This is a genomic window from Paenibacillus sp. J2L1-98, assembly GCF_056269405.1.
Genome location: NZ_JBWDNW010000002.1, coordinates 1 through 57,671, shown reverse-complemented (window position 1 = coordinate 57,671; position 57,671 = coordinate 1). Strand labels below are relative to the sequence as shown.

At 43.3% G+C, this 57,671-nt stretch carries 54 protein-coding genes and 5 pseudogenes (1 of these 59 running past the window's edge); 51 read left to right on the top strand and 8 right to left on the bottom strand.

The annotated features are described in order from the left end of the window. From AC0YNZ_RS04935 to AC0YNZ_RS04925, 3 genes are all read left to right on the top strand, one after another. Positions 1–1,189, top strand: the 3' portion of a protein-coding gene (locus AC0YNZ_RS04935; RefSeq protein WP_475825579.1) for an MFS transporter. Its footprint begins 8 nt before the window's first position; the window shows 1,189 of its 1,197 coding nt (coding positions 9–1,197); its start codon lies beyond the left edge, outside the window; the stop codon is at positions 1,187–1,189. Positions 1,190–1,763: 574 nt separating this feature from the next. Then, positions 1,764–3,263, top strand: coding sequence for a malate:quinone oxidoreductase (locus AC0YNZ_RS04930; protein ID WP_475825578.1), 1,500 nt, complete (start codon positions 1,764–1,766; stop codon positions 3,261–3,263). A gap of 39 nt (positions 3,264–3,302) precedes the next feature. Then, positions 3,303–3,437 (top strand): hypothetical protein, encoded by a 135-nt coding sequence (locus tag AC0YNZ_RS04925; protein WP_475825577.1) that lies wholly within the window; start codon positions 3,303–3,305, stop codon positions 3,435–3,437. 367 nt (positions 3,438–3,804) lie between these two features. On the opposite strand, the gene AC0YNZ_RS04920 is transcribed toward AC0YNZ_RS04925, so the two are convergent. Beyond that, a complete protein-coding gene (locus tag AC0YNZ_RS04920) occupies positions 3,805–4,350 on the bottom strand; it encodes a TetR/AcrR family transcriptional regulator (protein WP_475825576.1) in 546 nt (181 codons plus the stop codon). A gap of 172 nt (positions 4,351–4,522) precedes the next feature. Here AC0YNZ_RS04920 and AC0YNZ_RS04915 point away from each other — a divergent pair, with 172 nt between their 5' ends. From AC0YNZ_RS04915 to AC0YNZ_RS04880, 8 genes and pseudogenes are all read left to right on the top strand, one after another. Further along, positions 4,523–5,704, top strand: coding sequence for an MFS transporter (locus AC0YNZ_RS04915; RefSeq protein ID WP_475825575.1), 1,182 nt, complete (start codon positions 4,523–4,525; stop codon positions 5,702–5,704). A gap of 30 nt (positions 5,705–5,734) precedes the next feature. Next, complete coding sequence (locus AC0YNZ_RS04910; RefSeq protein ID WP_475825574.1) at positions 5,735–6,712, top strand: aldo/keto reductase; 978 nt, start codon at positions 5,735–5,737, stop codon at positions 6,710–6,712. Positions 6,713–6,905: 193 nt separating this feature from the next. Continuing rightward, positions 6,906–7,169, top strand: a complete 264-nt coding sequence (locus AC0YNZ_RS04905; protein ID WP_475825573.1) for an NAD(P)-binding domain-containing protein — start codon at positions 6,906–6,908, stop codon at positions 7,167–7,169. Positions 7,170–8,026: 857 nt separating this feature from the next. Beyond that, a complete protein-coding gene (locus tag AC0YNZ_RS04900) occupies positions 8,027–8,356 on the top strand; it encodes an ArsR/SmtB family transcription factor (RefSeq protein WP_475825572.1) in 330 nt (109 codons plus the stop codon). After that, complete coding sequence (locus tag AC0YNZ_RS04895) at positions 8,353–8,751, top strand: SRPBCC family protein (protein ID WP_475825571.1); 399 nt, start codon at positions 8,353–8,355, stop codon at positions 8,749–8,751. The genes AC0YNZ_RS04900 and AC0YNZ_RS04895 overlap by 4 nt, the downstream gene beginning before the upstream one ends. Positions 8,752–9,236: 485 nt before the next feature. Beyond that, positions 9,237–11,492: an ATP-binding cassette domain-containing protein gene (locus tag AC0YNZ_RS04890; protein ID WP_475825570.1), complete on the top strand. Its 2,256-nt coding sequence runs from the start codon at positions 9,237–9,239 to the stop codon at positions 11,490–11,492. A gap of 1,345 nt (positions 11,493–12,837) precedes the next feature. Then, a pseudogene (locus AC0YNZ_RS04885) lies at positions 12,838–13,208 on the top strand (VOC family protein). 623 nt (positions 13,209–13,831) lie between these two features. Continuing rightward, positions 13,832–16,213, top strand: coding sequence for an alpha-L-arabinofuranosidase C-terminal domain-containing protein (locus AC0YNZ_RS04880; RefSeq protein ID WP_475825569.1), 2,382 nt, complete (start codon positions 13,832–13,834; stop codon positions 16,211–16,213). A gap of 213 nt (positions 16,214–16,426) precedes the next feature. Here the strand turns inward: AC0YNZ_RS04880 and AC0YNZ_RS04875 are convergent, their stop codons facing one another. Then, positions 16,427–18,037, bottom strand: a complete 1,611-nt coding sequence (locus AC0YNZ_RS04875; RefSeq protein ID WP_475825568.1) for a glycosyl hydrolase family 18 protein — start codon at positions 18,035–18,037, stop codon at positions 16,427–16,429. 111 nt (positions 18,038–18,148) lie between these two features. Here AC0YNZ_RS04875 and AC0YNZ_RS04870 point away from each other — a divergent pair, with 111 nt between their 5' ends. From AC0YNZ_RS04870 to AC0YNZ_RS04795, 16 genes are all read left to right on the top strand, one after another. Then, entirely contained in the window at positions 18,149–18,322 is a 174-nt protein-coding gene (locus AC0YNZ_RS04870; protein ID WP_475825567.1) for a hypothetical protein, read from the top strand. 858 nt (positions 18,323–19,180) lie between these two features. Beyond that, a complete protein-coding gene (locus AC0YNZ_RS04865; RefSeq protein WP_475825566.1) occupies positions 19,181–19,729 on the top strand; it encodes an RNA polymerase sigma factor in 549 nt (182 codons plus the stop codon). Further along, on the top strand, positions 19,716–20,852 hold the full coding sequence (locus tag AC0YNZ_RS04860) for a hypothetical protein (protein ID WP_475825565.1): 1,137 nt from the start codon (positions 19,716–19,718) through the stop codon (positions 20,850–20,852). The genes AC0YNZ_RS04865 and AC0YNZ_RS04860 overlap by 14 nt, the downstream gene beginning before the upstream one ends. A 1,076-nt stretch (positions 20,853–21,928) precedes the next feature. After that, positions 21,929–24,418, top strand: coding sequence for a carbohydrate-binding protein (locus AC0YNZ_RS04855; RefSeq protein ID WP_475825564.1), 2,490 nt, complete (start codon positions 21,929–21,931; stop codon positions 24,416–24,418). A gap of 516 nt (positions 24,419–24,934) precedes the next feature. Continuing rightward, the gene (locus AC0YNZ_RS04850; RefSeq protein WP_475825563.1) at positions 24,935–25,579 is read left to right on the top strand and encodes an ABC transporter permease; all 645 of its coding nucleotides are present in this window, start codon (positions 24,935–24,937) and stop codon (positions 25,577–25,579) included. Between the two features lie 9 nt (positions 25,580–25,588). Then, positions 25,589–26,500 carry a glycine betaine ABC transporter substrate-binding protein gene (locus tag AC0YNZ_RS04845; RefSeq protein ID WP_475825562.1) on the top strand — a complete coding sequence of 304 codons (912 nt, stop codon included), beginning with the start codon at positions 25,589–25,591 and terminating at the stop codon, positions 26,498–26,500. A 20-nt stretch (positions 26,501–26,520) separates the two neighbouring features. Further along, positions 26,521–27,291, top strand: coding sequence for an ABC transporter ATP-binding protein (locus AC0YNZ_RS04840; RefSeq protein WP_475825561.1), 771 nt, complete (start codon positions 26,521–26,523; stop codon positions 27,289–27,291). Next, positions 27,288–27,896: an ABC transporter permease gene (locus tag AC0YNZ_RS04835; protein ID WP_475825560.1), complete on the top strand. Its 609-nt coding sequence runs from the start codon at positions 27,288–27,290 to the stop codon at positions 27,894–27,896. The genes AC0YNZ_RS04840 and AC0YNZ_RS04835 overlap by 4 nt, the downstream gene beginning before the upstream one ends. A 153-nt stretch (positions 27,897–28,049) precedes the next feature. After that, positions 28,050–29,240, top strand: a complete 1,191-nt coding sequence (locus tag AC0YNZ_RS04830; RefSeq protein WP_475825559.1) for an alkyl sulfatase dimerization domain-containing protein — start codon at positions 28,050–28,052, stop codon at positions 29,238–29,240. Between the two features lie 18 nt (positions 29,241–29,258). Then, entirely contained in the window at positions 29,259–29,456 is a 198-nt protein-coding gene (locus tag AC0YNZ_RS04825) for a hypothetical protein (protein WP_475825558.1), read from the top strand. A gap of 85 nt (positions 29,457–29,541) precedes the next feature. Next, positions 29,542–30,393, top strand: a complete 852-nt coding sequence (locus tag AC0YNZ_RS04820; protein WP_475825557.1) for an SPL family radical SAM protein — start codon at positions 29,542–29,544, stop codon at positions 30,391–30,393. Between the two features lie 34 nt (positions 30,394–30,427). Next, complete coding sequence (locus AC0YNZ_RS04815) at positions 30,428–30,589, top strand: hypothetical protein (protein WP_475825556.1); 162 nt, start codon at positions 30,428–30,430, stop codon at positions 30,587–30,589. Between the two features lie 38 nt (positions 30,590–30,627). After that, on the top strand, positions 30,628–31,641 hold the full coding sequence (locus tag AC0YNZ_RS04810) for a LacI family DNA-binding transcriptional regulator (protein WP_475825555.1): 1,014 nt from the start codon (positions 30,628–30,630) through the stop codon (positions 31,639–31,641). A gap of 228 nt (positions 31,642–31,869) precedes the next feature. Beyond that, positions 31,870–32,379, top strand: coding sequence for a VOC family protein (locus AC0YNZ_RS04805; protein WP_475825554.1), 510 nt, complete (start codon positions 31,870–31,872; stop codon positions 32,377–32,379). A 65-nt stretch (positions 32,380–32,444) separates the two neighbouring features. Then, positions 32,445–33,326, top strand: a complete 882-nt coding sequence (locus AC0YNZ_RS04800; protein WP_475825553.1) for a TolB family protein — start codon at positions 32,445–32,447, stop codon at positions 33,324–33,326. Between the two features lie 82 nt (positions 33,327–33,408). Beyond that, the gene (locus tag AC0YNZ_RS04795; protein WP_475825552.1) at positions 33,409–34,551 is read left to right on the top strand and encodes a Gfo/Idh/MocA family protein; all 1,143 of its coding nucleotides are present in this window, start codon (positions 33,409–33,411) and stop codon (positions 34,549–34,551) included. A 621-nt stretch (positions 34,552–35,172) separates the two neighbouring features. Here the strand turns inward: AC0YNZ_RS04795 and AC0YNZ_RS04790 are convergent. Next, entirely contained in the window at positions 35,173–35,565 is a 393-nt protein-coding gene (locus tag AC0YNZ_RS04790) for a substrate-binding domain-containing protein (protein WP_475825551.1), read from the bottom strand. Between the two features lie 53 nt (positions 35,566–35,618). On the opposite strand from AC0YNZ_RS04790, the gene AC0YNZ_RS04785 reads away from it, so the two are divergent. The 13 genes and pseudogenes from AC0YNZ_RS04785 to AC0YNZ_RS04725 all read left to right on the top strand — a co-directional run bounded on the left by AC0YNZ_RS04785 (position 35,619) and on the right by AC0YNZ_RS04725 (position 45,356). Continuing rightward, complete coding sequence (locus AC0YNZ_RS04785) at positions 35,619–35,957, top strand: LysR family transcriptional regulator substrate-binding protein (RefSeq protein ID WP_475826137.1); 339 nt, start codon at positions 35,619–35,621, stop codon at positions 35,955–35,957. 276 nt (positions 35,958–36,233) lie between these two features. Beyond that, positions 36,234–36,929, top strand: coding sequence for a DUF7002 family protein (locus tag AC0YNZ_RS04780; protein ID WP_475825550.1), 696 nt, complete (start codon positions 36,234–36,236; stop codon positions 36,927–36,929). Positions 36,930–37,393: 464 nt separating this feature from the next. Then, positions 37,394–40,003, top strand: coding sequence for a phosphoenolpyruvate synthase (gene ppsA / locus AC0YNZ_RS04775; RefSeq protein WP_475825549.1), 2,610 nt, complete (start codon positions 37,394–37,396; stop codon positions 40,001–40,003). Positions 40,004–40,299: 296 nt separating this feature from the next. Further along, entirely contained in the window at positions 40,300–40,716 is a 417-nt protein-coding gene (locus tag AC0YNZ_RS04770; RefSeq protein WP_475825548.1) for a MerR family transcriptional regulator, read from the top strand. Further along, positions 40,713–41,240: a hypothetical protein gene (locus AC0YNZ_RS04765; protein WP_475825547.1), complete on the top strand. Its 528-nt coding sequence runs from the start codon at positions 40,713–40,715 to the stop codon at positions 41,238–41,240. The genes AC0YNZ_RS04770 and AC0YNZ_RS04765 overlap by 4 nt, the downstream gene beginning before the upstream one ends. A gap of 7 nt (positions 41,241–41,247) precedes the next feature. Then, a pseudogene (locus AC0YNZ_RS04760) lies at positions 41,248–41,510 on the top strand (ATP-dependent Clp protease proteolytic subunit); the annotation flags it as partial. A gap of 23 nt (positions 41,511–41,533) precedes the next feature. Beyond that, positions 41,534–41,719 (top strand): hypothetical protein, encoded by a 186-nt coding sequence (locus AC0YNZ_RS04755; RefSeq protein WP_475825546.1) that lies wholly within the window; start codon positions 41,534–41,536, stop codon positions 41,717–41,719. Between the two features lie 80 nt (positions 41,720–41,799). Continuing rightward, positions 41,800–42,246 carry a hypothetical protein gene (locus tag AC0YNZ_RS04750; protein ID WP_475825545.1) on the top strand — a complete coding sequence of 149 codons (447 nt, stop codon included), beginning with the start codon at positions 41,800–41,802 and terminating at the stop codon, positions 42,244–42,246. 21 nt (positions 42,247–42,267) lie between these two features. Further along, positions 42,268–42,399, top strand: a complete 132-nt coding sequence (locus tag AC0YNZ_RS04745) for a hypothetical protein (RefSeq protein WP_475825544.1) — start codon at positions 42,268–42,270, stop codon at positions 42,397–42,399. Positions 42,400–43,312: 913 nt separating this feature from the next. Beyond that, a complete protein-coding gene (locus tag AC0YNZ_RS04740) occupies positions 43,313–43,675 on the top strand; it encodes a hypothetical protein (protein WP_475825543.1) in 363 nt (120 codons plus the stop codon). A gap of 128 nt (positions 43,676–43,803) precedes the next feature. Beyond that, complete coding sequence (locus tag AC0YNZ_RS04735) at positions 43,804–44,121, top strand: DUF1572 family protein (RefSeq protein WP_475825542.1); 318 nt, start codon at positions 43,804–43,806, stop codon at positions 44,119–44,121. Between the two features lie 48 nt (positions 44,122–44,169). Further along, on the top strand, positions 44,170–44,658 hold the full coding sequence (locus AC0YNZ_RS04730; protein WP_475825541.1) for a hypothetical protein: 489 nt from the start codon (positions 44,170–44,172) through the stop codon (positions 44,656–44,658). Between the two features lie 272 nt (positions 44,659–44,930). After that, a complete protein-coding gene (locus AC0YNZ_RS04725) occupies positions 44,931–45,356 on the top strand; it encodes an NUDIX hydrolase (protein WP_475825540.1) in 426 nt (141 codons plus the stop codon). Between the two features lie 466 nt (positions 45,357–45,822). Here the strand turns inward: AC0YNZ_RS04725 and AC0YNZ_RS04720 are convergent, their stop codons facing one another. Beyond that, positions 45,823–46,140, bottom strand: coding sequence for a hypothetical protein (locus AC0YNZ_RS04720; RefSeq protein WP_475825539.1), 318 nt, complete (start codon positions 46,138–46,140; stop codon positions 45,823–45,825). A 278-nt stretch (positions 46,141–46,418) separates the two neighbouring features. Between AC0YNZ_RS04720 and AC0YNZ_RS04715 the strand changes: the two genes are divergently transcribed. The 5 genes and pseudogenes from AC0YNZ_RS04715 (at position 46,419) to AC0YNZ_RS04695 (ending at position 49,638) form a co-directional block, all read left to right on the top strand. Beyond that, entirely contained in the window at positions 46,419–46,898 is a 480-nt protein-coding gene (locus tag AC0YNZ_RS04715) for a DUF2975 domain-containing protein (protein ID WP_475825538.1), read from the top strand. Between the two features lie 10 nt (positions 46,899–46,908). Continuing rightward, a complete protein-coding gene (locus tag AC0YNZ_RS04710) occupies positions 46,909–47,130 on the top strand; it encodes a helix-turn-helix domain-containing protein (RefSeq protein ID WP_475825537.1) in 222 nt (73 codons plus the stop codon). A 72-nt stretch (positions 47,131–47,202) separates the two neighbouring features. Continuing rightward, the gene (locus tag AC0YNZ_RS04705; RefSeq protein ID WP_475825536.1) at positions 47,203–48,450 is read left to right on the top strand and encodes a DUF4153 domain-containing protein; all 1,248 of its coding nucleotides are present in this window, start codon (positions 47,203–47,205) and stop codon (positions 48,448–48,450) included. Positions 48,451–48,520: 70 nt separating this feature from the next. Continuing rightward, positions 48,521–48,709, top strand: a pseudogene (locus tag AC0YNZ_RS04700) (IS1595 family transposase); the annotation flags it as partial. A 476-nt stretch (positions 48,710–49,185) separates the two neighbouring features. Then, positions 49,186–49,638: a VOC family protein gene (locus tag AC0YNZ_RS04695; protein WP_047679368.1), complete on the top strand. Its 453-nt coding sequence runs from the start codon at positions 49,186–49,188 to the stop codon at positions 49,636–49,638. A 616-nt stretch (positions 49,639–50,254) separates the two neighbouring features. Here AC0YNZ_RS04695 and AC0YNZ_RS04690 read toward each other — a convergent pair. Together AC0YNZ_RS04690 and AC0YNZ_RS04685 are read right to left on the bottom strand one after the other, a co-directional pair. Beyond that, positions 50,255–51,343: a LysM peptidoglycan-binding domain-containing protein gene (locus AC0YNZ_RS04690; RefSeq protein WP_475825535.1), complete on the bottom strand. Its 1,089-nt coding sequence runs from the start codon at positions 51,341–51,343 to the stop codon at positions 50,255–50,257. Positions 51,344–51,507: 164 nt separating this feature from the next. Then, positions 51,508–51,873, bottom strand: a pseudogene (locus AC0YNZ_RS04685) (cupin domain-containing protein); the annotation flags it as partial. Positions 51,874–51,978: 105 nt separating this feature from the next. Here AC0YNZ_RS04685 and AC0YNZ_RS04680 point away from each other — a divergent pair. Next, the gene (locus AC0YNZ_RS04680) at positions 51,979–52,626 is read left to right on the top strand and encodes a hypothetical protein (protein ID WP_475825534.1); all 648 of its coding nucleotides are present in this window, start codon (positions 51,979–51,981) and stop codon (positions 52,624–52,626) included. Positions 52,627–52,949: 323 nt separating this feature from the next. Next, on the top strand, positions 52,950–53,387 hold the full coding sequence (locus AC0YNZ_RS04675) for a DUF5071 domain-containing protein (RefSeq protein ID WP_475825533.1): 438 nt from the start codon (positions 52,950–52,952) through the stop codon (positions 53,385–53,387). A 401-nt stretch (positions 53,388–53,788) separates the two neighbouring features. Here the strand turns inward: AC0YNZ_RS04675 and AC0YNZ_RS04670 are convergent. Both AC0YNZ_RS04670 and AC0YNZ_RS04665 read right to left on the bottom strand, forming a co-directional pair. Continuing rightward, a pseudogene (locus AC0YNZ_RS04670) lies at positions 53,789–53,920 on the bottom strand (IS110 family transposase); the annotation flags it as partial. After that, positions 53,884–54,009 carry a hypothetical protein gene (locus tag AC0YNZ_RS04665; RefSeq protein WP_475826172.1) on the bottom strand — a complete coding sequence of 42 codons (126 nt, stop codon included), beginning with the start codon at positions 54,007–54,009 and terminating at the stop codon, positions 53,884–53,886. The pseudogene AC0YNZ_RS04670 and the gene AC0YNZ_RS04665, both read right to left, overlap by 37 nt. 242 nt (positions 54,010–54,251) lie before the next feature. Here AC0YNZ_RS04665 and AC0YNZ_RS04660 point away from each other — a divergent pair, with 242 nt between their 5' ends. From AC0YNZ_RS04660 to AC0YNZ_RS04645, 4 genes are all read left to right on the top strand, one after another. Then, positions 54,252–54,653 carry a hypothetical protein gene (locus AC0YNZ_RS04660; protein WP_475825532.1) on the top strand — a complete coding sequence of 134 codons (402 nt, stop codon included), beginning with the start codon at positions 54,252–54,254 and terminating at the stop codon, positions 54,651–54,653. A 661-nt stretch (positions 54,654–55,314) separates the two neighbouring features. After that, positions 55,315–55,806: an RNA polymerase sigma factor gene (locus AC0YNZ_RS04655; RefSeq protein WP_475825531.1), complete on the top strand. Its 492-nt coding sequence runs from the start codon at positions 55,315–55,317 to the stop codon at positions 55,804–55,806. Further along, positions 55,803–56,813, top strand: coding sequence for an anti-sigma factor (locus tag AC0YNZ_RS04650; protein ID WP_475825530.1), 1,011 nt, complete (start codon positions 55,803–55,805; stop codon positions 56,811–56,813). The genes AC0YNZ_RS04655 and AC0YNZ_RS04650 overlap by 4 nt, the downstream gene beginning before the upstream one ends. 176 nt (positions 56,814–56,989) lie before the next feature. Then, positions 56,990–57,490, top strand: a complete 501-nt coding sequence (locus AC0YNZ_RS04645; protein ID WP_475825529.1) for a hypothetical protein — start codon at positions 56,990–56,992, stop codon at positions 57,488–57,490. Positions 57,491–57,671 lie beyond the last annotated feature (181 nt).

Genomic DNA, 57,671 nt, shown 5'->3' with positions numbered 1-57,671 from the left:
CTTATGGACGAAGTCGTTTACTCTTATGACTATAGGAAACCTATTCTTATTTAACGCATTTTATATGCTGTATCCGACTCTGCCGCTGTTCATCAATCAGATGGGCGGCAACGAATCGCAGGTCGGTCTGGCGATGGGCGCGTTTATGCTGTCTGCCGTTATTTTCCGGCCGCTCGTCGGCGGACTGCTGGACCGGTTCGGCAGGCGCCCGTTTATCGTCTGGGGACTGCTTCTCTTCATCCTGGCAATGTATATGTATGACTGGGTCGGGGGAATTCTCGTTCTGATGGGGCTTAGAATCTTGCACGGGATGAGTTGGGCCTTTTCCACAACCGCCACGATGACGGCGATTACGGATATGATCCCGTCCACCCGCCGCGGCGAGGGAATGGGGTGGTTTAGCACGTCCATGACCCTGGCTATGGCAATCGGCCCGATGTTCGGCATTTGGGTTACACAGAACTTATCGTACAGCTCTTTGTTTTTATTCGCCGTCGTCCTCTCTGCTATAGCGCTGCTCTTGATGTTAGGTGCAAAAATGCCTTTCCGGCCGCAAACGAGCGGCAGAAGAATCGAATTGTTCGAAAAATCGGTCTTGCCCGTTGCGGCATCGGTCTTTTTTCTGTTTATCGCTTATGGCGGCATTACCACCTTTGTACCGCTGTTCGCTGAGTCGATACAGGTTAATTCCGGCGCGTTCTTTATGGCCTTTGCTGCAACACTTGCACTCAGCCGTCCCATTTCGGGAAAACTTTCTGATCGGTACGGAGAGAATTTTGTCATTGTACCGGCACTTGTGATTACGATTTGCGCATTGATTGTCTTGAGCCTCTCGACCGGTTTGATCGGCGTGCTAATATCGGCGGTACTCTATGGCACCGGCTTCGGTTCCGCGCAGCCGGCTCTTCAAGCGGCAACGATACGTCTGGCCCGTCCGGACCGTTTAGGGGTTGCCAATGCCTCTATATCGACTGCTAATGACCTTGGCATCGGACTAGGTGCGATTATGTTAGGCTGGGTCTCCCAGTACACGAGCTACCAGGCAATGTTCACGGTCAGCGCAGTGTCAGTAGCGTTTTCCTTGATGCTGTTTATTTTCTTTGTGAAACGTTTGTTGAAAAACAAAGTACCGTCCCCTCTGAATACCAATCCTCTTCCTTCGAAACAAGTTGACGCGGTTTCCAAATAAGCTCGGGCAGTCTCTTATAGATGTTCACGAAATTGTACTCAATCAGACGGAAACATTGATGTAACAATGTGTATACTCAATAGTAAATACCAATAGTCCGTTGGACTACTCTGAAAATAATGGATAACATTTACCAAAAAAAGGCAACACGAAACTAGGCGCAGCTTAAGTAATTTTAATAAGCTGCGTCTTGCTGTCAGAAGTATTGCGCTCCTAGAGATCAACGTTTTTCTATTGGCGAGTCAAAAGTTGGCAGGCGATGCACATGATGGAGTGCGCAACGATGGTGGCGGTTCACTGGTAATGGCAAACCAATTTCTTAATCCTTGCAAGAAGCTGGGTTAAGGTATTGGTTTTTGTGTGTTTCCAGGCTCTTTTGGACGGACTTCTCACTAGCTTTTAAATAGCTTATAATTATCAGAAAATCGTTGATATTTTAATCTATAAATAATTGTAATACACTATGATATTGTTATAATTGAAACAGAATAGGTGTGTGACTAGGTCGCCCCTTGGCTTAGTGTGACGCCAAAGCAGGAGCGCCTACAAATTTCAGGGTATAAGGATGGTAAAAATGAGCAGCAGAGAAGCTAAAACAGACGTCATCTTAATTGGTGCCGGAATCATGAGTGCGACTTTAGGGACACTTCTGAAAGAATTAGTACCGGAATGGAAAATTACAGTGTTTGAGAAGCTCGAGAATGCTGGAGAGGAAAGCTCTAACGAATGGAATAATGCAGGAACAGGGCACGCGGCACTGTGCGAGCTTAACTACACTGACGAAAAACCGGACGGATCTATAGATATTAGCAAAGCTATCAAAATTAATGAACAGTTTCAGCTTTCTATGCAGTTTTGGTCTTATCTTGTAAACAGCAAGCTGATACGTAATCCGCAGGACTTTATCATGCCATTGCCTCATATGAGTATGGTACAAGGAGAACAAAATGTAACATTTTTAAAGAAACGTTTTGAAGCGATGTCAGATAATCCTCTGTTTCAAGGGATGGAATTTTCCGATGACCCTAGAAAACTGATGGAGTGGATTCCGCTTATTATACAAGATCGTCCATCGAATGAACCTATAGCAGCAACAAAAATCGATTCTGGAACTGATGTCAACTTTGGTGCTTTAACGCGCATTTTGTTTGACTACTTAAAAAGTAAAAACGTCGATATCAAATACAAAAATAGCGTTGATAATATTAAACGTACTAGCGACGGCTCGTGGGAATTGAAAGTACGAAACGACAGCGGTAACGTCGAACGCCATACTGCAAAATTCGTCTTTATCGGAGGCGGGGGAGGAAGTCTGCATTTACTGCAAAAATCCGGTATTCCTGAAGGAAAACATATTGGAGGATTTCCGGTAAGCGGAATCTTTATGGTGTGTAATAATCCGGATGTTGTAGCGCAGCATCATGCAAAAGTATACGGCAAAGCTAAGGTTGGAGCTCCTCCAATGTCTGTTCCGCATCTTGACACAAGATTTATCGACAATAAAAAATCGTTGCTTTTTGGACCGTTTGCCGGCTTCTCACCAAAATTTTTAAAAACCGGATCAATGTTTGATTTGGTAACTTCCGTAAAACCGGATAATCTTATAACGATGTTGTCGGCAGGTGCAAAAAACATGTCATTGACAAAATACCTGATCGAGCAAGTTATGTTATCGAAGGAAAAGCGCATGGAAGAGTTACGAGAGTTTATCCCAAACGCCAAAATCGAGGATTGGGACTATGTAGTAGCGGGCCAACGTGTACAAGTTATCAAAGATACTGAAGCTGGCGGCAAAGGTACACTTCAATTTGGTACGGAAGTAATTAGTGCCGCTGATGGCTCGATTGCAGCATTACTAGGTGCTTCCCCAGGTGCTTCTACTGCTATTCACGTGATGCTTGAGGTAATTAATAAATGCTTCCCGCAACATATGAAAAAGTGGGAACCGAAAATTAAAGAAATGATTCCTTCTTATGGCGTGTCACTAATGGAAAATCCAGAGCTTCTGCACGAAATTCAAACTTCAACAGCAGCTACGCTTGGTCTAAGCAAAAAAGAGCGAGTCTATATTTAATTCAGGGTTATTCCGATGAAATTTTAGGGGTGTATTTAGGTGGCGACAAAAGGTCAAAACTTTAAAACGTACTCTGAAGATACAATGCATGAAACCATTCGTCTGCATGTAGAAGAGAAATGGACAAATAGCGGTCTTGAAACGGATGCTTTTGCAGCCGTAATGAGGGAATAGAATCAACGGAAAGCATTTGACTGAGATCAGTTGAATGCTTTTTTTATTCGACAGACCCATTATCACAGTGCAAAATAAATGTAATACGATAAGTAACCGGTAGCCCTCGTTTTTTTTGGGAATAATTACTGCCGTTGGATGCACTTCTTGACTAAAAACTAAATAATGGACCTTCATTAAGCTAACTGGACACGATTGTTCAATTCATCTACAGCAACGGCTGCCGAATCACTCCGGCAGCTGTTCGATTACAGTAAGAAGCTGCCGGAAGTAATGGCCCAAATATAGAGTAGCCACCGAGAAGGTTTCTTCATGTTTTGCCGTAATACGAACCAAGGAGCACAGCGATTCCTAGATTTAATTAAAACTATGATAGGTTACTGTCTAGTAAAATCCCCACTTGTTTTTCCATGACCCGAGGCGGATATGGCATTCCATTAGCAAACCACCATTCAACGAGTCCTACATAAGCAGGAGCAAAAAATTGCAAAATAAGATCTTCGTTTAATCCACGTACTTTAGCTTCTGTCATCTCCCATCCTTCACGTATATCCTCAATAACAAATTCAAGAAATCGGCTGCGAAAGAATGGAGCCCCTTTACTCGCGATCATTATCGAAAAGAAAGAATAATTCTTTTCAAAATACTCGAACCAGCTAATATTACTTTTACTTGATACGACCGATTCCGGGTAGCAGATTTCACGAAGCTCATTGATATGTTCTTCAATGAGTTTATCCAACAAATCAAATTTATCCTTGTAGTGAAGATAGATCGTTTTACGGTTAACATTTGCTCTGTCGGAGATATCCTGGATCGTAATGTGATCAAAATCCTTTTCCGTCATCAATTCAACAACAGCCTTTTTAATCGCTTCTTGTGTTTTTAGAATCCGTCGATCCACTTTAGACATGCGAAAGTCACCAACTTTCAATAAATAATCCACATTATTGTTGATTCTGTTACTTATTCCGCAAATGGCCTCCATCTGGTCATTGCGGAAATGCTGTCTCTAATATAATAATACACATATGGGGATTAAGCCATCAATGTGTAATAATTATTCAAATCATAAGGAGGGGCTCATGGTTAGACGGAAAGATTTGTTAGTATGGATTTTGACAATAGGCGTTTTCGGTATCCTCAGCACTGAAATGGGTATAATCGGCATATTGCCTCAAATTGCTGAACACTTTGATATCAGCATATCCAAAGCAGGATGGTTGGTCAGTGTCTTTGCACTCGCGGTCGCAATTTCTGGTCCAACTATGCCAGTAATGTTTTCGGGTATAAACCGAAAGAAAGTTATGCTGCTTGTTCTTGGTATTTTTATTTTAGGTAACATTGTGTCCATTTTTGCAACGAACTTTACGATTGCATTGATTGCTCGTGTGATCCCAGCCTTTTTCCATCCTATTTATTGTTCTTTGGCTTTGACCGTAGCTGCTGCCACCGTCAGCAAGGAAGAAGTTCCAAAAGCTATTTCTAAAGTCATGTTGGGTGTATCGGCAGGTATGGTACTTGGCGTACCAATCACCAGTTTTCTTGCCAATCAAGCTTCGTTAGCAATGGCGATGTCATTCTTTGCCATCGTTAACGCAGCAGCCTTCATTGCGACCATACTGTTTGTCCCATCCATTCCGGTTAAGGAAAGACTTTCTTACGGGGTTCAAACAAGTGTATTAAAAAGACCCATGCTGTGGCTGTCTATTGCTGCTGTAGTATTAATCATGTCGGGAGTATCCGGGGTCAGCAGTTACATTGCAGACTATCTTGATACGGTCAGCCATATATCCGGAACAACTTTAAGTTTCGTGTTATTTCTATATGGTTTAGCAAGTATTGTTGGAAATATTCTGGCAGGGAAACTACTTACGAAAAATGCCATGAAATCTGCAGCCTTCTATCCGATCGTTTTGGGTATTGTGTTTATCTTGGCATTCGTGGTTGGGAAGTACTCCGGTTCTATGGTCGTCTTCATTGTTTTGGTTTGGGGAGTCATATTTGCAATAGGAAATAACATTAGTCAGTATTTGATCGCGTCATCTGCGACGGAAGCTCCTGATTTCGCAAATGGATTGTTTCTGACAAGCGGCAACCTAGGGGGGACAATCGGCACGGCTGCAGGTGGATTAATAATATCAGGAATGGGTACTGAATACCTCGTTTTAGGGGGAATCCTGTTCTTGATCTTGAGTGCAGGATGCATTTTCTTTAGAAACTACCGGTATAGTGCTGCAAAAGAGCTTTCCAAATTAAATTATTAATCACCATACAACGAAAGAGAGGGCAATCAAATGAAATATGCGAAACTTGGAAATACGGGTCTAGATGTATCCCGGATTTGTTTTGGTTGTATGGGCTTCGGTGACCCTCAGGGGGCGCTTAAATGGGGGCTGGATGAGGAGCAAAGTCGCCCGGTTATTAAGAGAGCTTTAGAATTAGGTATTAATTTTTTTGATACGGCAAATGGGTACTCAAACGGCTTGAGCGAGGAAATTTTAGGACGGGCGTTAAAAGACTACGCTAATCGCGATGAGATCGTCATCGCAACCAAAGTTTTTGGCCGCATGCATCAAGGTCCAAACGGTGCCGGACTTTCCCGCAAGGCAATCATGAGTGAAATCGATAAAAGCTTAAAACGCCTGGAAACTGATTATGTAGATTTGTACCAGATTCACCGATGGGATTACAATACGCCCATCGAAGAGACAATGGAGGCCTTGCATGATGTAGTGAAGGCCGGGAAGGTTAGATACATCGGTGCTTCCGCTATGTACGCTTGGCAGTTCCAAAAAGCGCTGCATGCCGCCGAGCGAAATGGATGGACGCGGTTTGTAACCATGCAGAATCATTTAAACCTTATCTACCGTGAAGAAGAGAGAGAGATGCTGCCGCTTTGCAGGGCTGAAAAAATCGGGGTGATCCCTTATAGCCCGCTTGCAGGAGGCAGACTGACCCGTGGCCCAGAGGAAACAACGCTTCGCGGAGAAACCGATCAGATTGCCAAGCAAAAATACGATTCGACTGCAGATGCCGATCGATTGATTAAGGATCAGGTTGCGAAAATCGCAGAAATTCATGGTGCTTCCCGCTCTCAAATCGCGCTAGCCTGGCTATTGCAGAAAGAACCGGTAACGGCTCCTATTGTCGGCGCGACGAAAATATCGCATCTCGAGGATGCAGTTGGTGCTCTTTCGATCACTTTATCCCACGAAGAAGTTACGCAGTTGGAAGAACCGTATGTACCTCACCGTATCGTAGGTCATCAGTGAAAACGAGTCGGGGTAATGGAGGAAACGGTGGCCCGTTCCTGCAAAACCTTGAATAGGACGAGATAGCGGGAAGCTTACCAATGAACAAAACGCTATCGGATAGCCATAAGTCTTCTTCTCTGACTGACCATCCGGCTTGAATATCATAACAAACGAGCTGACCTTAGCAGCACACAGAAAGGACACTTGACATATGACACAAACAATTGGATTTATCGGAACCGGCCCGATCAACAGTACATTGGCGCGCTTCGCCGTTGCTGCTGGATTGGACGTCATCGTTAGCAACTCCCGTGGTCCTGAAACACTTACCGGGATTATCGCCGAACTTGGTGACCATGCACGTGCAGCTACCGTCGAAGAGACCAGTGATATCGTAGTAGTGTCGATCCCCTACACATGTATGACAAACTCCCTACCGAGGCGTTCGTCGGGAAGATCATCATTGACACCATGAATTACTACCCTCAGCGCAACGGGCGCTTCGAAGAGCTTGAAGATCGTACGCTGACATCAAGTGAAATGGTACAACGGAACCTTAAAGGCCCCCATTTACGTTCTTCCATACGTTGGTGAACCTCCTGCAGGACTGACCTAGGAGGAAAGAAGAGTTTGGTTCCGAGAAGATCGGAGTATGCGGGTGACAGCAGACAAGGTACGAGAGCTCGCTGCTCAAACGAAAAAAACCGATCGTGTGGGTGCTTACTTCGAAGATCTCCCCTCAGGTTTGATGGATTGATGAACAAAGAAAAGGTGGTATTACGCCCGGTTGGATTATATCCAGTCAGGCGTTTTTTTCGTAGAATGTGGGTACGACCATGAAGATAATAAAGAAATATTCGACAAAGTTATATCAACTTTACGTAAGCAAAGGTAGAGTAAATCAGCGGACGAATGAGAAAAGAACCTTAGTAAGAATGTACCTGTGTGTTATTGCTATTGGACGAGCAATCTTCTTGATTGAAATCAATTAGCCCTAGAGCATTGCATCCGTTTTGTACGTTCTCAAGCCGAATTGGAGAGGTGGAGAAGGCAGTTTTTTAGAACCGAATGACAATAACTAAGCAGTCCTGACACTTAACAAAACTGAGTCATCATCATAAAGCTTGGGCATTATCGCGCTGAGGCTTTTTAACATGCAGTCAAGGAACCAAATGGGGCATAATATCAATAGTTGACAAACATAGCTGACTGACAGATTTCATGTGGAGTTTAAAAAAGTTATTGACACGACACCAAACGGTGTCCTATGATCAAATCATCACCTAATGGTGTCCAATTAGGGAATCAACAAAACACTTAGGAGGGGGTGTTGTGAGCGAGAACAACCAGTTGCGGGATGTGTTTGACGCGATTGCAGATCCGACCAGGCGCCGACTGATTGCTCTGTTGGCAGAAGCGCAAGAGGTGCCGCTTCATGAGTTAACGGCACAGTTTCAAATGGGCCGTACAGCGGTATCCAAACATTTGACAATCCTTAAAGAGGCTGGACTGGTAATTGACCGAAAAGTCGGCAGAGAAACGCGATTTAGGCTAAACGCCTCTCCGCTTAGAGAAATTCAAGATTGGGTGGCTTTCTACAGCAGGTTCTGGAGTACGAATATGTTTCGCTTGAACCAACTATTAGAGGAGGAAGAAGAATGAGTTTAGCATTATCTTTGGATTTTCAGTACACGACATCGATCGAGAAGCTTTGGTCCGCCTTAACCGATTCAAGCAAACTTGCCAAATGGGTATTGGAAAATGATTTTGAGCCCTTCGTAGGTCATCGTTTTCAGTTTCGCGCTCAGCCGAACGAATATTGGGATGGAATTATTGACGGCGAAGTGCTTATCGTGGATCCGCCTACCCGTTTGTCCTATACATGGGCCGTCGGTGAGGAGAAGCACACGGTCAAATGGACACTGCAGAATTTAGGTGACGGAAAGGTTAATCTCCATCTTGAACAAACCGGATTCTCGAATGTTCAAGGACTCGAAGGCGCTAGGTATGGCTGGAGTAATTGGAGCGGCGAGCTTGAAAAGCTGTTGGCACAATAACCGTATTCGGGTCTCAAACATCTTCTTCTCCAATACTAAACGAAGGGGTACGATAGTTGCCCCCTGCTTGACCCGAATCAACATAAACCGGCTGCATGTCGTTTGCAGCCGGTTTATATCTACTTCGGACAATCTAACAAGTTCTTGTCGTTAGGGTCAAGCTCACAGTGAGTGCGTATGGATAAAGCTAGTATGTGATCGCCCTATTGTCTAAGCCTTGCTTAGGCTGAAGAGGTGCATAATGTGAAAAGGTATTCTTTACTAAGTCCAGAGTTCAGTTCACATTATTATTTAATTGATTGAAGAATGGAGAGCATGGGGGAGCCATCATTAAACATCAAAATGAGATTTTGAGAAAAGCTATCGCATCACCTCCCTGGTTAGAACATAACAGATGCAAGTTCGGGCTGCCCGACTTTCTATGTACAATGAATGGTACAATGTGAATATAAGTAGAAGTTAACACGAACGGAAGGATGTTAAGCATGAGCGAATCTAATCAGGAGCATATCGTAATCTCGGGTGCGAGGGAAAACAATCTCAAGAACGTATCCTTGCGCATTCCCAAGCGGAAGATCACGATCTTCACCGGAGTATCCGGATCCGGCAAGTCATCGATCGTCTTCGATACGATCGCCGCAGAATCCACTCGATTGCTGAATGAGAACTTCAGCATGTTCGTGCGCAATTTCTTGCCGCGCGTTCCGCAGCCGGATACGGACGCGATCGAGAACCTGAGCATGGCTGTTATTGTGGATCAGAAGCGGCTGGGCGGCGGTTCCCATTCCACGATGGGCACGATTACCGATATCTCTCCCATTCTCCGTCTTCTCTTCTCCCGAGTGGGTCAGCCTTATGTTGGACAAGCGCACATGTTCTCGTTTAACGATCCGCAAGGCATGTGTACCGAGTGCAACGGGATCGGTCGCAGGCTGGGCGTCGACATGAGCAAGGCGCTGGACATGTCAAAGTCGTTGAATGAAGGGGCAATTATGCTGTCAGACTATTCGGTGAACGGCTGGGAATGGAACATGATCGTGCAGTCGGGGGACTTCGATCTCGACAAGAAGCTGAGCGATTATTCGGATGAGGAATTGGAGCAACTGCTGTACGCCAAGGCAAGGAAAGTTAAGATGGATTTCGCCGGTAAGGCAACGAATATTACTGTGGAAGGCGTCATTGAGAAGTTCACCAACAAATACATCAAGCAGGATGTGAAAACGAAGTCCGAGCGCACACAAAAAGCTGTTGCACCGTACATTTCCGAGGGTCCCTGCTCCAGCTGCCGCGGCGCGAGACTCAGTCAGGCCGCGCTAAGCTGCAGGATTAATGGACTCAACATTGCGGAGCTGTCCTCCATGGAGGTCGGACAGCTTATTAGCGTCATTCGGGAGATTGACGACCCTGTCGCCGCGCCGGTCGTCAAATCGCTTGCGGAGCGGCTGCAGCATCTGGTGGATATCGGACTCGACTATTTGACGCTGGATCGTGAGACGGATACATTGTCCGGCGGCGAGTCGCAGCGCGTCAAGATGGTGAAGCACTTAAGCGGCAGTCTGGTGGATGTCACCTACATCTTCGATGAGCCCAGCGTTGGTTTACATCCCCGCGATGTACACCGGTTAAATGAATTGCTTCAGAAGCTGCGCAACAAGGGCAATACCGTGATTGTCGTCGAGCATGATCCTGATGTGATCAAGTTGGCGGATCATATCGTCGACGTCGGGCCTCACGCCGGCAGCCGCGGCGGTACCATCGTGTATGAAGGAAGCTTCAAAGGCCTGCTGGAGGCAGGTACACTGACAGGCAGCCATATGAACCGGCCGCTCCAGCTCAAGCAAGATTGCAGGCAGCCATCCGGCAAGCTGTCCATCAAGGATGCCACACTGCACAACCTGCGGAACGTGAGTGTAGATATTCCAACCGGAGTGCTGTCAGTCGTTACGGGTGTCGCCGGGTCGGGCAAGAGTACGCTGATTAACGAAGTATTCCTCAGCAAGCATCCGGATGCGATCGTCATTGACCAATCGGCGGTAGGCGTATCAACACGCTCGAATCCTGCGACCTACACGGGCATTATGGATGATGTGCGCAAGGCGTTTGCTTCCGCGAACAAGGTTAACCAAGGTTTGTTCAGCTTCAACTCCAAGGGGGCTTGCGAGAACTGCCAAGGGCTGGGTATTGTGTATACAGACCTTGCATTCCTCGACAGCGTGAAGCTGCCATGCGAAGTATGCGGAGGTAGACGGTTCAAGGAAGAGGTGCTCACGTACAAGCTGAACGGCAAGTCAATTGCAGAAGTGCTGGAGATGACTGTGGAGCAGGCATTGGATTTTTTTCAGCTAAAAGAGGTTGCGCGCAAGCTCCAGGCGATGAGTGATGTGGGGCTGAACTACATTACACTCGGCCAACCGCTCAGCACGCTCTCGGGCGGGGAATGCCAGCGCATCAAATTGGCAAGCGAGTTGCATAAAAAGGGCAGCATCTATGTGATGGACGAGCCGACGACCGGCCTACATATGTCAGATATCGGTCACCTTCTGGAGATCATGAACCGCCTTGTGGATGCCGGCAATACGGTGATCGTCATCGAGCACAACCTCGATGTGATCAGTCAAGCGGATTGGATCATCGATATGGGACCGGACGGAGGCAGCAAGGGCGGCCAGGTGGTGTTCGAGGGCACCCCTCCGCAGATCATCCATGCGGAGCACTCGATCACGGGAAGATACTTGATGTAATCATCAATTCCACTTTCGTAATGTATGGGTTGCGTAATTTCTTAGCATGACAAGGAGAACTTTTAGAAGGTTAGACTTACGTATGCTCAACCAGGGCTGCCAGCAGAATCGGCAGCCTTTCGCTTAAGTAACGGGCAGTTATGTGCAATTCTATGCATCCATGGGCAGATCGCCAATACATCCTTGTTCGGTGGCTGGATATCCGTTTTCCGGAGTAGGGAAATCGATAAAATGAACCGCATGAATGTGTCACAAGCCACAGAATAGAAAATGTCGGATGACAAGAACTTGAGCCGATTAAATACCGCGTAAATCGCGGTTTTTTTGTTTTATAGATACATAATCTTGTCAAAGTGGTGTGACAAGAATATGTACCTATTGCCGATTGAGGCCAAGAACGTGTACCGATCGCCGATGATGCAATAAAGAATGCTGAGAGAACCTCAGGGTATGTTTTTGCCATCCGCCCAAACTATGACATTGTCAAAAGTATGTTTCCACACAGCTACGATTTTGCTATTGGAAAGGGAAACATCTAATAATGATTACCGATTCTTAAAAAGCTTGTGCATGGCTCTCTCCCTCGAACACATCCAAAACCAATGACTGGATTCGTTACATCACTCCTATAGCATTTTCACCGGCAGCCCCTAACCTCCTTGTCTTCCACACTATCGCATGTGATACGGGAGCAATGTCTCAACAAGCCTAAACATGTTTAACAAGTAGGGGGGATAAACGGAATATCTCTCGGGATGGGGCTCTCACGGGCAGAATCGTTCGATCTTCGGCTACCGCTGTATTACGACCGCACAAAAACAAGGTCCACCAGAAAGATCCGGTGACCTCATAATACGAACGGGCAGGATAACGTAACAATTTCCATTTAAATCCGTCTAGTAAGATAGGCTTAAGTAAGAAAGGAGTGCTCTTTTGGCTGCATATGCACAATCTGGCGTCGTAATAGCATTATTGATAGGTGTCGGATGGCTATTTATCACACAAATAAAATCGGATGAGAAGCGCAGTGTGAACAGTAAAATATTGCGTTGGACAGGTTATGGACTTATTATCATGGTGATTATTCTCATTGTTGTTGGAGTACTACAGTATTTCGACGGGGAATCACATCGCCTTGGACACTAGTTGGGTTCCAGAGTAAATTGGCTGAAGAAAAGGGGTTTTATCATGCTATCGAACATAAGTTTAATAACATGAAGAGGCAACTTAGAAATGAGGTAATTCTGTTGAGCGACTACCAAGTGCCAAAACATGTGTTCATCAAAGTAATGTTGTATACTTTATGTAATAAACCATCTAAAAATAATTTTTTATTGGAGGAAATATGAAACTGGGTGCATTCTCAGTAAGTTTAAGTGTAAAGGACATTTACAAATCAAATTATTTTACGAAAATCTAGGATTTCAAATCTTAGGAGGCGAAATTACCCAAAATTGGCTCATTATGAAGAATGAAAGTTGTATAATTGGTCTATTCCAAGGAATGTTTGAAAAGAATATTCTGACCTTTAATCCAGGATGGAATGAAAATGGCGAAAATCTTAATTCGTTTACGGACATTCGAGATATTCAAAAACAGCTTAAAGCAAAAGGAATTAAAATACTGTCTGAAGCAGATGAAACAAGCGAAGGCCCTGCAAGTTTTACAATTGAAGATCCTGATGGTAATCCCATTCTTATAGATCAACACAGATGAAGTAGTGCATGGAATAGGTGTATACATCAGGGCTTTCAAGCAAGAAAAAGTTAAGTTAGCTGGTAACGATAGTTTATAAACACGAAGATACGGCAGCCGATATTAGTGGCTGCCGTTCTCAACTAACTGACAGGTTAGCGTGATTCGAGCAAAACTAGATAAGTGAACCTTCGGTTGTCGTCATCAATCGCTGATCTTTGCACTACTAACTGTTAACTATAGTTCGGGAGCTGCATTGAAGCAGCTCCTTTTTGATTTCATTGAAGTAACGGGCAGAATAATTCAAAAAATATTTAAAAGAGATGTTGTTATACTAACTGATTTTCCCGAGAAATTGCTAAAAAGCATGTTTGGTATTTACGGATTAGTAACTACTCTTCTTATTGCTCAATTTGAATGGGTATTCGCTCGATTCGCTCGATTTATAACAGAACCTTGAATGACTTATACGAATGAGGAACCGACAGAATTCGATTCAATTAGCGAACGCTAACCGTAAGCAGAATCTGCGAAAGAAGTCGTTATTTTGCAAAGAATAAGTCGATATTGTGGTTAGTACCTGTCTCTTGCTCACCTCATAATAGGTAATAAATTAAAAAATTATTTATTAAGGGGATTGAGCAATGATGAGTACTTCGGCCAAAGTGACGATCCATGCCGATTGCAAGTTGTTTCCGGTCAGCCCGACCTTGTATGGTCTGTTCTTCGAGGAAATTAGTCGTGCTGGTGACGGGGGGCTCTATGCTGAGCTGATTCGTAACCGCTCGTTTGAGGATATGATCGTTCCAGACCGGTGCCATGTCGACGGCTGCACGATGCATACGCCTGCAGGTTGGACAGCTCCATTCGATAATGAAGACCCGATACCGGGCTGGCAGCTGCTTCAGCAAGAAGGTACAAAAGCCCGTATGCAACTGGATGAATCCCAGTCGCTCAGTACCGCCAACCCGCTCTCACTGCGCGTCGATATCGAGCGCACGGAAGGTGGATCTGCTTCAATCTGCAATTCCGGCTTCTGGGGGATCCCCGTTCAAGCCGGTGCTCAATATGATCTTTCCTTCTTCGCAAGGAAGGATTCACGCTTTTCGGGCCAGCTGGACATCACGTTAGAGAATTTATCCGGGACAGTGGTACATGCCGCTCAAACGGTTTACATTACATCCAATCATTGGCAGAAAATAGAACTGACGCTTGAGAGCAGGAACAGCGATACTAACGCGCGACTCGTCATCTCATCCATTGCGAGCGGGACATTCTGGCTTGAACTAGTCTCGCTCTTCCCGGCTGATACGTTCCGTGGACGAAAGAACGGCCTGCGTCCCGATCTTGTGAACATGCTGCAGGGGCTTGCGCCGACCTTCCTCCGTTTTCCTGGCGGCTGCTTTGTAGAGGGCTTCTCGTTGGAAACCGCATACAGATGGAAGAGAACAATAGGTGATTTGTCCGAGCGCATATCACACTGGACGTTATGGCATTACCGGACGACTAACGGACTCGGGTATCATGAGTATTTACAAATGGCTGAAGACATGAACCTTGAAATGATGTTCGTCGTTAACTGCGGGCTGACATGCCAGGGAAGGCCTGGCGAGCTTGTACCGATGGATGAGCTCGATGAATGGGTCCAGGATATGCTCGATGCCATTGAATACGCCAATGGTCCCGTCACTAGCAAATGGGGCGCTTTGCGGGCGGAGCATGGTCACCCCGAGCCGTTCGGTCTGAAGTATATCGAGATAGGCAATGAAAATTTCGGCCCCGAGTACAACATCCGTTACAAGGTGTTCTATGACGAAGTAAAGGCGGTCTATCCCGAAATCATTACGATCTGGAACACGCATTGGGAGGTCGGTACGGAAACCAAAGGGCTTCCGGTAGAAATTGTGGACGAGCACTTTTATGCGGATAACGAATTCTATCAGCTGTATCATGATATGTACGATCATTATGACCGCAGCGGTCCGAAGATCTATGTCGGAGAATATGCGATGATCGTCGACAACAAGAACGGCAAGCTTCAAGGAGCATTAAGCGAGGCGGCCTTTATGACCGGCATGGAACGTAATCAGGATATCGTCGTTATGTCCTCATATGCACCATTGCTTGCGAATATCCACCATACAGTGTGGGATCCGAATTTAATATATTTTGACGGGACTCGGGTGTACGGAACACCATCGTATTACGTCCAGAAGTTATTTGGGGAAAACCGGGGCGAATTCGTCGTGGATAGCAAAGTCGAAGCCGACTGTCAATTACCTATTATTCATGGCGGCCTTGGATTAAGCCTGAATGAGCTTGGTTTAGTGACGGATCTCTGCATTTCCTCCGGCGTAGATACACTGCTCCAGATGGACCGGATTACTGACGAATCTCCTTCTTGCAACGTCTTCCATAACGTACTCTGGATTGGTGAACCCTCATGGCAGCAGATTGAGATCACGATGAGTGTCAAGCTGAGCGAGCAAGGACTGAAGCTCCGTTTTCTCGACCGGCATCAGCCATGGGAAAAGCAGAATTACTTCCTGTGGGAGCTGGATCCTTGCGGAGACAGCAGACTTGTCCGCATCGTCGGATGGTCGCGTGTTAAGCTGGAGGCAGATTCGAAGGTGAGGATTAAGTCCGCTGAGCCTCAGCAGATTCGTATCGTTGTTGACGGGCGAGAGGTCCGGTGTTACCTGGACGGACAGCTCGTTCATAAACATGCTTATGGTGCTATTCCGTATTTAACCTCCGTCACGACGCTTGACGAGACGAACAACGAGCTTATTGTGAAGCTGGTTAATCCGTCCGCATCTGTCATTCATACAGAGCTAGATATCCGTGGCACGAACATGATGGTTATTACAGGAGAGCAGCTGCTCTTAACAGCCGATGAGCCGGATGCGTGCAATACCATGGAACAGCCGACACGTGTTGTGCCGAGCTCTTCCCCAATCCGGTTAGACGGCAGAATGTATAATGTCCCTGCCCACGCAGTTGTGATTTTGAAAATTAAGCTGTAACTGGTAAAATTCCTGAAGCGGTCATTTGAGCTTACGGTAACGATAGTGAATACACGATTAAAACCTCCCATTACTTCTTATTAAATCATTCTTGACATTGACACTAATTTCAAATCTAATATGTACCATTTGTTTACAGAGAGAAAATCGAATCAGGATCCATAAGTTACTGAATAAATGGGGCCGCTTTCCCCAAGGAAGCGGCCCCTTCTGTCATTTCGCACGCAAAAGTTCGGTCCACAGCTCCGCCGGCTCATAGCCTAGGCGCCATACCGCAATCCCGGCAAGGTCGTATTTCTTGACAGTAGCGATCCGAGCCATTATCGTGTCCGGCGTCTCCGCCCAAAGCACATAAGTGAATCCGTCCTTGACGTAGGTGTACTTGGTCTGGCGTTGATATCGATCATACTCGGCCGTTTCCTCTACGGAAGCGAGTAGCTGCGGCAGGTCTTTCATCATCAACGCGCTATTGCCGACGAGCTTGCCGTTTTCGTCGAGCTTCCACACGCGTATATAGAATGGAATGCCCAGAATGATTTTGCTCCTCGGGATGTCGTAACTGAGGTAATTGGTGATGCCTTCCTCGAACCATGGAAAGCCGGATACCGGGCCCGGCGATGTACTTCCTTTCCAGAATTGGTCGTAAGCCATAATGACGACGGTATCGACAACACCGGCGAGCTTCTTGTAATCATAACCCGATTTATCATTCCACGAGAGATGTCCGCGCGGCAGGTCGATGGAGACTGTCAAACCTTTTTGGTGCATCGCATCCGTAAATTTTATTACGAAGGCGGTGTACGCATCGCGGTCCTGTGGGGCAATCGCTTCGAAGTCAAGGTTGACACCCCTTACTCCGAGTTCTGTCAATCTGTCGGCCAGCTTGTCGATGAACATCCGCTGCCCGGCGGGGTTCTGCAGGAATGCGCTTGCCAACTCCGAATCGTGGCTGTTAATAACGACCGGCATGACCTGCGTGCCCCGGGTTTTCAATTGCTTGACAAACGCCGGGTCCGACGTATCGGTCATCGAACCGTCGGGCGCTGACAGTACGAACCAGGTCGGGGAGTCGATGTCCAGACCTTGTGTATCCGCCACCTGAGCGAGCGCCGTTTCGTTTCTTGACGAACCGTTCCAACCCATGTACAAGAGCTTGCGGGTGTTGTCCCAGACCGGCCGGCCTTCCGCCGTATTAATGCGGGAGTTTTCAAGCGTCCCGGCATAGAGCAGCGCGGCTTTAAGGTTATGGAACGATCGGACAAGACGGTTTTTTTGATAGACTTGTAGGTAAGGAACATTCGTCCACCAAACTTCGCCACCTTTAACAACTTCCGTTCCAATGAACGCTTTGGCATACGATGCGGCATTGTCGACGCTGAAGAAGGTGCGGATCTCTTTGCCGTTCTGCCTTACGGAATACGGGGGCAGATTGGAATAAACCACCATGCCTGTGAGCATATTAACAACCTCGCTCCGGGGAACCGATGCAGAAGCGTAGATCGCATCTTGCAAGAAAGCATACTTCGTACCCCCGGCGGAAACACCGCCCACGAACAAATCGTAGACAGCTTGTTTTTTCCGCTCCGCGCTTATCCGATCCATCGTCATATTGTCCCAAACCCACTGATTGGTGACCAAATCCATAATGTGCGAGTCGGCCCAAAGCTTGGCCACCTGTTTTGCTTCGGCCAGCGTAGAGAACTGCCAGGAAGACAGTGATTTATCCCCTTGGAACACTTGAAACCTGACGTGCTGGCTGTACGCCCAGCCCGTCTGCTCCAGGTCCCAGATATGGACATCCGTCAGCGTTTTTGCCAGAGCCAACGCATCGGAATAGGCTCGAAATTCCCAGTCGGGCCGCGTCAGCCCGCTCTGATAAACCACGTAGCGGGGAAGATTGTCCCAAACCCATTGACGCGTGGAAATCTGTTCCACATGGCTGTAACGGAAGCGCTTGGCGTAGGCGACCGACTTAGACAGGGAGGCGAATTCGTAAAGTGCCTTGTCATTCTGGTAGACGCGGAATTTTGTGATGTCGGCTTCACTGACGGCTGCAGATGCCGCAATTCCGGGCACGGCGGCCTGCACGATCAACAGCAAAGCAAATAAAAGTCCCCAAGTTGATTTCATGTTGCTCTAAAGTACTCTCCTCTCGCAGTCTATTAAAATTAGACGCGAAAAGACACCATAGGTTGCGTCAGATTACGTTTGTATATTATGGAAATATTTGATTGTTGATTCCCATTCAACTTTTTTGATGCCTTAGGTTGCGATTGTGTAATTGAGAAATTTGAAAATGGATGGATGAGAAAGTGAAAAAATAACGGTAAGAATAATGAAGACTGGTACGGGTGGAACGCTGAAGTTTTTGTCTCATTTGATGGTAACGTTGAAGCCATTCATATTAACCCAAACAGTATTAACCCAGAAAGTTAATTTAGTCAAGAGCAAGTAGTATAAGGTTTTTAAGGAATGATGGTGTGAGCGGATTGTATGAATATATAAAGGATATAAATGCATCGGAAGGTGATTCTGTAAAAGCAGGGGATGAGTCGCTAGAGTGGGGAACAACGGCTATTCTAGACATCCTCACATTCATATAGGAGCATGGAAAGGAAATATACCACTTCAAATAAGATTTAATTTTAGGGAAATGGAAAAACACCGGCTGCTTTTTCATTGAAGTAACGATCAGATTAGCCCCAAAAAAGGAGAACACAAATTGGTAGCGAATTGATTTTTTGGGTATAATGCGCCATTGGAAAGGAGTGCCAAGATAAAGTTTGGCATTAATTTAGAGTACACCCCCGATGTCTCCAGTGCCTAATTCACCCTAACTTTTTCCTTGATGAACTGCCGGAGTTGCGGCTTCATCCATAATCCCATGTCTTCTCCCATATCGCATTTTTTTCGAAAAAATGGAACCGAGGTGGGAAGCGCATTGTCTAATCATTGGAGGTGAAGAGGTTGGAGGAATCCCATTGGAAACACTTGACGGGCATGGATGCCGGATTGCTGCGCGAGCTCATGATCAAGTACGGGCAGGAAGTTTGGAACTTAGCCTTTATCCTAACGAAGCGGAATGACCTGGCTGATGACATCACGCAAGAAGTGTTTTTGAGTGCCTACCGGAATATCGGACTGTTCCGCGGCGAGTCTTCAATCAAAACATGGCTGCTGTCCATTACGCGCAACACGTCCGTAAATTACTTGCGAACCGCGTTTATGCGCAAAGTGACCCTCATGGCATGGGTCAGCAGCAAAGAGACGAGTCCGTCTGCCGAACACGAGGCGCTGGAGCAATCCTTATCCGATGATATTTGGAGAATTGTCATGAAGCTGCCACTTAAGTTTAGAGAGGTCCTCATTTTATCCGGAAAATACGATCTTTCTATGAAAGAGATCGCGGGTGTGCTCGGCGTTTCGGAAGGCACGGTGAAGTCTAGATTAGCCCGTGCACGGCAGAAGATTAAGGCTTATTGGAGGGAGGAGGGTACTGCATATGAACGAGTTTGATCCTGAATGGCTGCAAAAATTGAAAACAACTGATCCGTTGCGGGCGAAAACCTTCACCCCTGAAAAAATGTCGGTAATCGAGAAGGCGGTCGAAAATATGAACAAACCATCGAGAGGACGCAAGTGGAAGGTATGGATTCCGGGCTTCGCGGCAGTTGTCGCGGCTGTTATCTTCGTAAGCGGCATCCTACCAAGCGGCCCTTATACGGGATGGCTCTCGGATCTATTCGAGAGTGAACAGATTGAAGGTACTACGGCCAAACCAAATCCGACCCCTCCGGATCAGGCGGATCCGCAGCATGAGATCGAGCCTCAGCCGCCGGCGGAAACCGTCCCGTTAACCGGAAAAATGAAAGACCAGCTCCAATTCAGCACGGAAAGTGAGATGACTATTTCGATCCATGACGCGCAGAGCGGGAAAGACTTCGAAATTCCCGCCGATCGCGAGTATGTTATTCTGCAAAGCCTGAACGGAACCGACTTAACTGCGGCTAAAGCTCCGGAGGCCGCTTCATCCGGTTCTGAAGCGAGCGTGTTCCTCCGTTTCTCGGTGGACGGGAAAATCTATCAAATTCCTTATCGCCTGAAGACGAACACGATCGAATGGAAGGGACAATCGTTCTACATGGACGACGGGATCATACTGCTGATGCACGGACTGCTGCTGCCGGAGACGAAGCTCACCAAGATCGACAGGGTCTTTGAGCAGGCGCGTAAGGAGCAGGTAAGTGGCCAGGTGATCGAGCATGAAAAACTTTATGATTGGGAAAGGCTGCAGATTGACGGGAAAGACTATGCAGCCTGGGAGAAAGAACTGAAGAACCTCCCGCTTGTCAGCGAGAAAAAATATTACAATTATTTTACCGAGAAGATGGATAGAATCAGGCAGTACGAGTCAGGCATCACCGCGTTGAATCTGGCCATCCTTTTTGAAGATCCGAAGTATGGAACGAAAGACGGCATCCGTGTCGGACTGACCGAAGCGGAGGTTATTGGGAAGCTTGGCGAGCCGAACAAAAAGTCGGCTACGGAGTGGAGCTATAAGGACGGCGATTATTCCAAATTTCATCTCTATTTCGAAGATGGAAAGGTCCTTTATATCGTAATCACGATGCCGTTGTAAGCGATAGCCTGATAATCATAGGAGTAAGCAAAACATTCTTTGCTCAACGGAAACACAAGGGCTGTCGGATCGTTCGACAGCCTTGCTGAGTCAGCAGGCAATCGGAGCTCTCAACGCTGGCTTATGTGGCCGAACAGGAGCAAAGAACGTCAGGCGGAAGGAATTGCTGCAGCTAAAGGGCGGGTGTTTACAAGGACCGTCGAAGCGGTATGGATTCAACTTCGAAGAACTATAGCTCAATAAACACGAAGAGATGGCAGCCGGTATTAGTGGCTGCCGTTTTCTCAACTGGCAGGATAACGCAGTTACATTCCAGAATTAAGAAAGAATGAACTTATACGCAAGTGGTCGTTATTTTGAAATCATGCTTCGTTCACAATCAGGTTGAACATGAAACCAATTGTCCATTTTGTAGTAAATATTATTGCACTAACTGTTTGAAGCTTGTCGGCAAGCGGAAATCAGTTATTTGTATGATGGCAGTCATTTCAGTTAACTGACAGTTTTGCGCAACATAACTTCATCGTTTCCGTCTAATTGATTGTATATAGATGCTATTGAGATTGACCAAAACTTATAAAGGATTTGTTGTTAATAAGTTAAACCTGTTAATACTCTGTCAAGATTTCCAGAGAGAATCTGATTAAAAGTATGTTATAGTGAATAGGGAACATGCGAAATAACCTACCATTTAAATGGGTGCATTACATTATTGAACCGTAGCGGTGAACATTGAAATAGTTCAGTGAATTGAACAATATCAAGCAACATAATTATGCATCATGGCACAGTTTTCAATTTATGTTTGCAGAATGATTTGAATTTCTGTCAATTGTAGGGCTACTATGTTTGAGTCTTAATAGAAGTGTATATTCCGTATCAAGCCCCAAGTGAACAGGAGAAGACCTATCCTGTTCTAATGGGGTTTTTTCTCGTATCTCAAGCCAGTACCAAGGTGGAAGCTTCTTATTACTGTTCTTCCGAGGTCACACGGAAAAAATATGAAAGTTTAATACTAATAATAACCGTTCGAGATTGCGATAAATGAGCATGACTAAGAGGAGGCTCTACATCATATGAAGAAAAGCTTCAAGTTCAAGCGCAGCGGGATTTTGACGTTCTTGTTGGCAGCATTTGTCATAACATCAGTTTTTGTCCTGATCGGTAAATTTGGAAAGGAAGACAATCTGTTAAAAACAGGGAACTATATCTATAGTCGTGCTCCTGATGGAGGGAACTCTCCTGATTTAAGTGCGGCTGGGATCCTATCCTCGGCAAATGGCGTGTTGTTCGATGGAGCCCCGTCTTACGCAGGCTGGATGGGAAGCGCGACTTCTCCCGGGACTGTGGATGTGGTCATTGATCTGTTGAAAGATTACCCCTTGGAACAGATCCGAGTAGTGCTGAATTCTCCGAACAAATATTGGGGATTTAAAGATATTACCGTAAAGTATCGTCCCGAATCGGCAACGGGTTATTACAATGCAGCCAGTCATGCAAGAACGGGAACCGGTTTGAAATATTCGGTAACCGTCCCGATGTCAAATAAGTCGGCCAGATTTATCATACTGAACATTAGTCGTACCCACTCTTATCAACATATTCCTTTGACTGAAGTTGAAATTTATAAAGGTACAGGCACCGAAGGACAAAATGATAGACCCGCTCTTACTGTGGAGAAATTGAAAGCCGAACTGAAGAAGGAAGCTCTGCTAGCGGACAAATACGGTCAATGGATGAGTGAAACCTGGCCGGGAAAGGTTACTTCCGACGGGCAGCTGCAGCAGGAATATACAGATGAGGCCGCTGCCTTAGCGAATGTTTCACTTGATCTCACAAGATATGATCAGTATGGAGGGATTAAAAGCTTAGGAAAGCACTCCAGCACCGGATATTTCAGGCTTCAAAAAAATGATGGCAAATGGTGGTTTATTACACCCGATGGATATCCCTTTATTGTAAAAGGGGTGGATGCAACAAGTATCTGGGAGTATGGATATAAGACGCCGATCCTGAAAGAGGACGGCACCCAAAAGCAGGTTTTTGAGGAACTGCCTGATCGGACTGCCTACGCTCCCGCCTACACCAGAGATGCGGGCGGCGAATACGTCAGCTTCGTCGTCGCCAATGTCATGAAAAAATACGGAAGCGGATTTGAGTCGAAATGGGAGGAGATCACGAAGAAGCGTTTGATTCAGTGGGGCTTTAACGCCTTCAGCAAATGGACCAAACCGAGAAACATCGCGTTTCCATACATTCAAGTGCTGCAAGACCCCCCGAATTTGAATAGGATACAATGGACGTACGACGTCTTTGATCCGCAGAGCAGGCCCATCATCGAGAAAGCGCTAAAGACAAAGCTTCAGAATGCGAGAAACAGCAAGTGGTTGATCGGCTATACCTACGATAATGAAGCCGGCTGGAATAAGGAAATTGTACAACAAGTGCTGACGTATTCTTCGGCATCTCCGGCGAAAAGCGCATTCGTAGATTTTCTTGCGCCGAGATACAATCGCAACCTCGGGGAGATCAACCGGATTCTGGGGACGAACGCTGTATCGTTTGACGCTTTGAAAGACATCCCGATCGATATTGTAAAAGTACCCGCGGTTGATGTGTCGGAGTATATAAGGTTGGCATCCAGAACCTATTACTCCATGATCAGGGAGATTATAAAAAAATACGATCCGAACCATCTGTTCTTGGGTACGTCTGTCGTTCCTACCTGGCGAACCAGCCTGGATTGGGATCTGGCGGCTATGGAGTTTGTCGATGCCTTCTCCGTGGACAGTTATTCAAGAGATGCGAGTTGGATTTCCAGATACGAAGATTTCGGAAAGCCCCTGTTGAATCTGGAACATTCATTCGGCTCTACCGAACGCGGACTTTCCAATATCAGGACGGATACTATGACAATAAGCATAGCGGAGCGAGGAAGAGCTTATCAAGCTTTTGCGAAAAGCCAGGCCGCACATCCGTTGTTTGTCGGCTCAGGCTGGTTTTCGTACTACGATCAGCCGGTTACCGGGCGTCCGGACGACGAGAGCTACAACGTCGGCCTGGTCAATCAGCAGGATCAGCCGTATTCGGATATGGTGAGTATCATGAAGACGGCACATGCCAGTTTGGAAGATGTCCACCGTAATGGAGGGGGTATCCTTCCTTTGCAAGTCCCAACTCCAGTCAGGATAGAAGCCGAGAAATACAGCTCGCAAATGGATGTATCGGCCCACAATTTGTCGGATATCGAGACAGAGCTGAGAATCGGTTCATTGCAGCCCGGAGACTGGGCAGCTTACAGCGACGTCAATCTGACGGGGATGCGCAGCATCGATTTCAGGGTCGCCTCCGCCAGTTCAGGTACGATGAGGATACGGCTGGGAAGCCCCACGGGTACCATTATAGGAACGTTAAAAGTCAATTCCACAGGAGGATGGCAGAACTGGATCACTTCTAATGTTCCGATCAAACCAACCGTCGGCACGCAAAATATATACTTCACCTTTGAAGGCGTTACGGGTGAGGCGATCGGAACTATCGACTATTTTGAAATCAAACCGCAATGAAACGAAATGCGAAACAAACGATTGTCCCGGAGGCAATGCCGGGGCTCTTCGGATGTCGGATGTCGCACGACAAGAACATTAGCCGATTAATATCCTTGTAAAGGATCGATTGGGAGAATGTAAGCGATTGTGGCACATCGCAAAAAAAAATCATTATAATTGCAAATTAATAAAAGAACAAGCCGCGTAGTTGCGGCTTGTTCTTTTTTATTGATAAAAGTCCAAAACTCTAGATCCCACTCTAGATCCCTTATTATTGATTTCATTTCCATTTAAGGGTGACTAATTTCGGGTATTCCTTTACGAAGTTTTTGGAATCATTCATGTCCTTCCATTAGTTACTTAAAGGTTCCTATATGATAAAAAGGTGCCTACTTTCAAAAACACTCTATTGCTTTTATTATAAATGGAACGCGATCAGTTGCAAATGTATTGGAAAGAAAAGCAAAGTTCGATTATTAACCAAATAATAGTTATCCAGTACAAAAGTGGGGAGTTAATTTGAGAAGTAGTATTGTGTGGTTGCAGATTACAGATTATTTTTCAAATAGTCTAAATGACTATTTAACTTCGACGAAAGAACATATCGTAATTAGCTTTATTGCATTGTTGTTCTCTGCATGTATTGGAATTACCTGCGGATATCTTTGTGTAAAACATAAGCAATATGAAAGATGGTTCGTCTCTATTTTTCAAGTCCTGCGTATTGTTCCAAGCTTGGCTGTTCTCCTGCTATTGATCCCCATTCTGGGAACCGGGGTTAAGCCGGCAATGATCGCACTCGTATTTTTAGCGATTCCGCCAATTCTAATGAATACTGTTGCAGGCCTAGAAGAAGTACCGCCATACTTGCTGGAAGCAGCTCACGGAGTCGGAATGTCGGATCGGCAATTGTTGTGGAAGGTCAAGTTTCCTTTAGCCGCTCCGATGATTTTGACCGGACTCAAGACAGCTGCGATTGAAATCATTGCAAGTGCGACCTTGGCTGCTAAAATCGGTGCGGGTGGACTTGGAGGCATTATTTTTACAGGTCTAGGTCTTAATCGGATGGATTTGCTTATAGTTGGTGGTATTTCGGTTGCAGTGCTGTCAATTGCGGCTGGATTATCGCTTGGTCTGGTTGATCGATTTTTGTTCAAATATAAAATCGTAAGAAAGTAGGATGAAATCATGAAGATGAGAATGAGTAAGAAAATATTTACTGTAGCTGTGACCACGTTGGTATTGGCACTAACGTTGGCAGCGTGCGGAGGTACGAATTCCAATACAGGCAATGGCACAACGATTCGTGTCGGAACTAAAGATTTCACGGAGAACTTAATTGTGGGCGAATTGTATGCTTTGGCGCTAGAAGACGCGGGATATGAAGTAGAAAGAGTTCCGAACATTGCCGGTTCAGTCATTCATACGTCACTCGTGAACAACGAAATCGATTTGTATCCCGAATACACGGGGACGGGCTTGTTAGCTGTGTTAAAAATGGATCTCATCACCGATCCTGAAGAAGTTTATAAGGCTGTGAAGGAAGAATATGAAAAAAAATTTCAAGTCACCTGGCTAAACTACTCGCAAGCCAACGACGGGGCTGGTCTTGTCATTCGTACTGAGGTTTCCAAAAAGCTTGGCATTATCACAATTTCGGAATTGCAAAAACATGCAGCTGAACTTAGATTTGCATCACAAGGCGAAGTCGATCAACGCGAAGACGGCATCCCTGCACTAGAGAAAGTGTACGGAAAATTGAATTGGAAATCATCGAAGGTATACGATAATAGCTTGAAATATGAGGTGCTTAAAAATAATGAAGCGGATGCAGCACCCGCGTACACAACGGAAGGGCAATTAGTTAATACCGATGAGTTCACCTTATTGGAAGACGACAAGCATGTGTGGCCGCCTTATAATTTGGCACCCGTCGTACGTGACAATGTATTAAACGCTAATCCTAAGATTGAAGAGATCATCAATAAGGTAAGTGCAGCACTAGATACCGGAGCCGTTACTGCTTTGAATGCTAAAGTTGATGTCGACAAAGAGGAATATGAAGATGTCGCAAAAGAGTTTTATGAATCCATTAAATAAGTGAATACATGGAGGAGAACATGTCTCTTACAGCGATCGAGTTCAATAATGTATGTAAAAGATACTCACAATCTGGAGATTACGTGGTCGATCATGTGAACTTGTTCATTCAAGAAGGGGAGTTCATCACAATTTTAGGCTCTTCTGGTTCAGGGAAAACAACATTGTTGAAAATGATCAATCGTCTTTATGAGCCAAGCGTTGGGACGATTAAACTGTTTGGTGAAGACGTCGGAACAGTTGACCCTGTGAAGGTTAGAAGACGAATTGGTTATGTCATTCAACAGGTGGGGTTGTTTCCTCACATGACAATCGCTCAGAATATTGCGACGGTACCGAAGCTTTTGAAATGGCCCCTAACTAAAATAAATGCAAGAATTGATGAGTTGTTATCTCTTGTGGGATTAGAGCCGAAGGAATTTAAAAACCGTTATCCATCACAATTATCGGGTGGTCAACAACAACGAATCGGTTTGGCTCGTGCCTTGGCGACAGATCCTAAGATCATGCTGCTTGATGAACCCTTTGGAGCCATTGATGCCATCAACCGACTGCATTTGCAGGATGAGCTTTTGCGAATTCATGGCGGGTTGAAGAAAACGTTTCTTTTTGTCACACACGATATCAACGAAGCATTTAAACTCGGGACCAGAGTCATCATTATGAACAAAGGAAGAGTTTGTCAGTTTGATACACCGCGAAATATTGTGAAAAACCCTGCAGATGATTTTGTCTCGTCATTCATTCATTCCTCAAGAAAGCAAGAGCGTTTCTGGGAGGGGTTAGATTGATCGAATATGCCATCAATCACCCAGATAAATTATGGAAGGCACTGATAGAGCATTTAGAAATGTTAGTGGCTGTGATGATGATTTCGATCTTACTGGCGGCGATCTTAACAATAGCGGCCATGTCTTCCAAAACCATTTCCAACATACTTGTTCAATTATTTTCGGTGATTTATTCCATCCCTAGTTTGGCGTTTTTTGCCATATTGATTCCGGTTACGGGACTAGGAAAAGTGACAGCTATCACAGTTTTGATTGTATATAACCAATATGTATTGCTTCGTAATTTTATCGCAGGACTAAATGAAATTGACCCATCCATTGTCGAAGCTGCAACCGGTATCGGAATGAGCCGTATGCAGGTTCTGTTTCAGATCAGGCTGCCTTTATCCATGAAAGCACTTTTTACCGGAATACGACTTGCAGTATTATCTACGATCGGGATGGCAACGATCGCAGCATTCATCAACGCTGGAGGATTAGGCAGCATTTTGTTCGATGGACTTCGTACGATGAATGTTTACAAAATTTTGTGGGGAAGCTTGCTGTCCGCTGGCTTGGCAATAGGTGCCAATGCTTTATTGATTCAAATTGAGAAGAGGATATAGAAGCTCAAGTTAGCCGGATTCTGAAAGGAGAGCTTCATCGATGAAAGCAGTTGTTCTTGAAATACCGAGTGTACCTCAGGATTTGAGCTGACCGAGAAGAAGGCCAGATATCAGCCGCAAGTCGAAAATAGATGTGAAAAGGGGATAAGAAATATGTTGAAAGAACATGGTGAACAATTACTGAAGAATTTCGCAGAGATTGCATACCCGCCAACGGTTACGGAAATTTCGAGCGGTATCTACCATGTCATGGGATACGCTCATAGTAATTCAATAATTATTGAAGCAGAGAACTCTGTCATTGTAATTGATACCTTTGAAACGGATGTAAGGGCAGAAAAATTAAAAAAGCTCATTGCGGGCATTACAGATAAACCTGTGAAAACGATTATTTACACGCATGGTCATCCCGACCATCGCGGCGGCGCAGGAGTCTTTAGAGATACGGTTGAAGAGGTTATCGCATTTGCGCCAATGAAGCCAGTGCTCGGACGTACAGATGACTTAAATGATGTGCTTAATAAACGTGGTTCGTATCAATTTGGTTATCATTTAACTGACGATGAGGTCATTACGCAAGGTATAGGAATTCGAGAGGGAATAGTTGTGGGAGAAGGCATACGAGCCTTTTTTCCTCCTACCACTGTGTACAAACAAGAAAAAGTAACTCGTACGATTGACGGCATCCAGGTTGAGTTGGTGCCGGCACTAGGCGAAACGGATGACCAGATCTTTATTTGGCTTCCAGATAGTAAGGTGCTTTGCTGTGGAGATAATTATTACGGATGTTTCCCCAACCTATATGCCATCCGTGGTGGACAATACAGAGATGTAAGTGCATGGGTTGATTCGTTAAATTTAATCTTATCCTATCCTGCGGAATATGTTTTACCAGGCCACACAAAACCCTTGATAGGAAGAGATTGTGTGCAAGAAGTACTATCGAACTTCCGAGATGCAATAGAATATATTCTTACCGAAACACTGAAAGGGATGAATAACGGGTTAACAGTAGATGAATTGGCAAGTATAGTAAAGTTGCCTGAACACCTCAAGGACCTCCCTTATTTAGGCGAATATTATGGGACTGTAGAATGGACGGTACGCAGCATCTATAACGGCTATCTCGGATGGTTTGATGGAAATCCTGCGAATCTAAATAAACTGTCGCCAAAAAAACATGCAGAAAATATGTTGAAATTAATTGGCAATCAGGAAAATATAGAAAAGAAAATAGGAAAGCAATTAAAAGCGGAAGGCTTAATGGCATTATCAAAGCAAGAAACCAGTGCAAATGGAAGGCATTATTACATTGCTTTCGCCAAAGAACTATTAGAAGAATAAAGAAACGGGGGGAGCGCAATGAGAGATCGTTATCGGTCACGAATTGACAAGCGAAAGCAGCACTGGATGAAGCCGACGCCATTTTTTAGGCGGTGGGCAGGATTAACGGCAGCTGCAGGCATCGTATATAGCAGGAGACGATTCACCGATCATTTCAAACCCTTTATTGAAAAGTATGGGTTCACCGACTTTTACACGTCCAGCTTTTATCCGTAACTGAATTGACAGAAAACCAACGAGCTGAATTAGCCGCTCCATGTTTTCAATCCTGATCATAAAAATGAGGGGGATGTAGATCCCAATGGCAGTTGAAATCAAAGATATATTATCTACGAAAATTCTCAGCGAAGCCAAAGGTTACTTAGATATAGGATTTACACATTCATTGAATCCGTATAGTGGTTGCGCATTTTCTTGCAGTTATTGTTACGTTAGAGAAATGCCGATTCAAAAGTTCAAAGAGATTCCTTGGGGAGAATGGGTAGACATCAAAACAAATGCAGCAGAAAATTACAGAAATGAAATGATCAAGCTCCGAAGAAAATACAAACCGGTGAATATTTTTATGTCATCCGCAACTGACCCATACCAACCTATTGAATGTGATGCTACAATCACACGGCGGATATTGCAAGAAATGATTGAAAGCCCTCCTGATTTACTGCAGCTTCAGACACGAAGCCCGCTAATTACAAGGGATCTTGATTTGTTGTTCAAATTGAAAGATAAATGTGAAGTCCTTGTATCGATGACGATTGAAACAGATCGGGAGGATATCAAACAAATTTTTTCTCCGTATGCGCCAGGGATCAAACTGCGCCTAAAAGCTCTAAGAGAAATACATGATGCCGGAATAGCTGCACAGGCCTCCATTTCGCCTATATTGCCGTTCACCCCTGATTTTCCTGAATTGTTGAAAGGAATCGTGGATCGTATTTGGATCGATACGTTGAATATTGGGGACGGTTCGATGGGTAAACGTTCAGAGCGGCTAGGAATGCCTCAATTGTTTGAAGTACATGGGTTATCGGAATGGTACCGGAGAGATATCCATGTCAGAGCCGAAAAGTATTTTAAGAAAAGTTTTCCTCATGAGATGATACACGTTTCGAAAAATGAAGCTTTCCCAATATTTCATAAACATCGCCCCTGATGCGATCTTCCAAGTTCCAGGAGAGGTCGAGCCGATGCAGGATCCGGCTGGCTATGTCGCAAGCATTGAAATGATGCGAGCTGTCTTCCCCGATAACCAATGGACGCTAAAGGAGATGGTCGCTGAAGGGGATTCGAAGAACATGGCCAACCCGAAATATCAAAGGTATATTGCCATAAGCAAGAAAGTTTGTTAACATGTTAACGATAACATATCTAATTCTGGAGACTGATTATGAATATCAAGATGTCGGATGTAGCAAAAGCAGCGGGGGTTTCGCTCGCAACCGTCGGCAGGGTTCTGCACAATAACGGATACGTGTCTGAGGAGAAACGCAAGGAGATTGAGCGGATCATCAAGGAGACGGGGTATATTCCAAACAAGATCGCACAGGGACTGAAAAGAAGTCGAAGCAAGATTATCGGACATTTGACGCTGTTTAACACCAATATGCAGTTTAAGGAAATCAGCTCCGCCGTCAATGCAGCTGCTTCGAACAGCGGTTATCATGTACTAACTCTTACCAGCCACCATGGCTTGGGTGAGGAAGAGCAACAGGTCAATGACTTGATCGGCCACCGGGTGGACGGTATTATTATCACCTCGTATCATTCCATTTCGGAGGAATTAATCGGCCGTTTGATCGAACAAAATATTCCCGTTGTCATGATTGAACGGACCTATGAAATGCCCATGGTGGACCGAATTGTTGTCAATGATCGCGCCAGTTCGTTAGCCGCCGTTCGTCATATGGTGCATAAGGGGCACCGACGTATCGCCTTCATCGGCGCCGAGCCGGACCACCAGGTAGAAGCGGACCGGTACATGGGTTACCTTGATGCGCTGAACGAAGCAGGAATCGTACCTCATGAGGAGTGGGTAAAGGTTATGCCCGAGTATTCGGTAGAGGCGGGCCGGAAGGCAATCGGTAATCTGCTGAATGCTAAGCAACCTCCAACGGCGATTTTTATGACCTCGGATATCTATGCCTGCGGCGTGATGCAGATTTTGTATGAACGCGGTCTTCGTGTGCCAGACGATCTGTCGCTTATCGGATACGACAATACGCTGTCAGCTTTGCTATCTCCCCCCATAACATCAGTCGGTTTACCGTTCAAAGAAATCGGTGATCATGCTTTGCAACTGCTTCTGCGACGAATGAACGACAATACAGCCTCATCCTGCACAATCGGAATAGACCCGTTTCTGATGGACCGACACACGGTGCGGAATTGGCATGGCGACTAGGCCAATTAGCGGGAAGCAGAACCCTTATGAATCGAGTATTCCCTCTGCACTTGATTCTGGTTCGCGCTTCTCCTGAATTGGCACCCAACTAGTCGACAAATTCTTTCGAGTATGGTTCAATAATTTTCTCGAATTTGTGGCTAATATGTTAACGTTACCGCATCTCGTTGATCGTTATGGTAACGTTAACATATTGACCCAATCAATAGCTGAAGGAGTGGAAGAACGATGAGTCAACCGTTACCCATGCTTACCCAGATTTGTATTGTAGTCCATGATGCGGAACAGGCCAGCGCCAATTGGGCTAAGGTACTGGGCGTTCAACAGGCACCGGTTGAGACCATGACGTCGGATGGGTTGCTTCACTATACGTATGGAAAACTTGCAGAATACAGCGGATGCAAGGTAGCCAAGTACGAATTGGAGCATCTGATCCTGGAACTTATGCAACCGGCTGAATCTCCGAGTCCTTGGAGAACCTTTCTGGATAATCACGGACAAGGTGTTTTCCATTTCTGTATGTTCGTGCATGACCGCAATTCGATGTACCAGACGCTGGCCGACATCGGAGCAGAGCTCCCGTATCATATTGGCTATTGGGCCAATGGATCTTATAGCTACTTGGACACGAAAGCTCAGCTTGGATTAGAGCTCAGTATAAACAACCTGGCTGACAACCGTCAGTTGATGCGGCTCCTTGCTCAAGGGAGTGCAAAACCTTTGGATGAAGTCAATTAAGCCTTTGGGATTCAAACTATAAATAAACGTACGTAGCAATTCAAATGCAAAGGAGAATGAAAGAAATGGATATCAACACACTTCGGGCCTTACTAAAGGAAAGGGATTCCTACAGCATTCTGGAAACGTTGGATATCATTACGGATGAACGGACTGTGTTGCATGTATTCGACGAGGTCATTGAGGCCCCGAATTGGACGAAAGACGGCCGATTTCTGGTGTATAACAGCAACGGCCTCATGTACACCTACGAGTTGGATACCAGAACAGTTAGGCAGATTGAGACTGGATTTGCTGTCGATTGCAATAACGATCATGTACTTTCTCCCGACGGCACTCAAATTGCGGTCAGCCATTTTACCGAAGTAGATGCACAGTCTAGAATTTATGTGCTGCCCTTAGAAGGAGGAGTACCGGAACTGGTAACGCCGATCGCGCCCAGCTATTTGCACGGATGGTCTCCAGACGGCTCAAACCTTGCGTACTGTGCGGAAAGAAACGGACAATATGATATCTATACCATACCAGTCAACGGTGGTGAAGAGAAGCAGCTAACATTCCTCCCTGGTTTAGATGACGGGCCTGAATTCTCGCCCTGCGGCCGCTGGATATGGTTTAATTCGACGCGAAGCGGTTTGATGCAGATTTGGCGTATGGGCTATGACGGGGAGAATCCAGAGCAAATGACATTTGATGAAGCCAACTGTTGGTTTCCGCATGTGTCCCCGGATGGCAAATGGGTGTCCTATCTGGCATACCGTATAGGAGATGTGGATCCCGGTGACCACCCGGCCAACAAACATGTGGAACTGCGTCTGATGCCTGCAGGGGGCGGAGCATCACGTACGATTGCTCGGTTGTTCGGCGGTCAGGGAACGATGAATGTCAATTCGTGGGCGCCAGATAGCCGTAAGCTGGCTTTTGTGTCGTATCGACTGAAGCAGTAGCGTTCAAGTCTTGGATAGAAGGGCGAGGTACGACGTACCTTTCCGGGGCAGGGACTACAAATATTAGAAGGGATTGATTAGTATGGCACCTGTACAACCGATAAAAGTTGCTGTAGTGGGATGTGGCATGATTAGCGACGCTTATTTAAACACAATGGTTAACCGCTTCCGTATATTGGAGGTGGTCGGCTGCTGCGATCGTAATCCCGATAAGGCCGTACGAGCAGCAGAAAAATATAACATCAAAGTGCTCACCATAGAAGAAATTATCGCAGACGATTCAATTGAAATCGTTATCAATCTAACCGCTCCGACCGCGCATTACAGTGTCGTGAAACAGCTGCTCGAAGCCGGTAAGCATGTGTATACAGAAAAGGTATTGGCAAGCGAGTTGGAGGAAGCGGCCGAACTGGTTCGGATCGCCAATGAAAAAAATCTGTATCTCGGCGTCGCTCCAGATACTTTTCTTGGAGCAAGCATCCAGACCGCCAGATACGTGGTCGAAAGCGGGATGATCGGGAAGGTCACTTCTTTCCACTGCGCATTGAATAGGGATAGTTCTCTCTTTGCGGAGCATTCTTCGTTTGCCGTTAAACCAGGTGCAGGCATTGGCTTCGATGTTGGCATTTATTATGTTACCGCTATGTTAAGCATTTTGGGGCCCGTTACGGAGGTATCCGGGATTACGAAGACGCTGAATAAGGAACGGAAGCATTATTTTATTGAAAAGCTCGATGAGCCTTATGAAATGCTGTGTGAAAATCTTATGGCCAGCACCTTGCAATTTGAGTGTGGGGCAGTCGGCAGCATGCTGTTCGACTCCAATTCCATACTCATTGTCCCAGAGAAGCCGACGCTTGTGCTGTTCGGCACCAATGGCATTATGTACATGTCCGATCCAAACCTTTTTGGCGGCGAGGTCAGAGTTATTTTAAAGGGCAACACAGAGCCAATGGTCATACAGCAATCCCATGCCTTCACTGGAGAGAGCAGAGGACTTGGCGTCGCAGAAATGGCGTGGTCCATGCGCAAGGGCAGAGTAAACCGTGCGAACAAGGAAATGGCCTATCATGCTCTGGAGATTTTACACAGTATTGTACTTAGCGGTGAGAAGAAGCAACACGTTGTATTGAAATCGACTTTTGCCAATATGCCGCCTATTCCTAGAGGCTATATGGATAGCTCGTATTTCAATTCCCAGGAAGAATCTGGACTAGTCTATTAGGCATCTATGCTTAGCCGAATTATTAGGACACGCCGACCCCAAAACAACAACAATTTACACTGACACACTGTTCTGGAGGTTGTTTCGGCAATGCTTCCGGTTTCATCAAGGGTACCGAAAATAGCGTACTTGTGATCGATGTCTCCTTAATAACATTAGAGGGCGGAAAGGAAAAGGCAGTGAAGCTGCCTCCAGAGGAAAAGCTGGGCGTGTACTATTTCTACGAAACAAACAGTGGGAGTATGTCGGAGGAAGAGCGGTTGGCGGTTAGGCATGTTGTGGATTGTAGAGAACGCGAATCCGAATTCAAAAATAGATTTGAGAAAAAAAGAACGGCTGCTCAAAAATGGGCAGCCTTGAAAATGACTAAGCAAAGCTGATTATTAACTTCTGTAGATCGATCCTTCAATACTTCGACGGAAAAGTTTCCTCGGACAAAAAAAAGAGGCGCTGGTGTTCCAACAGGGAACAATGGATTAATAAATTCGGACAGCCGCAAATCCCCAGTAGATGCATGATTGTGACACAAGCCATTGGCAGCCAGGCGGTCTATTTTGTAGTAAAACTTAAAGATATCTCGAAGATTGATGACTAGGATGGAAGTTTATTTCAAAGTACAAGTCATTCAGGATCGGTCTGAAAAGAGTAATTATCCAATACGAATGATTTGAACATTTGGGCTGGAAAGTTTAAATCCCTATTTTTATTCACAATAATTCCATGGGTGGAAAAAATCCCCAGACTTAAAGGCAACGATCTGAAATCTCCTTTATCTATTTCTTTTTCCGCTGCTATTTTAGGAATTAGTACAAAACCTATACCACACTTTACAGCTTGTTTAATCATTTCGATACTTGGATATTCAATAGCACTATTTGCATCTACTCCAGCCTCCTCTAAAACCTTGTTGGCATGAGCATGATATAAACAACTGTTCCCAAAGCTGATCACAGATTCACTGTTGAGTACTTTCAAACCATCAAAAGCTACGTTCGGATAAACAGTAGGCAACATTCACGTAAACAATCATCGTTCAGCGGTTTAACTCCAAAGCCTCATCGTGATGGATATGCCGGCAACTGCTTGATTCCACTTGTCACAATGCAGGTCTAGAATTAAAACCTTTTATTGAAACAACAACGGTCGATTCTTTATTTAATTTAGTAAGGTCCGGGACGGGTGCCACTATTCTTTCTAAAACATTAATCGAGATGTATCATTATGAGGATTTGATCATCATTCCAATCCTAAACCCAACGCTCTGCCGAGAAGTAGGGATAGTTTATCATAAAGATAAGTATTTGGGGCGAGCAGCAAGCGGATTTATCGATCTCGTTCTTTCTTACATTAAGTCAATTAAGAAAGAAGAACCTACAGTATGTTGCGATCAGGAAGCGAAAGCTTGATGGAGAGATTGTCCCGTATGGCCATTGTGACATCTGGGGATAATAAAAGCTCTAATAAGTGCAAAAGCAGCTTAATATACTAATCGATGTTATTCGAATTGTTGAATTAACCGTTTATCCGCTGGTTGAACGCGAGCTTGCACCATCTTGGAACTAACCCGTACAGGTTTGACGGCTATGACTCGTGGAGGGGGCGTAGATGATTTACAACCTTTACTTTAATGAGATGACTGACCAAATTACAAGAAAATGAGATCGGACAAGAGGTATTATGGTATGAACGATTCAGTTGTAAAAAAAATAACGAAGAGTTTAAAAAGGAAGTCATTATTTCATTTTACGAGAGTCCGAAACTTGCCTTCAATTGAGCATCTCGATGCTTTGTATTCGTGTAATAAGGTTGATCCTACTTTATCGAATGAAAGACGGTTAATGAGTAGAGAAATTCAGTTTCACGGAAATGCTTTTGTAGCAAACGCTCATCTACGTATTGCAGATCAAGTTATGGATGCAAAAACAACTCATCGACAATTTCATAATTATCTGGATCAGCACGTATTTTTTTGGCCGACGCAAAGAGATTGTCAAAAAATGCTGGAGATTTATTCAAAAAGAGAACCAGATGAAGCTTTTGCTATCCTTCAATTGGATGCACATTCGTTGCTTTATGACTTCTATGACAATGTTAAGTTGTCTAAGTACGATTCCGGAAGCTCACCTCGTTACCCAACTCGTTGTTCCTATAAAAAAAGTCTGCAAATGTTTTTGCCACTAGACCAATTCGAGATTGTGCGGGAAAATTATGTACCTTCAAACCCCTCTGAGATACGCGAGATCCTTGTGGAAGAGAAAGTAATGAACTTGTCCCGTTATTTACAGGCCGTTTATTGCAACAATATTGAAGAGATTCCCGAAAGATTGAGGAAGTATGCACAATCTTTTCAGAATTTTAAGAATCAAGTCATTATGTAAGGAAGGAAGGTCAATGAGCCAATCTAGAGAGGAATTGATGAGAAGATAGGGCGTCAATTGATTAAGTTTACGAGGAACTATAGTTCAATCATCACATGACGGCAGCCGGCACACGATCGGCTGCCGTTGTCTGTTGAAGTAACGGAGGTTAGCTCAATTAGAACCCGACGCAACTTCAGGATTTCCTTAGTCTGCATAGGACCCGCTAGGGAACTATGCAGTGACGGATCTCGGCTCGAACCATGGTTTTTGATGTGACTAATGATAGCGTGAAATCAAAAAAGAACCTGAGTAGTTTTATCAGGTTCTTTTTTATTGCATCTAAACAGACACGATGCTATAATCAGATTGCGACTTTTGAAATTTAAACGGACATAATTATTACATCTTACAATTAATTTTACCACGCCGGTGAACTCTTGTCAAATGTTTTTTCTCAATTTAATGGTTAGGAGAGATATTGAATGAGTTCTTTGGTTCTCGATTTTCAGGAAATGGAAAAAATGCAGCTTTGGCTCGTTGGCGGAAAAGGGTTGAATTTAGGGGAATTATCAAAAATTCAAGGGATACATGTACCGGAAGGATTTTGTGTTACAACAGTGGGGTACCAAAAAGCCATCGAACAAAACGAAACGTACCATGTTTTGTTGGATCGACTAACCATGCTAAAAGTAGAGGATCGAGACCAAATTGGTGAAATCAGCAGAAAGATTCGACAAATCATTACGGAAGTAGAAATCCCTTCCGATGTTGTGAAAGCAGTTGCTCACTATCTCTCCCAATTTGGTGAGGAACATGCTTATGCAGTGCGTTCTAGCGCGACTGCTGAAGATTTGCCGCATGCTTCTTTTGCCGGTCAACAAGATACCTATTTAAATATCATCGGCAAAGAAGCAATCTTGCAGTATATCAGCAAATGTTGGGCTTCCCTGTTCACGGAGCGCGCGGTAATCTACCGTATGCAGAATGGATTCGATCACAGGCAAGTTTATTTATCCGTTATCGTTCAAAAGATGGTTTTCCCGCAGGCTTCAGGGATTTTATTTACCGCTGATCCCATTACCTCTAACCGAAAATTGCTATCCATCGATGCCAGTTTTGGACTTGGAGAAGCTCTGGTCTCCGGCTTGGTATCTGCCGATTGTTATAAAGTGCGGGAAGAGGAAATCGTAGAGAAGAGGATCGCAACCAAAAAATTGGCTATCTATGGAAGGAAAGAAGGAGGAACAGAGACAAAGCAGATCGATCCTGATCAGCAGATGTCTCAAACACTCACTGAGCAACAAATTTTACAACTGGCACACATCGGAAGACAGATCGAAGCTTATTTTGGTTGCCCGCAAGATATCGAATGGTGTTTGGCTGATGATACATTTTATATTGTCCAGAGTCGGCCGATCACTACTTTATACCCGATCCCTGAAGCGAATGATCAAGAAAATCACGTCTATCTATCTGTTGGTCATCAACAAATGATGACAGATCCCATAAAACCATTGGGATTGTCTTTTTACCTGTTAATTACTCCTGCACCTATGCGTAAAGCCGGTGGGAGGTTGTTTGTTGATGTTGCACCTAGGCTGGCTACACCTGTCGGACGGGAAACTTTATTAAATACCGTGGGATCCGATCCGCTCATAAAAGGCGCACTCATGACCATAATAGAGCGAGATTTTATAAAATTGTTACCAGATGATAGAAAAGAACTGAATCCCGGTAATAGCAGTAAAGGTAGGTCGTCTGCAGGTTTTCAAGCACAAATCGAAAACGATCCGGCAATCGTTTCTAATTTGATTAAGCGTAGTCAAACATCGATAGAAGAATTAAAACAATTCATCCAAACGAAATCAGGAGCAGATTTATTTGATTTTATTCTGGAAGATCTCCAGGAATTAAAGAAGATCTTATTTGACCCACAAAGTTCAAAGGTTTTTATGACTGCTATGAATGCTTCGTCATGGATCAATGAAAAAATGTACGAGTGGTTAGGTGAAAAAAACGCAGCAGATACGCTTTCTCAATCTGTACCAAACAACATTACTTCGGAAATGGGTCTGGCGCTATTGGATGTCGCAGATGTGATTCGTCCTTATCCGGAAGTAATTGATTATTTACAACAAGTAAAAGATGATAATTTTTTGGATGAACTGGTTAAGTTTGATGGTGGACAGGAAACTCAAGACGCTATCTATGCTTATCTCAACAAATACGGAATGCGATGTGCCGGTGAAATCGATATTTCGAGAGCTCGTTGGAGTGAAAAACCAATTACACTTGTCCCCATGATTCTCAGTAATATCAAAAACTTTGAGCCTAATGCTGGCAAACAGAAATTTGAGCAAGGGCGACAGGGAGCTTTAGAAAAAGAACAAGAGTTATTAGATCGATTGAAGCAATTACCGGATGGTGAACAAAAAGCTGAAGAGACAAAACGAGTGATCAGCTTAATCCGGAATTTCATCGGTTATCGTGAATATCCAAAATACGGCATGATTAATCGCTACTTCATTTATAAGCAGGCTTTACTGAAAGAAGCCGAACAACTCGTACAAGCTGGCGTTATTCATGAAAAAGAAGATATATACTATCTCACTTTTGAAGAACTTCACGAAGTCGTACGCACAAATAAACTGGATTATCAGATCATCAGTAAACGAAAAGACGATTACAAATTTTTTGAAAAACTAACTCCCCCACGTGTAATCACGTCTGATGGTGAAATCATTGCGGGTGAGTACAAACGAGAAAATCTGCCAGACAAAGCGATTGTAGGTCTACCTGTTTCTACCGGAATTATAGAGGGACGAGCACGTGTCATCTTAAACATGGAAGATGCTGATCTGGAAGATGGAGATATTTTAGTCACCGCCTTTACTGACCCTGGCTGGACATCATTGTTTGTATCCATTAAAGGCCTGGTTACCGAAGTTGGCGGACTGATGACCCATGGAGCCGTTATCGCTCGTGAATATGGCTTGCCAGCAGTTGTCGGAGTGGAAAATGCTACCAAGCTGATAAAAGACGGGCAACGAATTCGCGTGAATGGAACAGAAGGGTATATCGAAATATTGTAGTGGCTGAATATGTCAAGTGTGAGCCTCTGTCATAATGGACGGGTTGATTTGCTGATTTGGATGGAACAGTATATTGCATATCAGAATCAGCATTAGTTGAAAAACGAATTTGAGAAATTTAAGTATGGAGTATTAAAACAAGTTCATTTACGGAAATTCATCTGCCGCTCTTCTTAATTTGAGCGGTTTTTTAAATTTGAATGATTTTATCCTGTTGACTGATGAATATGGTTACAGTAAACTGTACACAATACACTTAACTGTAATGGTTAAAAAATTTAGAATGGAGTGGTTTCATGAGCGGCTACACAGCAAAACAGGTCGCGGAGATTCTTCAACAGGATGACCCTAGAATGAATTTGAGAACGGTAAGGTACTACACACAAATAGGAATGGTACCGGCGCTGGAACTAATCGGTAATAAAAGGGTGTACACAGATTGGCACATTCACTTTTTTCGAGCCATCATTACCTTAACAAGAACCGGTGAAACCCTGGCATCTATACAAGAGAAACTAATGTCACTCACAATAGAAGAAATAAAAAAAATTGGTCAGCAGATTTATCTGTATGATCCTAACCGGGTATTGGAAAACGAAACGCTCACCATAACCGAAGATGTCGCAATAACGATAAGTCCCAGGGTTTCTGCCGAATTAAAACAAAAAGTCATTGATTCTGTTTCCCAGCTTTTAAGGGGGGATAAGAGTTGATACTAAATCTGAGAATGGCTAAATCAATCATGGAACAAGAAGAAGGGATGAATCATTTATGGATTCAGCTCTTACCTATGGAATTTTCAACAAATGAAAAAGCTGAAGTCAGCATTCAATTCCCAAATGGACTTTATCGTGCGCCCAATCTAAATGGTTATGAAGAAAGTGAATCAAATGGTATCTTCATAAATTTGTCGCAAGATAAAGATATACTCCTAGAACTGTACACTCAAACCGCAGTTGACTTTAATGAAGCCTGTGTCATTGTTACCTTAAGTTTTAAAGATACCGAGAATCGATGGAAAGAGTTCAGCAAGGATATCACCGTCCGCTTCGTCGCTGAAGAGGAGATGGGAGAAACCCTAGAGCTTGACCAACAGGTGATTGAACGCGTGAAAGAGCTAATAAACCATGCCGCAGGCGAGCCTAATTCAGATGATTTAGTGATATTACAACCCAGGACATATGAACTAAGAAACAATGAGTACGCTTATCTTGAAAAGAAGTACCGGGTGGAATAATTAAACAGCTACCTTATGCGTTGGATTGGCTGCTTCGATGGGAGCATTCTTATTGACAAACGGAGCCAAGGGAAAACGACTTGCCCTGCCTAACTGTGAGATTATGATTCACCAACCTCTCGGTGACGTGATCATATTAACCAGATATTTGCACAACAAACAGGTCAACCTATCGAGCGTATAGCAAAGGATACCGATCGAGATAATTTTATGGATGCCCATGAAGCTTTAATCTATGGGCTCATCGATCAAGTCATTAGTAAAGCTTAGAAAATTAACGGCAGGTGGCAAATATGGAAAACGAACAAACGGAATTTACGGTGGAATATCAGGATAACTATGGTGTGGTGTATTACCGAAATGTAAAAGCCATAGATGTAGCTGAAGCCAAAGTGATTATTCGTCAAATGCAGCCAGACGTTATTATACGAGCTGTTACACTTGTTCCAAATGACGAAAATGCTGACAGCGAAGATTAATGTAGTAATTCCGCTAAACCATGGCGTTTTTTTCTTTTGTGACTTGTTTTCTTATCATCATAATTTCGACGGTATCGTGTATGACACAAAATATTTTCCGCTTAACGGTAGGATCAACTTCGGATGATAATCATCTGCGGGATTACAAGGGGGATGCAAGTTTTAAACGGCGGCAAATGATGGTTGACCTTAACGGGGATGGCCGCAATGACCAGATCCAGTTGATCTCCCCGGCATCGGAATTGGAAGCCTACAAGCTGAAGGTGAACAATGTCACCATTGATGTGGATAGCGAACAGCTACCTTATTTCGATATTGTCGATCTGGATATCGATGATCCGTATTTCGAGATTGTTATTCAAATGGAGTCGCAAATGGACTTTCTAAGAGAAACGTACTTTTACTACTACAATGGTCAGACGATCAAGCTGATGGGCCAGCTTCCCGGATTCTCGGTGCTCAGCTCTATGTTTGATGGTCATGGGCGAGTGGTTAGCGCACAACAGGCCAGGTATTTCCAGACCTGATACCGTGACGCGGTATTCCGTTTGGATGCGGATCATAAGCTCCATGAACAGCAGCAGGATTTCTATACGATGACGCCGCCGACGCCTTTAACGGTCAAGAAGGTGCTAACCGTTCAGAAGAGAAAGACGGCAAGAATGGAGCCTATTCCATGAAACCCGGTGACAAAGTGAAGTTCCTCGGCGACGACGAGCGCGGCTATGTGAAGCTATAGATTTTCACAGGCGAAGACGTCTGGTACTACATGGGCGATGAGTATATGGACCTCACCGATTATTTTGACGGGCTGATCCTGTATGACTGATCTTGAACAAGACGAAGGGGCTACCGCGTGGTAGTCCCTACACTCAACTATACAAACGGGCAGGATAGCGTAATAACAAAGGAGAAATTGATTGATAGCATCATAAAAGCGAGGACCCCGCGAATTATATTGCAGAGTCCTCTTATAGTGGGAAGCGGTTTATTTCAAAAATGCACTTCTAATACTAAGTCATACTCAAAAAGTATCTAAGCAGAAATCTCGATCTTTTTATCCTTCTTCGTGTTTTCATGGTGAATCAACAACCTTTCGGAAACAAAAATTGAATTCCGTATTTCGCTGTTTTTCAATACCAATTCCCACTTATCGTATGTTTACCCTTTTCCTAATGTTTTGAATCAATAAGGGTAATATGGCTTGGGGATATATGAAGATGAAATTTGTAAAGGAACAGATATTCATTTCTGAGGTTCAACATAATTTAGTGGAAGGCTCAAATGCAATTCAAAAAGAAAAAAAATTGCTGTTTTAACCGAAGAGGATAAAGAAAATTTTGAGGAGTTGCAAGAAATACTTCGTGAAGTTGGGTTAGGGTTAAGTATTCAAGTTAGCGGTAATATGAAATACTTTATAAACCAGGCAGAGAATTAGTAGGGAAAATCGAAGTTCCCCTGCATTAGAATACCTATTTCTTATTAAGCTAACGTGAACGATAGCACAATAAACAACACCACGAGGCTGCTGAAGATAATCAGCAGCCTCGTTAAGCAATTGGGCACGTCTCAAATAGAAATGGGGGGGATATTTTGAACAAGTTAGCATTTATTCCAATACTGCTTCTTTTAGCATTAACTTTGACTGGTTGTAATTTATTTGAATCAAAAAAAGTAATGCCGATTGAGATGGTAGCATTCAGCAGCCTTACGGATGAAGAAAAGGATTTGATTCCAGCAAGCCCTAAAGATTCAATTGTAAAGAAAGTGACTGTAAATGGTGAAATAGGATCTGTAATTGATAAAAACTATAATAAAGAAGAAGTCTACTCCGTTACTTTTAATCATACTGAAACTAATTCTTCTGGAAATCTTATGGTTTTTATTGATTTGGACAAAAAAACAGTTGTTGGTAAGAGTGAACACAGCCTTGAAAAAAATGATAATCAACGCTAGATTGATGAATTGGAAGTGAACTCTGTTTCGTAATAGGATATTTTGTTGTTAAGCTAACGAAAGACGATAGCATAATAACACAACCACCAAATCGGCAGCTGTTCTTTAGCATACAAGGAGGAACTACTGTGAGATATGATTTTAATCGGGAGTGGTTAACAAAAAAGTTTGAAGAAATTCGAAGAAGAATCCTTAAAGCTATTGACAAGCTCGATGATGAGCAACTCAATTGGAGACCTGATAAAACAAGTCATAGTGTATCCACGCTAATCAAGCATATAGAAGAAAACATTCAAGAAAGAATCGCTAAAGGAATTCTAGACGAAGAAGTCAAAAGATTTCGTGAAGATGATCTTAATCAAACGTATATAAAGAAATCAGAACTGGAGACGATTATTCATACCAAACGATCCACTCGGTTATTAGCCAGAGTGTTCGAGAGCTAAGGATCAGCATAAACTACATAAATGTTAAAAAGGAGGGCGAATTTACCTATGAGATATACAGTAAGGTATTTACCTCTGGACAAAATTAAACCCGGCAGCATGTCCATCAAAATTACTCAACGGATCAAGGAATTGCGTAAAACAGCCCAGGATTGCATGAACATGCTCATTGTTCGTAAGAGCAAAGCAGAAGGTGGTTATATTGTAATAAGCGGGCACAATCATTTTGATTTCCTCAAAAAGCATACTAAGAAAAATACCGTAGCATGTCTGGTGGATGAAAGCAAGGTTTCCACTAAGCTATCTTCGCTTATTCACCATTTCCGGAAGCAAAAACTACCTGATAATGTTCCCTATGTTAAACCTGAACGGTTAGTTGGAAGCAGTTGGTCTATTATAAAAAGATTCCTCAAACAAGATCCACGTTTCAATAACTTATCTCGGTCTCAAAAAATAAAAGTTCTACGATTAGGACTCCAATATAAAAAAACGACAATAACCTCAATGAAAGCCAAAGTCGACGAGTTCCTTAAATAATTAGGTTTAAAAAGTCTTTATTTACGAATACACTCCAGAAACATCATGCATTACAACCACTGGCGACTAGAGATCGATGCATCAATGAAGGCATATAGACTAACGCGGATCTTCTTCTCAACTGATTATTCAGATAATGGGTACGATAGTTGAACAAACAAGGAGCAGTTTGCAGCTGCTCCTTGTTGTTTATTAAGCTAAAGGGCAGTATGCAGCAATAGGGAATTAGTGGTAATCTAGTTTTGTTGATTAAAAAAGGGGAGGACGATGAAGTGGCTCCAAAACATATAGTTTCTGCGGCAACAATTGTAGTTAATGAGCGTAACGAAATATTATTGATAAAAGGACCTAGACGAGGATGGGAAATGCCAGGAGGGCAGGTTGAAGAAGGTGAATCATTGAAAGATGCAGCGATAAGGGAAACAAAGGAAGAGAGCGGCATAGATATAGAAGTGACAAAGTTTTGTGGTGTTTTTCAAAATGTAAGTGGTAGTATTTGTAACACTTTATTTTTAGGCAGACCAGTCGGAGGAGAATTAACAACTACCCCTGAGTCTTTAGAAGTAGGATTTTTTCCAATCGAAACAGCATTAGAGATGGTAAATTGGGGGAATTTTAAGCAAAGAATTGAGCTTTGCTTGAATGAAAAACTTCATCCTTTTTATGTTGAATTTTCCATTCCGCTTAAGGATTGCTAGAGCGCCATAAGTACTCCATAGTCCATCATCAAACACCCACGGGACGATATAAACATTCTGCAGAAGAACAAATTGAAGCTATAAAGGAAATAGATAAAAAAGGAGCATGGATATTTAAAGGAACAGATAGAGATTCCTATCAATGTTTGTATCAAATGGCAGATACAATCATATTCCTTGATACCCCATTGTGGAAACGCAGAATTAGGATCCTAACACGATTTCTTAAGCAAAAGCTCGGTATTGAAAAGTGTCATTATAAGCCAGACCTATTGATGTTGAAGATGATGTATAAATGGACACGGGATTTTGAACAGAATAGAAGTGGTTTTGAAGCTAAGTTAAAAATTTACAATGACAAAGTGATCAGGTTAATACCGTAATGATTAAAATGGTTGTTTATTTCTTTTATGCATTGAAAACTCCCCCAGATTGTTCAATCGGGATACAGACGATTATATTGTGTTTAATCCTCCTCAAGTTCACGCGCATCCTTAAACATTAAGATTACCGCTGTTATGAATAAGACTGCGGTAATTACGCAGCATTCAACGTAAGTCATGCCAAGACCGAACCACAGTTCAAGGACTGCGTAGAGTCCCGCCGCTGAGCCCGCGAATATGCCGATGCATGCGAATAGTAATGCGATGATTACGAACATGCGACCTCCAGCGTTTGGTTTGTACAATGTTGTTTTTTTCGGATTTAGAAATAACGAGATCCGCTCCATAATCGCCAGAAGCGCGCGTGACTTGTATAGTTTTTTTCTTTTATTTGGTGACAAATTTATCTCCCCTAATATCTTGTTATATTCTATGTCGGAACTTGGACTGGTTAAGTTAAGGCCTGAAGAGATTCCATTATTGAAACCGTTCATTAAGTCGGGCGAATAGTTTTAGTTATAGAGCATTTCTTTGCAATGAGAAATGCTTTTTATATTTTACAAAATTAAAGGGATTTTACGAAACAATAATAATGAATCGCATTACAATCAAAACATATTGTAAAACGATAAGCTTTGTGATAAATTCAAATTGACAATAACTATGTGAGGTGCATTTTATGAAACAAGAAACATTCTTTTTAAAGTTCGCTGTTGTTCTTATGGGACTTCCTGTCCTTGCTTTGTGTATATTTTTGTTACCTGGGATAGCTGAATTTTTTTCAGAATTAAATCCTAAGTTAGATTTTTTGCAATATCCCTTTTTAATCGGGTTGTATGTAACAGCGATAGTATTTTTCGTTGCATTGTACCAGACTTTAAAACTTTTAAGCTATATTGACAAGAACCAGTCGTTTTCGGAATTATCTGTAAAGTCTTTAAAGAATATCAAAAACTGTGCCATTACCATCAGTGCCTTATATGTGGTATTTATGCCACTCATATATCTCATGGCAGAGGCAGACGATGCCCCAGGTATTATAGTAATCGGAATGGTCATTATTTTTGGTTGCATGGTGGTTGCAGTCTTTGCAGCTGTTCTTCAAAAGCTATTAAAAAATGCTATCGATATAAAATCAGAAAATGATTTAACGATCTGAGGTGAAAATAATGGCGATGATAATCAATATTGATGTGATGTTGGCTAAAAGGAAAATGAGCGTAACAGAACTTTCGGAGAGGGTTGGAATAACAATGGCTAACCTTTCTATATTGAAAAATGGAAAAGCAAAAGCGATTCGATTATCCACTTTAGAGGCGATTTGTAAGGCTTTAGAATGTCAGCCTGGAGATATTTTAGAATACAGAAGTGACGAAGACACTCAAGCATAATAAAGTTTGGTTAATAAACATTGTGGAGGAAAGTAGGTCTTAATATGACAATTATTAGGGGAGGGTATAACCATGGACATTAACAATCTGGTTATTGAAAATATTACTAACCCCAATGAGTTGGAGAGAATGTTTAGAAAAGATCCCGAAGCTTTTAAAAAGTCATTCTCATACGCCTGGGAACAAAACCCTGAGTCGCAGGTTCTTGCCGTTTGGTATGAAAGATTGCATTTCAAGGAGACGGCAAATACAGAAAAAGCTTCCTTGCTTCAGAAAAATTTCTTGTTCATGGGCATATTAGCAGTTCTGGCCGGGATTAGCACCAGGATAATTTTTCATTTTTCCGATCAGCAGGTAATAGCTCCTATTAACCTTGTTTTTGGTATACTTCCCTTTATTGCCACCTATTTTGTATACAATAATTCCCCAAAAAAAAATGTTCTTTACACTCTTGCATCGTTGTTCCTAATCTCCGGATTTTATCTAAATATGCTGCCACTAGAGCATAAAGACAGTATAATCCTGGCTTATCTGCACCTTCCCATTTTCTTATGGGCATTATTAGGGCTTGCATTTACAGGTAATGAATATGGCATAGGCAGAACAAGATTAGCCTATCTTAAATTTAATGGGGAATTTTGCATACTCTACGCCAGCATGGCAATTAGCGGAATGCTGCTAACAGCATTAACTATGCAGTTATTTAAATTTGTCGGCATGGATATATCTGAATTCTATTTTAAAAATGTCGTTTTATTTGGTGCTGCCGCTCTCGCAATTGTGGCTGCATACCTGGTATCAAGGAACCTTAAACTTGCTAAAAATATAGCACCCTATATAGCCAAAATTTTCAGTCCTCTTGTACTGGCAACATTGTTGGTCTATCTTATAACGGTTATTTGGGTCGGAAAAAATCCATTCTTGGACCGCAATTTCCTCATTTCCTTCAACGGAATACTACTTAGTGTATTGGCCGTCACCATATTCTCCATTACCGAAAGCGGTAAAGACGAGAAAATGAAAATTTCTGATTATATAAATTTTGTCCTAATTGTTCTTGCTCTTATCATTGACAGTGTGGCTTTATCAGCCATAGTGTTCAGGCTTTCTTCTTATGGAATTACGCCCAACAGACTTGCTGTTTTAGGCGTAAACATACTTATCTGGGCCAATCTAATTTGGATTATGCTTTCCTATATGCGTTTTCTACAAAACAAAACCGGACCTTCAACCATCCAAGATGCCGTTACTAAGTATTTGCCGGTCTACGGACTTTGGGCAGCTTTCGTTACATTTACTTTTCCTTTAATCTTTAATTAGAAAGGCTCTGTTGCCGTTCGCCTGGGCAGGGATACACTCTCTTACTTTTTTATAGGCTATGTTAAACTTTATGATTGAGGGTTATTCACTGAGAAAATGTGCAGAGCAGTTAAATGGTGAAGTCACGCACGTCACCTTGTTTTACTGGCGACATAAGATTCTTGCCGCTCTAAAGCAGATTCCAACTGAAGCGTTCCAAGGAATCGTTGAAATGGACGAAACGTATTTCTTATTCTCCGAAAAGGGCAAACGGAATGTTACTTAGACAGCAAGGAATATGAGAATACAGCATCGAATAAGAAAAATATGTTGGTGAAATCATGCCTGTTTTCTGTGACCGACACGAATGACAAACTTCGGCTTTCTGCTTATACTTGTTAAACTAACGGGCAGTTTAGGCAGTTTAGTTTAATGATCAAGAATAATAAGCAGGAGATAGTATCGTAACTCCGAATTGTTAAAGTATAAAAATATTAGGAGTTTAGAAAAGGGGTATCTACGTAATTTTATTACGTAAAACGATCTTATTACGGTAATTACGAATTGAATTTCGTAGAATAAAAGTTAGTATGACATATCCGAAAACCAAATTTCACATTTTACTATACTGTGACTTATCTTTGTTATCATGAACTGTGACAAGATGTTAATCGTTTGGAAGGAATTAGTAATTCTTGATAGAATAAATATGAAGATGATCAGGTAATAAATTTGTACACATAAGGAGATAAAACTATGGCAAAAAACAAATTACTAAGAATGGACAATGTTGGCATCGTTGTAGAATCCCTTGATGACGCAATCTCTTTCTTCGAAGAGATTGGCTTGAAGCTCGAAGGGCGAGCTACTGTCGAAGGTGAATGGGCTGGTCGCGTAACCGGGCTGGGTTCACAGTGTGTAGAGATTGCTATGATGGTTACCCCAGATGGCCACAGCCGACTTGAACTTTCGCGATTTCTCACCCCACCTACTATATCAGATCACCGAACTGCTCCTGTAAATGCCCTCGGTTATCTACGCGTCATGTTCACCGTTGAAGACATTGACGAAATGGTATCCAGACTCACTAAGTATGGTGCTCAGCTCGTTGGCGAAGTGGTTCAGTACGAGGACTCGTATCGGCTCTGCTACATTCGTGGAAATGAAGGACTTCTAATCGGTTTGGCGGAACAACTCGGTAATAAATAAGTGACGTTTAAAAGAAGACTTAACTGAAATATACATTACTAGAGTAAAAATAGAAACAGAAAAGCAGTGTGAAAGTATCTCGAAGAAGTCGGGTGCATCATATAAACACCGCATTCACGCTCCGGGTCTGGGCGACCCTCGGTCCCGGAAACAAGGAACGAGGAAATAATTGCCGGGACACATCCGCACCGACTAACCGCATCGCGGCCGGCAGCAAGCTACTTAACTCGTGGGGACTTCGTGATGCATGAACTTTAACGGAAATCAATGCAAAACCAAATTAAAGGGACGGGTACGATAGCTCAATAAGCCGCCTCTTCAACGAGGCGGTTTTCTTATCGTAAAGATCAACATTAGGATTTAACATAGCCTTTTTTATATGGGTGTGTCAGAACTTATTATTATTTATGAGGAGATGGTTAGGGTGGATCAGGTGTGACAACGAAGGAATGTTGTAAATATGATTTTTGACGGAGTAGAAGTCTTAAAGAAGTGCCAATTCAGGCTATTAATAATCTTAATGTAAATCCGAGATATAGCATTGATAATTGCCCTATCCCAGTCGATAATCTGAGGCTCCGCTATGGCGGAGCCTTTTCTATCAGATTTCGTTGACCTAAGCTTGTGGAATTTTCAGCACCGTGCCGGCTTTTACATCATCAATATTTACAATATGATTGTAACCCGCAATGAACATCACATATTTGTCGGAGCCGTAATAGATTTTGGAGATGCTGTAGAGCGTCTCGCCACTCTTTACGGTATGATCGGATGTCTCGTAATCGGGTAAAGTTTCTACTGCGCCATTTTCTTCATCCAGCTTATAATTTTTCAGGGACGGAATAAGGAGGTTGGTGCCTGCTTTCAAGCCTACATTTTTATCAAGCTTGTTTTTTTTCGCAATATAATCCACATATTCCGCCGATTTGTAAAACATTCTGGAAACCCCTGACAGAGTATCACCTGCTTGGATCAGATAGGTAGCCGGCAAATTAATTTTCGAATAGTCTTTGGTTCCCTGCTGGCTGCCATCTATCGAGCCGGCTGTTGATGACAATACTGGGATCTTAAGCGTATCTCCGGCTTTCATATCATTAATAAACACGATATGGTTATACTCTGCAACCAGCGCATAATGCTCCTTAGATTGATAGAACTTCTCGGATATCATTCTTAGCGTATCGCCTTTTTGGACAACATAGGTGGTTGGAAGCTTCACCGTTTTAGTAGGGGCTTCAATTGATTTATTGCCATAATCCTTTTTTTCTTGCGTTGGTTGTTCTTTCTGTGCAGGCTTAGGAGTCTCACTCGGCTTATCACCTTCTTTGACCGTTGTGTTGGATGCAGTAGGAGCAGGCTCTTCCGTCACATCTTTGTATTCCTCTGTAGACTCTTGTTCCTCTCCACTGTCAAGGGCTCTGGCGGGGATGTGGTCATCTGCCAATGGCTCGTTCCCGCTATTCCCATTATTAAGGGAATCCGAATCAGAGGGCCCCCCAATTCTGTTCAGCCCACTGGCTCGCTCGGTATTCGAAGCAGCAAGCGGAAGTTTAGAATCAACTTTTTTCGTATATTTACCGTACAATGCTCCGCAAATAGCAACAAAAATGATGACTATCGCCAGATAGATGATGAGATTTGTTTGCTTTAAAGATGCTAGGCGGCCTTTGGAAAGGTTACTTCTGCGTGTGCTTCTCTTATTCAAAACGTAATCTTCTCCTTTTTTCCTCAACTTAATCCTATTCTATCGGACTTATTGAGCCCTGTGGAATGGGCCTAAACAGCCAATTCATTAGTACCCAAAGTATTCCGTATGTAATGGCGCTGCAGTGGACTGCTCATTTTATTAAGCTAACGGGCAGTCTAGTTCGATGGTCTAACTGGTTCAATTGCTTCCTTCCATTTATTTTCATCAAGACAGTAGGTATGCGACATAATATTTGCCGGAGTAAATTTTAAGATATCAGAACCTAAAATCACCTCTGGAGTTGGTGCATCAAAAATGGCTAAAAGATGAGTGTATCAGCAGTAGCTACTTCATAATGCCACCATCCTTGTGGAACGTTTACTACTTGACCGGGGGTAATAGAGTAACTGAGAATTTTGTTTTGTAAATGGGTTTAGCATCGATACAGTTACAGCACCAGAAATACAGTAGACTAACTCGGCCGCATTCTGGTGATAGTGCGGTTCCACAACTTTATTAGCACTTAAATAAATGTCTAACATGGATATTATCTATTTTTCGTCTAAATTTACGATTAATACGATTAAACCAATTATTGTGCTATAAGTTTCGCTGAAGACGTGATTTGCTCTCTAACTAGGAGGATAGTAATCATGAAAAAAGTTTTTGTGCTACTGGTGCTTCTGTCAATGATGTTGTGCGCGTGTACTGAATCCAACTCATCAATGAAGACTGATCCAACTCAATCCAAAACTACACCTTCACCATCGCCGTCACCTGTGAAAAGCATACCAAATCCCGAAACAAGCGTGCCAGTTTTAGCGGTATTAACCGAACAAGAAATATATGATTTTGAATTACTACGCTCGGATTGGACCAAAGAGCAAATGGTGGAGTTCGGACTTAAAAAAGAGGTAAATGACCCTGGCAGTGAAACGTATTTTTCCAATGATGTGGTTAAATATATCTATTTTGACTACGTTGAGGAAACAACACCGGCTGTAGTCGATGTGTTTGGGGAATGTGTTGGGCCAAGAGGTATTAGTATTGGTGATACTTTTGATGATGTAATGGCACTGTTTCCTCAAGACGAGGATTGGCGAAGCAATGCCAATGGGGTATTTTATGGACAATTCGATAAGTATAAAGAACGTCCTATTGGATTGACTGGATATGTTAGTAGTGATGATAATAAAGCTAAAAAAATTACATTTACCACGGAAAAGAATCCGTGGATGAGGATATTTTTTCAAGGGGATGTAGTGACACACTATACTATCTATCTGATAAGAAGGGATTGATATTAGGTAGCAAATGTCCCTTATAGAGGGAAAATAAGCCAAGAGTATAAAACCTGAAGTCGATAAAGGAACAGTTAGGTTACATATCCAAAAGCAGATTTCTACGGAAATAAAGGACTTAGATATTTTAAAAGTATACTAAAGAGTAATAAGTCTCATTGGTTAAACTAAACGAGCGACGGGTAACTAGAGCATAATAAACACAGGAAAGGCTGCCGAGACCAAAGCCTTCTGGATGGCTTCATGTTTCGTTAAGCAAACGGGTCACGATAGTAATAGCGAGTGTCTTGCATTATAAAGCGATGAAAAGTGAGGGAAGAGCTATGAAGGATGAACTAGGCTCTCTATTAGATTCATTAAGTTGGGAATGTTCAGAAGAAGAACAAAATGAGGCAATAGAAAAACTGATCCCACATAAGCATCACTTATTTAATTCGTTAATTACCGATACTGGCAAGAAGCAATGGGATAGCGCAATAAGCTTAGTTGGAAAACTCAAATACACCGATCAAGTTCAGATGTTACCTCAATTGTTATTTTTATTAAAGGATATGAATTGGCCAGGTGCCCAAGCGGCTGTAGATATAATGTCCAAGATGGATCGATTTGACTTGGAGCCGTTTATTATTGATGCCCTTATAACGGCGAATAGAGAAAATGATTCAGTTTGGATAGCATGGCTGAAAAGTTTTATTAGAGATATTGGGATGGAGAATCTCATTGTGAGCCACCAAGAGATATTTGAAAAGTCTGAATGGTGATATTACGTTATTAACTGATAAGTTTAACTCCCTCAGAGAATAAGGTTTTTCTCACGAATACTCGCGGCTAGGCAGTTCCGTTTGAGGACATGCGGGAATAGAAGGTGTCGGTCTATTTACAACATCTTCCACAGAAAGTTTTGCTGCACATCTTTCTCCACAAGGTCCTTGGGATTCACTCTCCCAAATCTCAACGGGTCTAAGCCTTTACATTCCTTCGTCCTATCTAACCAAGGTGTGGAGTCCGATCAACGTTAACGGAACGGGTCTAAGCCCTAAAGCGTAAAAATCTAGGTACTCCGTGCTTTCTTTGTGAAATCCTGCGAACGAGCTAATCTACGTGTTTGGGTTGCGATTTTAGTTGTTAAGCTGCTAGTGGCGGTTGAGCTTTATCCGCGGAGAAACCCGCGGCTCACTGCATCGGCAATGACCAAAGCGTCCTTTGGGTCATTTTTTGATGGGGAGTTGTCTCTGTTTTCCTTATTGCGTTTGGTCGTCATTGGATTAACAAGGACAACAGAAATCCCTGTTTCTCCTTGGCAATGTCGATGCCAATGACAAGAGTAGAAGCGGAAACACGTTCTACACATTGAGTTTGAGCTTTAAATAGTCTAGACTTCATAATAACGCCTCCTAAGGTGAGTTCTGAGGGCTCCAACCCAGTACATACTCATCCTAGCGAGGCGTTCGTTCTTCTGCAAATCGGATCTACTAACACCTACAGGAATGTTAACGGGTACGATAGTTCGATCAGATCAAGGAGCAGATTGCCGCGGCAGCTGCTCCTATTTCATTGTAGTAACTGGCAGGATAGTTCGATAATCGGTTGGGCAAAATAACCAAAAAAGATGGAGGTTATTTCTCATGTGGTGGAGAGGTCTAATTTTGATTTGGGTAATAGGGGTAACCAACTCTACAGTAATGGATTGTGCTGAAGCTTACAACGAGGAGTCACCAACTAAATATAATGTCGACATTCAACGTAAGGGCTTGGAAGAGGTCCTTATTTTCGAACTTCGTCTTAAGATTATGAGCGTACTTGAAAAGGAATATGGTAATAACTTTCTCATCGGCGGCGCTCATATCATACCAATCAGGAAATCGGATTCTTATCCTCAACAAGAGTTTATACTTGAAGGGGAAGTTACGACATACGATTCTAACTCGGATATAGTTCAAATTACTTTCAAAGCTAGTACAGATGGATACAAAGCGAGTAATTTCCGTGTTATCCGTAGCGAAAAAAACAATGTTCCATTGAGCTAAAGGTACGCGATAGTTTAATAACACACTTGATGGGCTGAAGCTGCGGTAGCTTGCTCATATTATTAAGCTACGCAGAAAACTGATTAAATATAGCTAAAATAGTAGAGAGAAAGAAGCACGATTCCCGCATGTTCATAATATATTGAACTAAGACAAGTGTGGGAGGTACTTATATAATGCCTAGTATTCTAGTTCAAATAGCTTTTTTAATTATTTTCATATGGTCGATCATAATGTTGATTCAAGATTTAAAGGTATCCCGAAAGGTTTGGATGAACGTTTTACTTCATGCTTCTGTTGCTGTTGTATCACTTCATTTTTTTCTAGCTTTCTAAATTGTAAAAATAAATCCTCATCCGTGCATGTCTCTGCGCCGGGTTGGTGGATTGTCAAGAATAGTTGATCAACAAGAGGGCTGGCTCGAGGAATTTTTGTTAGGCTTGTATATCATAATCGCTATTCTAACTACGTGTACGGATTTATAAACGCGCTTTTTTCAATATCAAAGGGAATGGTAAGTAGGAAAGACAGTTGGAAAAGAAAAATAATACAAGGCTGCCTATGGTGCATGAATCGGCAGCCTAATTTTTTTGCTCGATTTTTTGCAGGACTATTAACATTTCAGATTTCTGCCCGTTATACCTATGAAAGGTGGTGAAGCATGGACGTCGGACAGATCTACGAACTACTGCAGCCAAAGCTGAATGAAATCCGGAATTACCTCATTCGACTAGGCGCTTCTCCATCAGATGCGGAGGATATTTTGCAGGAGACCCTGTATAAAGCTTTTCTATACATAGACTCAATAGAAAACGGGAAGTTCAGCGCATGGCTGTATAAAGTAGCTATTAACCACTATTACGATCTCTGCCGCCGAAAAAAGTGGATTACGGTTCCGATCGACACAATGGAAATATCGGATTCTAATCTGCCTGAAGACCAACTGCTGCTGCAGGAAAAGAAAGAAGAAGTAGAAATTGTTCTCAGTCAGCTTTCGCCGCTGCATAAACAGCTTCTCATCATGAAGTATGAGATGGAACTGCCGTACAAGGAGATAGCGAAGCTGCTGGGGATGCGAATGGAACATGTCAAAGCGGCGCTGTATCAGGCAAGACAGCAGTTCAAAAAAAGGTATGGGAGTGAAGTTAGATGAACGGACCTCGCAAAGAGGAAGATACGGAGAATTTAACAAAAATTATCAAGAAAGCGAAGCGAAAATCTACGATTCGCACGGCTGTCATTTCGCTGCTTGTATCTGTAATCGCTCTTTTCGGAGTGATGCTCGGCAATCTCCATTTGACAAGCTGGAGTTATAGCCGTGCGATGAACAATGAGCAAATCATGAAGCTGATCAGTGGACCTAATCAAGTGGAAACAGGACATGTCAACGACAGCGGTTTTTTGAACGGTACCTTTCAGTTTTATACAGTTAAAGTGATTGAAGGAGTACCTATACCTTGGTCAAATAAAAAAACTAATTATCAAGTTGTTCCCTTTTTTGCTTTTACAACCTTGACGGGAAGTCTCGTGCAAACTGTTTCATTATCCGATGCGGCCATGGAAAAACAAGGATATGAGTATACACGCAGCTATAACGGTTTAAACGGGCAAAGAAAAATGTTGTTTTACATTCCAAAAGTGAATTATAACGGAAAAATCCTTAATGATCTTCCCTTGCTCCAGGAAATGGATCAAGACAAGCTGGTGGAAATGGCAGTATCTTTCGACAAAGATTATTCTTTAAGCGAAGTGAAACAGATGACTCCTCCCGGGTTAACCCAGACTTGGTATTGGGTGGATACGTATGACAACAAACAATTCTATGATCCTTATATAGACGGAAATGGAAATAAGAGTTATGCAATACCTGATGATGAAGATTGGGTTAAAGGCTTTGGCATCTTCCATTCGGATCCGATTGAAGTGACGGAGAAAAAATTCCTGGATGCTTTGGAACAGGGAGTTCAACTGAAAGGACAGTATCATTATGAGTTCAACCGAATTTACAATTATTTAAAAAAGGATAAAGCCAAACCTGATGTGAGTGATATTCGTATTCTGGGTGTGGTAGTTACTGGGACAGCGAAAGAACTTCAATTGCTAAGTGGCCAGCCTTACGTTAGAGGAGTAACTTTGGGCGCTGTAGTAAATAAATACTAACTAGTCCTTTGTTGAACTAAAGGGTAACGATAGTTGAACGCACCAAGGGAGCAGGCCATCACGGCAGTTGCTCCCTTTCTGCATTGAAGTAACGGGCAGAATTGCGCAACAATACTAGGCTAGTTTCGTCTAATTACATGTGGGGATTTCCACCATTTCGATGAGGTGATAAAAATGTGGAAAAGAACAACAAAGGTCTTACTGAGTTATTTGTTCGTGTTCGGTACGTGGTTTGTGGTCGAGCCTTTAACTGTCAATGCATGCTCTTGTGGTCTTCCGCAGATCCTGTAAAAGCTCAATTCGAAGTGAAAACGGTATGGAAAGGAGAATTGAGTTCTCAAGCGACTGTTTATACAGCATTGAGTTCGGCAAGTTGTGGATATGAGGGATTCGAAGTGAATGAAGAATATATCGTTCTTGCTTACGGTAATCCAGATCGACTTGAAACAGGACTTTGTAAAGGAACTAAGACTCTTGCATCCGCACATGAAGAACTTAAAGCATTGGGAGCAGGATATGAACCCTCTAAGATAACAATCCCTCAAGAGGTTTCGTTAGAAAAATCTTCCATTAATAAAGAAACAGATAACCGATTTGTCATAATCGTTTTAGTTCTTGCAATTTCTCTAACATTGTTTATCTTGCTGGTCATATCCTTAAAAGGGCGACGCCGATGATAGCATCTGTTGCGGCTGCCCTTTACTTACTACAGGGGCATATTTGCGTTTGAGCGTTAAACTAACGGATACGATAGCATTCCTGTAGAGCGTTAAATTTCCGCTTTGCAAAAAAACGAGCGCCTCGGTACGATGGAAGTACGCAACGGGTCATAGCCCTAAAAATTCCATCATCCAGGAG

Bases quoted from the DNA above. Each gene is read 5' to 3' on its own strand.
- AC0YNZ_RS04665 (WP_475826172.1), bottom strand. From the start codon at position 54,009: ATGAAGTCTAGACTATTTAAAGCTCAAACTCAATGTGTAGAACGTGTT.
- AC0YNZ_RS04845 (WP_475825562.1), top strand. From the start codon at position 25,589: ATGAAGATGAGAATGAGTAAGAAAATATTTACTGTAGCTGTGACCACG.
- AC0YNZ_RS04895 (WP_475825571.1), top strand. From the start codon at position 8,353: ATGAGTTTAGCATTATCTTTGGATTTTCAGTACACGACATCGATCGAG.
- AC0YNZ_RS04695 (WP_047679368.1), top strand. From the start codon at position 49,186: ATGGCAAAAAACAAATTACTAAGAATGGACAATGTTGGCATCGTTGTA.
- AC0YNZ_RS04855 (WP_475825564.1), top strand. From the start codon at position 21,929: ATGAAGAAAAGCTTCAAGTTCAAGCGCAGCGGGATTTTGACGTTCTTG.
- AC0YNZ_RS04770 (WP_475825548.1), top strand. From the start codon at position 40,300: ATGAGCGGCTACACAGCAAAACAGGTCGCGGAGATTCTTCAACAGGAT.
- AC0YNZ_RS04750 (WP_475825545.1), top strand. From the start codon at position 41,800: ATGACACAAAATATTTTCCGCTTAACGGTAGGATCAACTTCGGATGAT.
- AC0YNZ_RS04715 (WP_475825538.1), top strand. From the start codon at position 46,419: ATGAAACAAGAAACATTCTTTTTAAAGTTCGCTGTTGTTCTTATGGGA.
- AC0YNZ_RS04675 (WP_475825533.1), top strand. From the start codon at position 52,950: ATGAAGGATGAACTAGGCTCTCTATTAGATTCATTAAGTTGGGAATGT.
- AC0YNZ_RS04810 (WP_475825555.1), top strand. From the start codon at position 30,628: ATGAATATCAAGATGTCGGATGTAGCAAAAGCAGCGGGGGTTTCGCTC.
- ppsA (WP_475825549.1), top strand. From the start codon at position 37,394: ATGAGTTCTTTGGTTCTCGATTTTCAGGAAATGGAAAAAATGCAGCTT.
- AC0YNZ_RS04905 (WP_475825573.1), top strand. From the start codon at position 6,906: ATGACACAAACAATTGGATTTATCGGAACCGGCCCGATCAACAGTACA.
- AC0YNZ_RS04710 (WP_475825537.1), top strand. From the start codon at position 46,909: ATGGCGATGATAATCAATATTGATGTGATGTTGGCTAAAAGGAAAATG.
- AC0YNZ_RS04755 (WP_475825546.1), top strand. From the start codon at position 41,534: ATGGAAAACGAACAAACGGAATTTACGGTGGAATATCAGGATAACTAT.
- AC0YNZ_RS04660 (WP_475825532.1), top strand. From the start codon at position 54,252: ATGTGGTGGAGAGGTCTAATTTTGATTTGGGTAATAGGGGTAACCAAC.
- AC0YNZ_RS04920 (WP_475825576.1), bottom strand. From the start codon at position 4,350: ATGTCTAAAGTGGATCGACGGATTCTAAAAACACAAGAAGCGATTAAA.
- AC0YNZ_RS04730 (WP_475825541.1), top strand. From the start codon at position 44,170: ATGAGATATACAGTAAGGTATTTACCTCTGGACAAAATTAAACCCGGC.
- AC0YNZ_RS04705 (WP_475825536.1), top strand. From the start codon at position 47,203: ATGGACATTAACAATCTGGTTATTGAAAATATTACTAACCCCAATGAG.
- AC0YNZ_RS04780 (WP_475825550.1), top strand. From the start codon at position 36,234: ATGAACGATTCAGTTGTAAAAAAAATAACGAAGAGTTTAAAAAGGAAG.
- AC0YNZ_RS04655 (WP_475825531.1), top strand. From the start codon at position 55,315: ATGGACGTCGGACAGATCTACGAACTACTGCAGCCAAAGCTGAATGAA.
- AC0YNZ_RS04890 (WP_475825570.1), top strand. From the start codon at position 9,237: ATGAGCGAATCTAATCAGGAGCATATCGTAATCTCGGGTGCGAGGGAA.
- AC0YNZ_RS04870 (WP_475825567.1), top strand. From the start codon at position 18,149: ATGGCTGTAACGGAAGCGCTTGGCGTAGGCGACCGACTTAGACAGGGA.
- AC0YNZ_RS04680 (WP_475825534.1), top strand. From the start codon at position 51,979: ATGAAAAAAGTTTTTGTGCTACTGGTGCTTCTGTCAATGATGTTGTGC.
- AC0YNZ_RS04860 (WP_475825565.1), top strand. From the start codon at position 19,716: ATGAACGAGTTTGATCCTGAATGGCTGCAAAAATTGAAAACAACTGAT.
- AC0YNZ_RS04840 (WP_475825561.1), top strand. From the start codon at position 26,521: ATGTCTCTTACAGCGATCGAGTTCAATAATGTATGTAAAAGATACTCA.
- AC0YNZ_RS04825 (WP_475825558.1), top strand. From the start codon at position 29,259: ATGAGAGATCGTTATCGGTCACGAATTGACAAGCGAAAGCAGCACTGG.
- AC0YNZ_RS04815 (WP_475825556.1), top strand. From the start codon at position 30,428: ATGCAGGATCCGGCTGGCTATGTCGCAAGCATTGAAATGATGCGAGCT.
- AC0YNZ_RS04650 (WP_475825530.1), top strand. From the start codon at position 55,803: ATGAACGGACCTCGCAAAGAGGAAGATACGGAGAATTTAACAAAAATT.
- AC0YNZ_RS04930 (WP_475825578.1), top strand. From the start codon at position 1,764: ATGAGCAGCAGAGAAGCTAAAACAGACGTCATCTTAATTGGTGCCGGA.
- AC0YNZ_RS04820 (WP_475825557.1), top strand. From the start codon at position 29,542: ATGGCAGTTGAAATCAAAGATATATTATCTACGAAAATTCTCAGCGAA.
- AC0YNZ_RS04790 (WP_475825551.1), bottom strand. From the start codon at position 35,565: ATGTTGCCTACTGTTTATCCGAACGTAGCTTTTGATGGTTTGAAAGTA.
- AC0YNZ_RS04805 (WP_475825554.1), top strand. From the start codon at position 31,870: ATGAGTCAACCGTTACCCATGCTTACCCAGATTTGTATTGTAGTCCAT.
- AC0YNZ_RS04910 (WP_475825574.1), top strand. From the start codon at position 5,735: ATGAAATATGCGAAACTTGGAAATACGGGTCTAGATGTATCCCGGATT.
- AC0YNZ_RS04880 (WP_475825569.1), top strand. From the start codon at position 13,832: ATGATGAGTACTTCGGCCAAAGTGACGATCCATGCCGATTGCAAGTTG.
- AC0YNZ_RS04800 (WP_475825553.1), top strand. From the start codon at position 32,445: ATGGATATCAACACACTTCGGGCCTTACTAAAGGAAAGGGATTCCTAC.
- AC0YNZ_RS04830 (WP_475825559.1), top strand. From the start codon at position 28,050: ATGTTGAAAGAACATGGTGAACAATTACTGAAGAATTTCGCAGAGATT.
- AC0YNZ_RS04795 (WP_475825552.1), top strand. From the start codon at position 33,409: ATGGCACCTGTACAACCGATAAAAGTTGCTGTAGTGGGATGTGGCATG.
- AC0YNZ_RS04915 (WP_475825575.1), top strand. From the start codon at position 4,523: ATGGTTAGACGGAAAGATTTGTTAGTATGGATTTTGACAATAGGCGTT.